This is a genomic window from Maribacter litoralis, from assembly GCF_003075045.1.
GTDB lineage: Bacteria > Bacteroidota > Bacteroidia > Flavobacteriales > Flavobacteriaceae > Maribacter > Maribacter litoralis.
On record NZ_QCZD01000007.1, the window covers coordinates 1 to 57,671 of the forward strand.

General features: G+C 36.4%; 48 protein-coding genes (1 of these 48 running past the window's edge). 24 read left to right on the forward strand and 24 right to left on the reverse strand.

Annotated elements, in window-relative coordinates:
• Nucleotides 1–309: 309 nt before the first annotated feature.
• The 5 genes from DCS95_RS18505 to DCS95_RS18525 form a co-directional block, all read right to left on the reverse strand.
• Nucleotides 310–1,401 carry a serine hydrolase domain-containing protein gene (locus DCS95_RS18505; protein ID WP_244178494.1) on the reverse strand — a complete coding sequence of 364 codons (1,092 nt, stop codon included), beginning with the start codon at nt 1,399–1,401 and terminating at the stop codon, nt 310–312.
• A gap of 5 nt (nt 1,402–1,406) precedes the next feature.
• Nucleotides 1,407–1,985, reverse strand: a complete 579-nt coding sequence (locus DCS95_RS18510; protein WP_116772287.1) for a GNAT family N-acetyltransferase — start codon at nt 1,983–1,985, stop codon at nt 1,407–1,409.
• A 103-nt stretch (nt 1,986–2,088) separates the two neighbouring features.
• Nucleotides 2,089–2,970 (reverse strand): hypothetical protein, encoded by an 882-nt coding sequence (locus tag DCS95_RS18515; RefSeq protein WP_116772288.1) that lies wholly within the window; start codon nt 2,968–2,970, stop codon nt 2,089–2,091.
• A 246-nt stretch (nt 2,971–3,216) separates the two neighbouring features.
• Nucleotides 3,217–3,843, reverse strand: coding sequence for an HmuY family protein (locus DCS95_RS18520; RefSeq protein WP_116772289.1), 627 nt, complete (start codon nt 3,841–3,843; stop codon nt 3,217–3,219).
• 37 nt (nt 3,844–3,880) lie between these two features.
• Nucleotides 3,881–5,995: a TonB-dependent receptor plug domain-containing protein gene (locus DCS95_RS18525; protein WP_116772290.1), complete on the reverse strand. Its 2,115-nt coding sequence runs from the start codon at nt 5,993–5,995 to the stop codon at nt 3,881–3,883.
• Nucleotides 5,996–6,108: 113 nt separating this feature from the next.
• Between DCS95_RS18525 and DCS95_RS18530 the strand changes: the two genes are divergently transcribed.
• The 4 genes from DCS95_RS18530 to DCS95_RS18545 all read left to right on the forward strand — a co-directional run bounded on the left by DCS95_RS18530 (nt 6,109) and on the right by DCS95_RS18545 (nt 11,418).
• Nucleotides 6,109–7,014 (forward strand): DUF6607 family protein, encoded by a 906-nt coding sequence (locus DCS95_RS18530; protein WP_116772291.1) that lies wholly within the window; start codon nt 6,109–6,111, stop codon nt 7,012–7,014.
• Between the two features lie 4 nt (nt 7,015–7,018).
• On the forward strand, nt 7,019–8,521 hold the full coding sequence (locus tag DCS95_RS18535; protein ID WP_116772292.1) for an ankyrin repeat domain-containing protein: 1,503 nt from the start codon (nt 7,019–7,021) through the stop codon (nt 8,519–8,521).
• A 22-nt stretch (nt 8,522–8,543) separates the two neighbouring features.
• Nucleotides 8,544–9,029: a DUF2271 domain-containing protein gene (locus DCS95_RS18540; protein WP_116772293.1), complete on the forward strand. Its 486-nt coding sequence runs from the start codon at nt 8,544–8,546 to the stop codon at nt 9,027–9,029.
• Nucleotides 9,030–9,222: 193 nt separating this feature from the next.
• Nucleotides 9,223–11,418 (forward strand): PepSY domain-containing protein, encoded by a 2,196-nt coding sequence (locus tag DCS95_RS18545; protein ID WP_116772294.1) that lies wholly within the window; start codon nt 9,223–9,225, stop codon nt 11,416–11,418.
• 42 nt (nt 11,419–11,460) lie between these two features.
• On the opposite strand, the gene DCS95_RS18550 is transcribed toward DCS95_RS18545, so the two are convergent.
• The 3 genes from DCS95_RS18550 to DCS95_RS18560 form a co-directional block, all read right to left on the reverse strand.
• Nucleotides 11,461–13,431, reverse strand: coding sequence for a heavy metal translocating P-type ATPase (locus DCS95_RS18550; RefSeq protein WP_244178495.1), 1,971 nt, complete (start codon nt 13,429–13,431; stop codon nt 11,461–11,463).
• A gap of 42 nt (nt 13,432–13,473) precedes the next feature.
• Nucleotides 13,474–13,890 (reverse strand): Fur family transcriptional regulator, encoded by a 417-nt coding sequence (locus DCS95_RS18555; RefSeq protein WP_116772295.1) that lies wholly within the window; start codon nt 13,888–13,890, stop codon nt 13,474–13,476.
• Between the two features lie 376 nt (nt 13,891–14,266).
• Nucleotides 14,267–15,238, reverse strand: coding sequence for a succinylglutamate desuccinylase/aspartoacylase family protein (locus tag DCS95_RS18560; protein WP_116772296.1), 972 nt, complete (start codon nt 15,236–15,238; stop codon nt 14,267–14,269).
• A gap of 252 nt (nt 15,239–15,490) precedes the next feature.
• Between DCS95_RS18560 and DCS95_RS18565 the strand changes: the two genes are divergently transcribed.
• Together DCS95_RS18565 and DCS95_RS18570 are read left to right on the forward strand one after the other, a co-directional pair.
• Nucleotides 15,491–17,629 (forward strand): thioredoxin domain-containing protein, encoded by a 2,139-nt coding sequence (locus tag DCS95_RS18565; protein ID WP_116772297.1) that lies wholly within the window; start codon nt 15,491–15,493, stop codon nt 17,627–17,629.
• A 94-nt stretch (nt 17,630–17,723) separates the two neighbouring features.
• Complete coding sequence (locus DCS95_RS18570) at nt 17,724–18,917, forward strand: DegT/DnrJ/EryC1/StrS family aminotransferase (protein WP_116772298.1); 1,194 nt, start codon at nt 17,724–17,726, stop codon at nt 18,915–18,917.
• Nucleotides 18,918–18,921: 4 nt separating this feature from the next.
• Here DCS95_RS18570 and ribB read toward each other — a convergent pair whose 3' ends face one another.
• The 11 genes from ribB to DCS95_RS18625 all read right to left on the reverse strand — a co-directional run bounded on the left by ribB (nt 18,922) and on the right by DCS95_RS18625 (nt 29,944).
• Nucleotides 18,922–20,058: a 3,4-dihydroxy-2-butanone-4-phosphate synthase gene (gene ribB / locus DCS95_RS18575; RefSeq protein WP_116772299.1), complete on the reverse strand. Its 1,137-nt coding sequence runs from the start codon at nt 20,056–20,058 to the stop codon at nt 18,922–18,924.
• A gap of 2 nt (nt 20,059–20,060) precedes the next feature.
• A complete protein-coding gene (locus DCS95_RS18580) occupies nt 20,061–21,500 on the reverse strand; it encodes an LptF/LptG family permease (RefSeq protein WP_244178496.1) in 1,440 nt (479 codons plus the stop codon).
• A 74-nt stretch (nt 21,501–21,574) separates the two neighbouring features.
• Nucleotides 21,575–22,219, reverse strand: a complete 645-nt coding sequence (gene lolA1, locus DCS95_RS18585; RefSeq protein WP_116772402.1) for an outer membrane lipoprotein periplasmic chaperone LolA1 — start codon at nt 22,217–22,219, stop codon at nt 21,575–21,577.
• 13 nt (nt 22,220–22,232) lie between these two features.
• Nucleotides 22,233–24,611, reverse strand: a complete 2,379-nt coding sequence (locus DCS95_RS18590; RefSeq protein WP_116772301.1) for an FtsK/SpoIIIE family DNA translocase — start codon at nt 24,609–24,611, stop codon at nt 22,233–22,235.
• A gap of 63 nt (nt 24,612–24,674) precedes the next feature.
• Nucleotides 24,675–25,040 carry a diacylglycerol kinase gene (locus tag DCS95_RS18595; RefSeq protein ID WP_116772302.1) on the reverse strand — a complete coding sequence of 122 codons (366 nt, stop codon included), beginning with the start codon at nt 25,038–25,040 and terminating at the stop codon, nt 24,675–24,677.
• A 14-nt stretch (nt 25,041–25,054) separates the two neighbouring features.
• On the reverse strand, nt 25,055–25,558 hold the full coding sequence (gene tpx / locus DCS95_RS18600) for a thiol peroxidase (protein ID WP_116772303.1): 504 nt from the start codon (nt 25,556–25,558) through the stop codon (nt 25,055–25,057).
• 122 nt (nt 25,559–25,680) lie between these two features.
• The gene (locus DCS95_RS18605) at nt 25,681–25,938 is read right to left on the reverse strand and encodes a DUF6952 family protein (RefSeq protein WP_116772304.1); all 258 of its coding nucleotides are present in this window, start codon (nt 25,936–25,938) and stop codon (nt 25,681–25,683) included.
• Nucleotides 25,919–26,233, reverse strand: a complete 315-nt coding sequence (locus tag DCS95_RS18610; protein WP_116772305.1) for a thioredoxin family protein — start codon at nt 26,231–26,233, stop codon at nt 25,919–25,921. The genes DCS95_RS18605 and DCS95_RS18610 overlap by 20 nt, the downstream gene beginning before the upstream one ends.
• 69 nt (nt 26,234–26,302) lie before the next feature.
• Nucleotides 26,303–26,947 carry a peroxiredoxin gene (locus tag DCS95_RS18615; protein WP_116772306.1) on the reverse strand — a complete coding sequence of 215 codons (645 nt, stop codon included), beginning with the start codon at nt 26,945–26,947 and terminating at the stop codon, nt 26,303–26,305.
• A 216-nt stretch (nt 26,948–27,163) separates the two neighbouring features.
• A complete protein-coding gene (gene nhaC, locus DCS95_RS18620; RefSeq protein WP_116772307.1) occupies nt 27,164–28,648 on the reverse strand; it encodes a Na+/H+ antiporter NhaC in 1,485 nt (494 codons plus the stop codon).
• A gap of 75 nt (nt 28,649–28,723) precedes the next feature.
• Nucleotides 28,724–29,944, reverse strand: a complete 1,221-nt coding sequence (locus tag DCS95_RS18625) for an aminotransferase class I/II-fold pyridoxal phosphate-dependent enzyme (RefSeq protein WP_116772308.1) — start codon at nt 29,942–29,944, stop codon at nt 28,724–28,726.
• Between the two features lie 150 nt (nt 29,945–30,094).
• Here DCS95_RS18625 and DCS95_RS18630 point away from each other — a divergent pair, with 150 nt between their 5' ends.
• Nucleotides 30,095–30,553, forward strand: coding sequence for an Lrp/AsnC family transcriptional regulator (locus DCS95_RS18630; protein WP_116772309.1), 459 nt, complete (start codon nt 30,095–30,097; stop codon nt 30,551–30,553).
• A 49-nt stretch (nt 30,554–30,602) separates the two neighbouring features.
• Entirely contained in the window at nt 30,603–32,009 is a 1,407-nt protein-coding gene (gene lpdA, locus DCS95_RS18635; protein ID WP_116772310.1) for a dihydrolipoyl dehydrogenase, read from the forward strand.
• A gap of 86 nt (nt 32,010–32,095) precedes the next feature.
• Here lpdA and DCS95_RS18640 read toward each other — a convergent pair whose 3' ends face one another.
• Entirely contained in the window at nt 32,096–33,280 is a 1,185-nt protein-coding gene (locus tag DCS95_RS18640; RefSeq protein WP_116772311.1) for a heparan-alpha-glucosaminide N-acetyltransferase domain-containing protein, read from the reverse strand.
• 128 nt (nt 33,281–33,408) lie between these two features.
• Between DCS95_RS18640 and DCS95_RS18645 the strand changes: the two genes are divergently transcribed.
• The 5 genes from DCS95_RS18645 (at nt 33,409) to DCS95_RS18665 (ending at nt 41,332) form a co-directional block, all read left to right on the forward strand.
• Nucleotides 33,409–33,945 (forward strand): NADPH-dependent FMN reductase, encoded by a 537-nt coding sequence (locus DCS95_RS18645; RefSeq protein ID WP_116772312.1) that lies wholly within the window; start codon nt 33,409–33,411, stop codon nt 33,943–33,945.
• A 76-nt stretch (nt 33,946–34,021) separates the two neighbouring features.
• The gene (gene tilS, locus DCS95_RS18650; protein ID WP_116772313.1) at nt 34,022–35,332 is read left to right on the forward strand and encodes a tRNA lysidine(34) synthetase TilS; all 1,311 of its coding nucleotides are present in this window, start codon (nt 34,022–34,024) and stop codon (nt 35,330–35,332) included.
• On the forward strand, nt 35,329–37,290 hold the full coding sequence (locus DCS95_RS18655) for a protein-disulfide reductase DsbD family protein (protein ID WP_116772314.1): 1,962 nt from the start codon (nt 35,329–35,331) through the stop codon (nt 37,288–37,290). The genes tilS and DCS95_RS18655 overlap by 4 nt, the downstream gene beginning before the upstream one ends.
• A gap of 110 nt (nt 37,291–37,400) precedes the next feature.
• Entirely contained in the window at nt 37,401–39,794 is a 2,394-nt protein-coding gene (locus DCS95_RS18660; protein WP_116772315.1) for a penicillin acylase family protein, read from the forward strand.
• A 2-nt stretch (nt 39,795–39,796) separates the two neighbouring features.
• Complete coding sequence (locus DCS95_RS18665) at nt 39,797–41,332, forward strand: YifB family Mg chelatase-like AAA ATPase (RefSeq protein ID WP_116772316.1); 1,536 nt, start codon at nt 39,797–39,799, stop codon at nt 41,330–41,332.
• Between the two features lie 26 nt (nt 41,333–41,358).
• Here the strand turns inward: DCS95_RS18665 and DCS95_RS18670 are convergent, their stop codons facing one another.
• Both DCS95_RS18670 and DCS95_RS18675 read right to left on the reverse strand, forming a co-directional pair.
• Nucleotides 41,359–41,922: a hypothetical protein gene (locus DCS95_RS18670; protein ID WP_116772317.1), complete on the reverse strand. Its 564-nt coding sequence runs from the start codon at nt 41,920–41,922 to the stop codon at nt 41,359–41,361.
• Between the two features lie 11 nt (nt 41,923–41,933).
• The gene (locus tag DCS95_RS18675) at nt 41,934–42,380 is read right to left on the reverse strand and encodes a hypothetical protein (protein ID WP_116772318.1); all 447 of its coding nucleotides are present in this window, start codon (nt 42,378–42,380) and stop codon (nt 41,934–41,936) included.
• Between the two features lie 213 nt (nt 42,381–42,593).
• Between DCS95_RS18675 and DCS95_RS18680 the strand changes: the two genes are divergently transcribed.
• The 11 genes from DCS95_RS18680 (at nt 42,594) to DCS95_RS18730 (ending at nt 55,790) form a co-directional block, all read left to right on the forward strand.
• Nucleotides 42,594–43,787, forward strand: a complete 1,194-nt coding sequence (locus DCS95_RS18680) for an Nramp family divalent metal transporter (RefSeq protein WP_116772319.1) — start codon at nt 42,594–42,596, stop codon at nt 43,785–43,787.
• Nucleotides 43,788–43,790: 3 nt separating this feature from the next.
• Nucleotides 43,791–44,531: a 5-oxoprolinase subunit PxpA gene (gene pxpA, locus DCS95_RS18685; RefSeq protein ID WP_341865207.1), complete on the forward strand. Its 741-nt coding sequence runs from the start codon at nt 43,791–43,793 to the stop codon at nt 44,529–44,531.
• The gene (gene pxpB, locus DCS95_RS18690) at nt 44,528–45,265 is read left to right on the forward strand and encodes a 5-oxoprolinase subunit PxpB (RefSeq protein ID WP_116772320.1); all 738 of its coding nucleotides are present in this window, start codon (nt 44,528–44,530) and stop codon (nt 45,263–45,265) included. Before pxpA ends, pxpB begins: the two co-directional genes overlap by 4 nt.
• Nucleotides 45,258–46,097, forward strand: a complete 840-nt coding sequence (locus DCS95_RS18695; protein WP_116772321.1) for a 5-oxoprolinase subunit C family protein — start codon at nt 45,258–45,260, stop codon at nt 46,095–46,097. The genes pxpB and DCS95_RS18695 overlap by 8 nt, the downstream gene beginning before the upstream one ends.
• A 391-nt stretch (nt 46,098–46,488) precedes the next feature.
• A complete protein-coding gene (gene ilvD, locus DCS95_RS18700; RefSeq protein ID WP_116772322.1) occupies nt 46,489–48,165 on the forward strand; it encodes a dihydroxy-acid dehydratase in 1,677 nt (558 codons plus the stop codon).
• Nucleotides 48,166–48,258: 93 nt separating this feature from the next.
• Nucleotides 48,259–49,992, forward strand: coding sequence for a biosynthetic-type acetolactate synthase large subunit (ilvB, locus tag DCS95_RS18705; protein WP_116772323.1), 1,734 nt, complete (start codon nt 48,259–48,261; stop codon nt 49,990–49,992).
• A gap of 21 nt (nt 49,993–50,013) precedes the next feature.
• Nucleotides 50,014–50,592, forward strand: a complete 579-nt coding sequence (locus DCS95_RS18710; protein ID WP_116772324.1) for an O-methyltransferase — start codon at nt 50,014–50,016, stop codon at nt 50,590–50,592.
• Nucleotides 50,593–50,656: 64 nt separating this feature from the next.
• Nucleotides 50,657–51,175, forward strand: coding sequence for an acetolactate synthase small subunit (ilvN, locus tag DCS95_RS18715; RefSeq protein WP_116772325.1), 519 nt, complete (start codon nt 50,657–50,659; stop codon nt 51,173–51,175).
• A gap of 41 nt (nt 51,176–51,216) precedes the next feature.
• A complete protein-coding gene (gene ilvC / locus DCS95_RS18720; protein WP_116772326.1) occupies nt 51,217–52,692 on the forward strand; it encodes a ketol-acid reductoisomerase in 1,476 nt (491 codons plus the stop codon).
• 155 nt (nt 52,693–52,847) lie between these two features.
• The gene (ilvA, locus tag DCS95_RS18725) at nt 52,848–54,113 is read left to right on the forward strand and encodes a threonine ammonia-lyase (RefSeq protein ID WP_116772327.1); all 1,266 of its coding nucleotides are present in this window, start codon (nt 52,848–52,850) and stop codon (nt 54,111–54,113) included.
• 90 nt (nt 54,114–54,203) lie between these two features.
• The gene (locus DCS95_RS18730; protein WP_116772328.1) at nt 54,204–55,790 is read left to right on the forward strand and encodes an NADP-dependent glyceraldehyde-3-phosphate dehydrogenase; all 1,587 of its coding nucleotides are present in this window, start codon (nt 54,204–54,206) and stop codon (nt 55,788–55,790) included.
• Between the two features lie 37 nt (nt 55,791–55,827).
• On the opposite strand, the gene DCS95_RS18735 is transcribed toward DCS95_RS18730, so the two are convergent.
• Entirely contained in the window at nt 55,828–56,466 is a 639-nt protein-coding gene (locus tag DCS95_RS18735; protein WP_116772329.1) for a tetratricopeptide repeat protein, read from the reverse strand.
• A gap of 108 nt (nt 56,467–56,574) precedes the next feature.
• On the reverse strand, nt 56,575–57,671 hold the 3' portion of the coding sequence (locus DCS95_RS20665; protein WP_341865208.1) for a TonB-dependent receptor plug domain-containing protein. It continues 91 nt past the right edge of the window; only the last 1,097 of its 1,188 coding nucleotides appear in the window; its start codon lies off the right edge, out of view — the gene reads right to left on this strand; it ends in the stop codon at nt 56,575–56,577.

A 57,671-nucleotide genomic window follows, 5' to 3' on the forward strand; every position in this document is an offset into this window, starting at 1 on the left:
TGATGCTGAATTTGAAATAAAAAAGCAGCAAAAGCATGAAGCCCTTGCTGCGCGGGATAACAGTTTGATAAATCAATCTGTTTCCTAAATTATTAAAGAAAAAACTTGTTTTTTGACACAGTACCTAAGCGTAGTGCGGAGGCAAGGAAACTTTTCGTTTCCGTCTGCGCACGAAGCTAAAGCTTATTGTTTAGTTTTAATTTTCTTATCCAAAGCTAAATCCATAAGATTTAGCGACATTATAAATATACACAGACCTTTCGGTTTTGCCCTAAAGTCCGCATTACGTTTAGGCATTGTTATGCCACTTTATTTTTCAGTCTGCTTTTCCGCTATCAATTTTTTAAAAAAATCAGCTACACGAGAAGCACCTGTTTTTCCATTGTCGTCAATATTGGATAAAATAACCACGGTATACTTGTCTTTCATAAAATCCATAAGTTCCGCTCGAACACCATACCAACCTCCGCTATGCCCCTGAATAGTCTGGTTATAACGTAAATCGATATCTATACCATATCCCAAATTTGTGTTATAGCCTTTTACTTTTGGCTCGAACATTAATTCGGCAGTAGATTTTTTTAATAATATACCGGTTCTCAATGCTTTCGAGAATTTAAATAAATCTTCAACAGTTGAATAATGGAATCCCGCGGGCGATGCTTTTGAAAGGTAATATTCGTTTCTTTTTGGAATGTTGCTTTCCCCAAAAAAAGTAGTGTATCCACTAGCTTTGTTTGGTACGACTGAATCTATTTCCAACTCGGTTGTGTTCATCATTCCTGAGGTTCTAAAGATGTTTTTCTTTACATAATCATAATAATTTTGTCCGCTAACTTTCTCGATAATAAGACCTAGAATCACAAAACCAGATGCACTATAATCATATTTTGTGCCTGGATGGGACAATAAGGTGTCATTAACGAACAAGGGAACAAAATCTGATATATTCTTGTATTTCGATTTTTCCTCTTGTAAGAAGTCGCCCACATAAAAGTTGTTGTTTCCAGATGTATGCGTTAAAAGTTGATGTATTGTTACGGAATCCCTGATGAGCTTATTAGGGTAGTTTGGTAAATATTCGCCAATAGGATTCGTTAGTCCAACTTTATCATTTTCGTAAAGTTGTAAGGTTGCTACCGCTGTTATCATTTTAGTAATGGAAGCGATATTAAACTTTGTGTCCACTTTGTTGGGGATTCCATATTCTATACTGGCAAGACCAAAAGCTCTGTTCTCAATTATTGTATCATTATTTGCAACCAAAATTGTTCCTGAAAAATTATTTGGGCTTAAATTGTCTAAAAAATTCTTGATTTCGATGTCTTTTGTTTGTCCAAAAGAATTAGTAAGAAATAGTAGAAGCACTATCGTTGTATGAATTGATATTTTGGATTTCATAATTTTTATATTGTTGTTGATGGCTTATTCCATTCTTCCTTAAGAATGCTATATACAAAAGTTCCTTTACTTTCTGCATATGATTGTATGTTGTAATTTCTCAAGAGACCCTCTTTGACAGCTCCAATCTTTTCGATTGCCTTTTGAGATTTTATGTTATTTATGTCAATCTTAAACTCAACCCTTCTTAGTTTTAAAACGTCAAAGCAATAACCTAATAAAAGTCCTTTACAAATCGCATTAATGCCTGTTCCTTGAAATTTATGAGCAATCCACGTCCAGCCTATTTCTAATCTTTTACTTGGAAAACTTATGTTTCCAAACATTGTGATTCCGATTGGATTATTATTTTCTTTACTTTTAATAAATAGCGGATATATTTCTTTGTTTTTTTTTGAGTTTAGACAAAAGTCAAAGTAATCCAATAAATCATTTCTGTTTTTTACCCTTGCACCAAACTCTCCTAGTACTTTGTTATAGCTTATAGATTCTATTTCGTCAATATCATTAATGGATAAAGGGCGTATTAAAATTGACTCGTTTTCAAGAATCAATTCAGATGAGAAAAATGTTTCTAAGTTCATATTGTTTTGGTGAAGGCTAGATGTTTTTCATAATGTGGCATAACGGTTTGGCTATGGGGCGTGTCCCGCAGGGCATGCACTATAGCCGTTGTTGGTGATAGTTTTATATTGTATCCACTATTAAGAATAGTTTTGTTCCAATCGAAATAGGTGAATTTATTAACTCTTTAGACCTTCTTGCACTATAATTTAGTTTGTGTCCTAATTTTTCATTCTTATAAGACGTTCTCTTGAGATACTCTTCGTCTATAATTCCACCTTTATGTACTGTTATATGACGAGCTATCTCTAGTTGACAGAGAGTATTATTCTCCAAAAACGAAAAATCCATCCCCTCTTTTTTGAATAATTCTGAGTAGGCTTTTTTTATTCCTCTAACACTTGTGAAGTCGTATTTTTTATGAAGTAAATCTCCTAAATGGTTAGAAACGTCAAGGTTGTATTTCTGAAGCAGTGCAATTGAAATATTTTTCCCTTCTATTCCAGGTAATTCACCATCGTTGTTTAGCAGAGTTGAGGACAGAAATCTTTTGGGGTCAGAATTCAATAGATGAATCCAAGTGTCTTTCATTATTGATTCAAATATTGTCCAACTATTGACAATAGAATTCAAGGTGATTTGATTAATCGTGTCGTCTAAAAAAGAGAGTTCTTTAGTCATTCCCTTGAGCATCTTTGAAGCGGCATTTATTCCTCTTCCCTTTTTGCGGTCTTTTGCTCTTAACTTATTTACTAGGGTTTTGAATTCCTTTGATTCATCAGTAAGTGAAGTCTTTAGTTCTGTTGCAGCCTTCAGTCTATATTCGATGTCATACAAACTTTGCATAGAGTAATCCGCTACTGCAATCGGAAATGCAAATGTTGAAAGAATGTTTTCGTAGCCAAGTTTAAAATTCTCACAAAGCTCTTGTAAGGATTTATCTCTTAATCTCTTTTCGCATTCTTCAAGGCTTTCAATGTCTATTGAGATGTTTAAAATTTTCATTTTTCAATTATCACCAACGTAAAGATATAGATCATATGATCTATATATCTATTATACCCCTAATTTAGGTAAAATTGGGTAGCGATCTAGCTAATACGGGCGTTTACCTTTATGTTATTCGAAAATTATACGCGTAATATGCGTTTATAAACATTTAAAAACGGTTACTGATTTCTAGAGTTTTAAATAAGGTATAAAAGCCCACCAAGTAAATGATGAGCTTTTAATAAACAACTTAAAATAAAACTATTCTAATGAGGTGTCGCCCTCATTAGGGTTGTACACATAGTTAAAAGTGTAGTACGGTGTAGCATCTGTAAATGCATCTGGTTCTGCTGGTGCATCTTCGTAGTAGCTTAAGATCTCAACCTTGGCGTAGTTACCCGCTGTAGTTCTAAAAACGAACACTTTACCCGGTATGGGTGTAATTAAATGTGTTGGATCACCCGCGTAGTTGTACCAACCGTTGTCGCTACCTGTTGGTATGGCAAATGAGGCATCTGTATCTTGGTTAAAAGTTAATCCGTCTGCAGTGGTTACACTTGCCAATGTTCCCGTTACTATGGCTACACCGGCGTCGCCGTTTCTTTCTGGCTCATCTTCTGTACCTGTTACCGTGCCTCCGTTTACGGCAATCGTGGTTCCTCTAAAGGCTATGTCCCAATCGGTATCGCTAGTGGTAACGGCACCGGTTTCAAAGTCAAATTTTGCAAACTCACCGCCTTCGGGTTGCCCTTGCCCTCCGGTTTGTGGAGCATATAGATTACTTACGGTTTCTGTCTGTACGGGATCTGTTGGCGTGCTGTCATCATCATTGCTACAAGAGGCGAATGCCACTGCTAAAAATACTACTGCTAAAATGTTCTTCGTCATGGTAATTGTGATTAAAACCTGCGCGTTGTCAGGTGGGTTAGAATTGATAATTTAATTTAATGAATGCTTGTATGCCCGGCATCGTCGGTATATTGTTATCTGTATAGTCCAATAGATTATTAGCGCCTACCTGTAAAGTAAAATCGGAATAGAAGATTTTGCTGACCGCTGTATTTATCGTTACAAAACCGTCTATAAAGCTGGTGTCGAAACTATCGATCAGTCCGTTACCATTGGTGTCGTATTGTGCGTATTTACTTCTATACAGTACACGCATATTTACATTGGTACTGGCAGATGGTATATCGTAATACACCTTAAAATTTGCATTATGCCTTGAACGATTGACCAAGCCAAAATAATCTGATTGCGACAATGCGACCGACTGCCCACTTTCTGCATCACGAACAAATACTTGATCATCCTTTACGTCTTGTTTCTTTTCTTTGTCAAAAGCGTATAGCAACTGGTATCCTGCACTGATGTTTAGCTGATCGGTAAGTTTATAGCTTGAGTTGATTTCAAAACCAGTGGTGTATATTTCATCAAAATTCATGTAACTGAATACATTTTGGCCGTTGGTCTTACGAGCAATGATCTGGGTATCTATAAGGTTTTTAAAATCGTTTCTAAAGAAATTGACTTCGGTAGTACCTTTGCCATGTTTTAAATTGAAACCTAGGTTGTACCCAATAGAGCTTTCGGCTTCCAAAGGTTTACTCAATTCATCTTCGGTTACGATAACATCTAAAATTTGATCTTGTGCTTCTAATTCCTGTAACTTATCTAAGGCTACATTATAGCCAAGTACGGTATAACCAACGGCGGAGTTGGTAAAGTCAAAATACAATTGCCTAAAATCTGGTGCTTTAAAGCCGTAGCCTACAGACCCTTTAATAGATAGGTTGTTGTTCAGCTGGTAACGTAGTGCCAATTTAGGGCTAAACTGATTGTTGTATTCGGAGTGATTGTCAAATCGGGCACCGGCAATTACATTTAGCTTTTCAATGGGGTCAAAGTCGTACTGTGCATAGAGGTATTGTGAAGTGAAGTTTACCGTTTCATCAAAATATGTACGATCTAAATTATCTATCTGTAGACCGGCACCTGCGGTTAAAGTTCCATTTTGGAACCCAATTTTACTGTCATTCTCATTCGCAAAGGTATAACTACCGCGTACCTCTGGTCTAAATAACTTTTGATCAAAGTCACTATCGCTTAAAACATCTGTAGAAATAGGGTCTGCCAATAATTCTGTAGCTACATAATTGGTGTAATAAAGTTCATAGGCCATCGTAAGATTTGGGGTCCATTTGTGGTCTAATCTTGCATGGGCGTTCCATTCTCGTTCTTTGGTGTCGCCCTCATATTGAATACTGTCCAATGAAAAACCGGCATCTTGTACCTGATCATAAAAACGACCCGAGGTAAAAAGGGAAAGTTTATCGTTAAAGTCATAGTAAAGCCTACCGTTTAGGGTGTAGTTGGTAAACGGGTTTACGGTTTGCCCTTCAACATCTTCATTGAGGTCATATCCTTCCGATGAAAATCGGTTCGCAAAAAATCCGTAGCGAAATTTTTCAAAACCTTGCTTTAGGTCTAGGTTCATGTCTTGCTGTGTAAAACTTCCTATTCTGTAGGATGCATTACCACTTAAATCTTCGGTCTTCGGTTTTTCAGTGATGATATTTATCACTCCGCCTAAAGCTTCTGAACCGTATAAACTGCTAGACGGACCTTTAACTACTTCTATCTGTTTGATATTACCAACGGTTAACCTACTTAAGTCAAAATTTCCGGCACTTCTACCCACTAATGGAACTCCATCAATTAATATAAGTATATAGTCTGATGCGATACCTTGTATTTGTACGCCTTGAAATCCGCTCTCATCGGTAACGGTAATAATCCCGGTCTGCTCGTTCAGTATTTCGTTAAGACGAACCGTACCAGATTTAATGATCTGTTTTTTGCCAACTAGGGTAACAGGTAGTGGAAGCGACGATAATTGGCGCTCGGTTCTAGTTGCGGTTACGATGACTTCATCTAGTTGTTGAGATAAAACAGAGTCGGTAGTGCTGGGCACTTGGCTCTGCGCTACTATATAATTTGTACCTATTAATACTAGTAAGTTAGGTAATCGAAATCGCATTATATTTATTTAGACTTATTCTTAATAATGTTCAAATATATAAACAATTTTTATTTAGAATGAATTAAAATAGTTATTTTTGTCTGCGAACATAAAATTAGTAGACCTGTAAAATGAAAACAGTATTACCTACCATAATGGCTCTAGTAATATCCGCTAGTGCCATTGCCCAAAAGACGAAGATGAAAGATGACCGTGAGGCTATAAAGAGCATGTGTGGTTGTTTTGAGGTTACGTTTAACTTTGCCGAGACATTTAATCATAGTACAGACTCATTGTACAAACCTTCTAAGACCAAAGTGGATAAAGGTTTAGAATGGGCAGAGTTGGTAACCGATGAAGATGATAAAATTTCTATACAGCATTTATTGCAAGTAGGTAACCCTGCTGATCCACATATTGTAAAGCATTGGAGGCAAGATTGGCTTTATGAGAATACCGATCTATATTCCTATAATGCCGATAACACATGGACCTATAAAAAATTACCTGCCGATCAAGTAAAAGGGCAGTGGACGCAAAAAGTGTTTCAAGTAGATGATAGTCCGCGTTACGAAGGTTCTTCTACTTGGGTTCACGTAGACGGTAAGAGTTTTTGGGAGAATACTTCAGATGCTCCATTACCAAGACGTGAGTATACTACGAGAAGTGATTATAATTTGACCGTACGTGGCAACCGCCATGAAGTAACAGATTACGGTTGGTTGCACGACCAAGATAACAAAAAGGTAATTCGTGAAGCTGGTAAAGAAGATATAATTCTTGCACAGGAGAAAGGATATAACACATATGTAAAGGTAGATGATAGTAGATGTGCCGCTGCGGCAGCATGGTGGAAATCCAATGGAGATAAATGGGCAATGGTACGTACCAAGTGGGACGATGTTTATGGAAGAAACCAAAACCTTACCCTAGAAGAAAAAGTAGATAATAAAGTGTTGTATAAATATCTTTTTGATGATGAATATGATCAAGAAGAGGAAATTGAAGAAGTAATTGAATCATTCGTTAAAAAATAAGAACATGAAAACCGTTAAACAAATAGCCCTAACCGCTCTGTTGTTTGTAAGCTTCACTGGTATAGCTCAGCAGAAAAATGAACTTTTAGATCGTAAATTCTGGAAAAACAACCCTAGTGTTGCCACTGTGAAGCAAAAAATTGCAGAGGGTAATGATCCTGTTATTAAGGATAGCAACTCTTTTGATGCTACTACATTGGCAATTACCAGTAAATCTGATACCGAGGTGGTAAAATATTTATTATCGCTAGATGGTAACGAAGTAGATAAGAAAACCCATGATAGTCGTATTTATTTACATTGGGCGGCTTATGCCGGTGATGCCGAATTGGTACAATACCTTTTGGATCAAGGGGCTTCGGTAACAGCTTTGGATAGTCACAGATTTACACCACTTGCTTTTGGTGCAAATGCGGGACTTACAAATCCTGAAATCTATAATGCTTTTGAGGCTAAGGGTGTTAATTTGATCGAAGAAAAAAATGAACACGGTGCCAACCTTTTATTGTTAGCAGCGCCATCTCTTAAAACTGAAGACGATTTACAGTTTTTTTTAGATAAGGGCTTTGCCCTAAATAGTAAAGATGAAGACGGTAACGGCATCTTTAATTACGCTTCTAAAAAAGGAAATATAGATTTTCTAAAATTATTGGTTGCTAAAGGGGTAGATTATAAAACATTGAACAACAATGGCGGTAATGCTTTTATGTTCGCATCTCAAGGCGGGCGTGGTTTTAGTAACGGTCTACCTGTCTATACCTATTTAAAAGGTCTAGGATTGGAACCTAATATTGTTGAGGCTAGCGGTAGTACTCCATTACACCGTTTGGCTTCTGGAAATAAAGATGTTGCCATTTTTGAACTCTTCTTAAATGCTGGTGCAGATGTTAACCAAGCGGATGCCGAGGGTAATACTCCGTTCTTGAATGCTGCGGCAAGAAACGATTTAAAGGTGGTTCAATTGTTCGCTAATGATGTAAAGGATATCAATACCGCGAATAAAGATGGTGAAACGGCATTAATGCTTGCTGCTCACGGTAATAAAGCTGATGTAGTTTCATTTTTACTTGCTAAAGGTGCTGATATCAATGCTACAGATGCCGCTGGTAATACGGCTGCTTACTTTTTAGCGGATTCTTATAATAAGAGAAATGCGAAGGCTTTTGATGCTAAACTCGCTTTGTTGAAAGCAAAAGGTTTAAAATTCAATACGGTTCAAGGGGAAGGAAATACCCTATACCACGTGGCAGCTAAAAAGAACGACCTGCAATTAATGAAAAAAGTAGCTGATTTTAATATCGACGTAAATGCTAAAAATGATGAAGGTATGACTGCTTTACATGTTGCGGCAATGAAAGCGGAAAATGATAAGCTTCTTAAATTTTTGATCGCTAAAGGGGCTGATGCTAATAGTAAGACCGATTTTGAAGAAACCGTTTACGATTTGGCAAGTGAAAATGAAATGTTGCAAAAAGGAAATACTTCGTTAAACTTTTTAAAGCAATAAAAAAGCATAATTGATTATAGAAATGAAAAGATTTTTAAAACTTATACCGGCAGTAGTTTTGGTCGGTTCATTGTTATCGGCATTTACAGTAGTAGATAAAACAGCGGTAAAGTGCCTTATTCAATTAACCAATTATTCTGGTGAAGGTGCTTACTTAATAGTATCTATCGTAGATGACAATAATGAATATGTAGAGACTTTGTACGTACAAGGTAAAGACAGCGAATGGTATAGTGAAATTACCGAATGGTGGAAATTTTACGGAAAACACCGCCCAAATATAGATGCTATTTCTGGTGAAACCATTAGTGGTGGAGAACGAGCATTAAACGTGCTACAGATTCCAAATGATAAAATAGACCAAGGGTTTAACCTTCGTTTTGAAACTTCTGTTGAGGATCAAGGGTATTATGCAGACGATATTCAATTTCCTTTAACTACCGAAAACTTGAAAACAAAGGTAGAAGGGAAAGGATTTATTAGGTACGTACGTATGCTACCTCAGTAATGGTCTTGTAATAGATGAATGATATATTGGGTGCAGTCAAGTATTATAATGTTGTTTGCTCATAAAACATTTTGACTGCGCTCCAAGTATTTATTTTGAATTATGTTTTTACAATCACATTTCCAGAATGGTCTTTAATGGTCATTCTGGAATTTTTTAAATTATATCCGGCTACAAAACTACATTCCTACTTATGACCATTTCCATTTGGCGTTATAGCCATCTTACACTTGCTTTAATTTCATCTCTATTTTTGATGGTGGCTTCTATTACGGGTGTTATTCTCGCCATAGAACCAATTTCACATCAAACAAAAGGATATGCGGTGGCAAATCTTGAGGAAGTGTCTTTGGCAACTACTATAGATGCATTAAAAAATACATATGATGAGGTCTTGGGGCTAGAAGTGGAATCTTCTGGCTTTGTAAAAGCATCTGTATTGACCATGGAAATGGAAACCTTAGATGTGTATATTGACCCCGTTAGGGCTGAGCAGCTTGGTGAAGTAGAAGAACGACCTTATATATACACGTTTGCTACCAATGTACACCGTTCACTTTTCTTAAAAAGTATAGGTAGGTTCTTTGTTGGTCTAATTTCATTACTATTATTGATTATTGCTGTTACCGGATTGGTTTTATTAGCTAAGCGCCAAGGCGGATTTTTGAAATTATTTACAAAAGTCCAGAAAGATTACTTTGAACTGAAGTACCACGTCGTGTTAAGTAGATGGTTCTTTATACCAATCGTAATTCTTGCATTTACCGGGGTGTATTTATCTGCGGAAAAATTTAATTTATTGCCGGAAACAACGGTTGACCAAGTTGAGGTACCGGTAAGCATTTCAGCTCAGAAATACGAAAACATTACAGATATTCCGTTTTTTAAGGAAACTACCTTGGCAGATATACGCCAGGTAGAATTTCCCTTTTCAGACGATCCAGAAGAATACTATCTCATTGCCTTGCAGGATAGTGAAGTGGAGGTAAATCAGCAAACAGGTGAAATTGTTAGCAGTGGTGATTACCCGTTTGTAGCCTTAGCTTCTCGCTTAAGTTTAGTGCTACATACTGGTGAGGGCAACGTTATTTGGTCTATCATTTTGCTACTCGCCAGTGCCTCTATTTTATTCTTTATGTATTCTGGCTTTGTAATGACCGTAAAGCGAAGAAATAAAGCAAAAGGTATTGCACAAATGCCCGATAAGGATGAATGTGAATATATAATTTTAGTCGGTTCTGAAAGTGGTACGGCATTCGATTTTGCACAGCGATTTTATAATGGGTTAACACAAGTAGGTAAGAAGGTCTATTTAACGGAGTTGAACAAGTACTCCACTTATTTAAAAGCAAAAAACATTATCGTTTTTACATCGACCTATGGTGAGGGCGAGCCGCCTACGAATGCGCGTAAATTCCCGGTAAAATTTTCAACGGTAGAACAACCGAATACCATAGATTTTTCAGTAGTTGGTTTTGGTTCATTGGACTATCCTGATTATTGTAAGTATGCCATAGAGGTAGACCGCCAGATCAATGCTTCAAAAAGTTTTAAGAGACAATTGCCGTTATTTAAAATTAACCAGGCAAATTTTGAGTCTTTTGAACTTTGGATGATTCAATTCTCGAACAAAGTAGGTTTTACCATACCGGTAGAGCGGCCGCTTGTCAAGAAAAAGAAATATAAGAAAGTCGAATTTGAAGTAGTGGAACGAACGGAGTTGAATGTCGATGACACGTTCTTACTGCGTTTGCGTCCGCAATCTTCCATCGAATTTGTTTCTGGCGATCTGTTGGCTGTTTTTCCTAATAATGATGATTTGGTTCGTCAATATTCCATTGCTCGTATAGGTGGTGATATATTGCTGAGTATTAAAAAGCATGAATTAGGAAGGGGCTCTAATTTTCTCTTCGGATTAAAAGTAGGGCAAAGTATACATGCAGCTATTGATATAAATGAGGAGTTTCATTTTCCTAAAAAAGTCAATAATACAGTTTTTATCTCCAATGGCACCGGCATAGCACCGTTCTTAGGAATGATCTCGGAAAACACGTCTCAGAATATCTCCTTGTTTTGGGGAGGTCGTACAGCCGATTCTCAGGCAATCTATAACGATATTTTGGAAAATAAAGTTGCGAGAGCGGGTGAGTTCAATCTTTTTACCACGTATTCACGAGAGGGTGAAAGACAATATATACAAGATGCTGTTGCCGATGAAAAAGAATTGATTCTTAAAACCATAGCTCAAGGTGGTACGATTATGTTGTGTGGTTCTTTGGCTATGCAGCATGATGTGCTTGATGTAATTGAAAAATTATTGGAAGACAATGACGCCATCTCTTTTGAAGCTTTCGAGCAAGGCGAGCAGTTGAAAACGGATTGCTACTAATTTTTCTGACTTACAAGTTCTCGACTGCGCTCGAGTTGCCTTTTAATCCCACTGCATTGTTTGAAGTCTTACGGCATTTAATATTGCTAAAAGTGCAACGCCTACATCGGCAAAAACGGCTTCCCACATGGTTGCCATGCCACCGGCGCCCATAGCTAGAACAATAAGTTTTATGCCAAAAGCCAATACAATGTTCTGCCATACGATTTTACGGGTAGAATTACCTATTTTAATTGCCGTGGCAATTTTTGTAGGCTGGTCGTTTTGTATAATTATATCTGCTGTTTCAATAGCTACATCACTCCCTAATCCGCCCATTGCTATGCCAACGTCACTAGTAGCAAGTACGGGCGCATCGTTAATACCATCACCCACAAACGCGATTTTGGTATCGGGTTGTTTCTTTAATTGCTCTACTTCTTCAAGTTTTTCTTCTGGTAGTAAGCCGCCTTTTGCCCAATCCAACCCTAATTCTTTAGCTACCTTTTGGGTGATGGAGTCTTTGTCACCAGAAAGCATGATAATCTTTTTTACTCCCGCTTTACGCATATTTGAAATTGCTGTTAAGGCGTCTTCTTTTAATTCATCCGCAATGGTAACATAACCAGCAAATTTTCCATCGATAGCTAGCATTACTATGGACTCTATTATAGAATCTATCTCGGTAGGAACTTTTATTTGATTTGAGTTCATTAAACTTTTGTTCCCTGCCAAAACGGTTTTTCCATTTACTTTTCCATTTAATCCTTTGCCTGCTATTTCTAGAACTTCGGTGGCGCTGTACGCACTTTTATCAGTAGCATGTTCTAAAATGGCTTTTGCTATGGGGTGTGTAGACTGTGCTTCTATGGCGGTCAAGTAGCTCATGAATTCACTTTCTGTAAAGTGTTGATCTATAATAAGATCCTTGATTTTAAAAACCCCTTTTGTCAATGTGCCTGTTTTGTCTAGGGCGACTGTATTTACTTTGGTCATGGTGTCTAAAAAAGAAGCTCCTTTAAACAGTATTCCATTTCTAGATGCAGCACCTAATCCGCCAAAATATCCTAACGGAATAGAAATCACCAACGCACACGGACAACTAATTACCAAGAAAATTAAGGCGCGATACAGCCAGTCTTGAAAAATATAATCTGCAACGAAAAAGTACGGTAAAAATGTTAGGGCTATGGCTAAATAGGTGACAAAGGGTGTATATACTTTTGCAAATTTTCTAATGAACAATTCTGTTTTTGATTTTCTTGCCGTTGCATTTTGTACCATATCAAGAATGCGGGCAATGGAACTATCCTTAAATTCTTTAGTGGTAGTGATTTCAATGACACCGGATGTATTTATGCTTCCTGCATAAATAGGATCTCCTTTTTTTAGGGATATCGGTTTGCTTTCACCTGTAAGTGCAGCTGTGTTGAACGAGCCTTTTTCTGAAATCAATGCTCCATCAAGAGGAACTTTTTCTCCGGCTCTAACCTGTATTTTTTCTCCAATCTTTACTTGCTCTGGAGCCACTGGAATATAACTATGATTTCGGAAAACCAAGGCGTGATCCGGTCGTAGATCAAGTAAAGCTTTAATGTTGTCTCTAGCGCGTTTTACAGCCGCACCTTGAAATAGTTCGCCCACACCGTAGAACACCATTACGGCAACACCTTCAGGATATTCACCAATGGCAAAGGCACCAATTGTGGCAATGCCCATTAAGAAAAATTCGGTAAAAAAATTTCCTTTTTTAATACTTTGCCAACCTTCTTTTAAGACCGGTAAACCAACAGGTAGGTATGCTGCAATATACCAGGCAAGTCGTATGTGATTTTTAAAAAATGGTAAAACCTTAAAATAGTCTAGGGTTAAACCAATCATCAGCATTGTAAAGCTGATGATTGCCGGTAAGTATATGCTATAATTTGTTGTTTTTTCAGTGGCTTCCGTGGTTTCGTCATTTCCAGAACAATGTGCACACGTACCTTTGGGTTGAGGGGAAGTTTTTTGTTTTGTAAGGTTCTTTTTCATCATACCACAAAGGTGGATAAAAGAACTGTGCAACAGAAGTGCATTTTAATGTTGACTGCATGATTCGCATATGCCCTTAATGACCAAATTGGCGTCTTCGGCAATATAGCCTTGGGGTAGATTTATGTGCGGTATTTTATGCTCGGTCAAACAAACGGTTTTGTCACAATTGCCACAATGAAAATGTAGGTGAAGGTCCTGGTCGATTTCGCAATTACAGCCAGGTTCACATAAAGCAAATTTAGAGACATTGGTGCCATCATCAATTTGATGTACGAGTCCTTTTTCTTCAAATGTTTTTAAAGTGCGATATAATGTTGTGCGCTCTGCTTTGTCAAAAGCGTTTTCAATATCGGTTAGGGCAACCGCAGAATTCTTGCCGGCCATGTACTTGTAAATAAGTATGCGCATGGCAGTGGGTCGTACCCTTTTATTATGTAGCGTTTTTTCGATCTCGGTCATGCAAATTGTGGTTTTGTAATACCCGTAACACTAATGTAATCAATGTTCTACTGGTTTTCAACTTCATGAGATCTTTAACTTTAAATTATGTCATTTGGTCTGTATGGTTTCAGTGTTTTAAAAAGTGTAAAATGTTGGTAATAGGAAAAATAGCCTGCTTTAACCACTTTTTTCAATATTTGAATCATTACATACGTTTTTAATTGGGTATCCTTTAGATGCAAAGTATTACAACTATTGATTTTTAGATAGATCTAAAAATCTATTTGACCGTCTTTTTGTTGAGGGTGTAATGATCCTGTAATCAGTAAGGTAGCTGTTTTTAATTGTAGATGGTCTTTAACTTTTGGAGTTGATTTGCTACGCTGTTTTTTAGCTACTCAACATCATGGGCAATGTGGAAAATAGCATCGCCTTGGTTGACAATTGGTGATTCATTGATGCAAATAATATAACCACTTTCCTTGGCTTTAATCTTCTTTTCAAAATACCCGAACGGACCGGAGATACTTCCAATTTCGTCACCTTTTTCAACGGCTTGCCCAACTTTTATGTTTGGATGAAACATGCCTGAATGTTTTGCCCTGATCCATTTAGAGGAATGTACCAATTTGGGCACTGTTTCTTTAAGTGCATATTCAGCTAATTCTTTTTCAAAATTGCGAATTCCCAAATGATGCATTAAGCGTAATGCTCCAACAACACCTGTATCTGTTATTTCATGGTCAATTTGAAGCGATTTTCCGCCTTCGTAAAGCAATACTTTTTTATTCAATTGATGAAGTGTTTCTCGAAACGATTTTTCTCTTCCTGCGGACTTTACAATGAATTCCGCACCAAAGACCTTCGCCAATGCCAATCCGTCAACATCATCTCGGTCAATTCTAATTTGGGGGGCGTTAAACCGGCTGTCACCACCCGTATGGTAGTCAATACAGTAATCAATGACCGGGGCGATATCTTTTACCAAGTGATGCGCGAATCTACTTGCCAATGAACCTCGTAAGCTTCCTGGAAAAACCCTGTTTAAATCCCTGCCATCTGGAAACTGTCTGGTTTGGTTGAGAAATCCAAAAATGTTCACTACAGGAATACAAATGACCATGCCGCAATCCGGACGGTTGAATTTCTTTGAGACTATTTGCCGTACTATTTCAACGCCATTGATTTCATTGCCATGAATACCTCCTGTAATCAATAAAGCAGGGCCATCTTTTTTACCACGCTGCACTATTACAGGAACCTCAATCTTTGTTCTTGTGTGTAGTTTGGCGATATCTAGATTTAACTGGGCGCCTTTACCTTTTGCTATTGTATCACCTAAAACCGTATACTTTTTATTGAACATAAATCTTACCTTTCCTTTAATTGCTATTATAACCTAAAAGGTTGCAGTTTGGTATATTATAATCGGTAAAATTAGTCTATATCTGATTATATTTTGAGTCTATTTTTGCTAAAACCATATTGAGCTATTTTTAAGTTATATGAATTTTAGTTCTATGAATAGGTTGTAATCAAAGGCGGATCTTAAATTCACAAATCAATTGGGGAAAATAAAATTTATCTTTGAAAAACTCATTTTTCTATTTCTGTATCTATGAATGTTGATAAGCTATTTTATTTATTACTACTACTGTTTTCAATAAACTCTTGTAAAAATCAAAACAAAAACACTGATATAGGAACTGGGACTGAAGAGCATCAATTCACCAATGAACTGATTAATGAAACCAGTCCATATTTATTACAACATGCTCATAATCCTGTAGATTGGAAACCGTGGTCAGATACCGCTTTTAAAAAAGCTGCCGACGAAAATAAGTTAGTGGTTTTAAGTGTTGGGTATTCTACGTGTCATTGGTGTCATGTTATGGAAGAGGAATCTTTTGAAGATGTAGAGGTTGCCAAATTGATGAACGATAAGTTTGTTAGCATTAAAGTGGATCGAGAAGAAAGACCAGATCTAGATATGGTATACCAAACTGCTTTGCAATTGGTGAACGGTACCGGCGGATGGCCTATGAACGCCATTATTATGCCCAATGGAAGTCCGGTTTTTTTGGGTACTTACTATGAGAAAGAAGACTGGAAAAACATACTTGCAAAATTCAGTTCTGAATATGAGAAGAATCCAGAAAAAATGATAGAATATGCCACTATGTTGGCAGAAGGAGTACAAGAAGTTTACGATCAGCCCACCAAGCAATTGGCAAATGCGATATCTCAAAATAGTATTGAGAACGGTATTTTAGAATGGAAAAAATTCTGGGATAAAGAATGGGGAGGAAACCAAGGGGAGGAGAAGTTTATTTTGCCTACCAACTTGATTATGTTGTTAGATTATGCCGTATTGCAGCAAGATGCCGATGCTAAAAACCATGTATTGAATACCTTGAACAAGGTAGTGCATGGAGGGATTTATGACCATATAGATGGTGGCTTCTTTAGATACAGTACCGATGGTACATGGAAAGTCCCTCATTTTGAAAAAATGCTATATGATAATGCACAGTTGATCAATTTGCTGTCAAAAGCATATAAGCTTACCAATAATCAAGATTACAAGGTTGCCGTAGCAGAGACTTATTCATTTTTACAAAGCGAAATGCGCAATAAAAAAGGAGGGTATTTTAGCGCAATGGATGCCGACACAAATGGGGAAGAGGGGCTGTATTATATTTGGAAGAAAGCAGAACTACTGGCATTGTTAAATGATGATTTTTATCTCTTTGCCAAATACTATAATATACAAGATGCTGAAGTTTGGGAAGGTGAGAATTATGTACTGAACAACACAGTTTCAAAAGCTGAATTTCTAAAGAATAATTCTTTGGATGAAGCACAACTAAACGAAAAAATTGCCCAATGGAAATCAACTTTATATCAAGCCCGACAAAAGAGAACCAAACCGAAAAAAGATTACAAGGTGTTGACTTCTTGGAATGCGTTGTTGATCGATGGTTATTTAGAAGCTTATAAAGCTTTTGGTGATGTTACATATTTGAACGAAGCAATTTCTGTGTTCAATTATCTTACCGAATACAATTACACAAATGGTGAGTTAGTGCATTCTTATACAAAAGATAGCAAGCAACGAGAGGTGTTTTTAGAAGATTATGCCTTTTTAGCAAAAAGTGCTTTCTCTTTGTATGAAGTGACCACGCAAACCGAATATTTAGATATATCTAAAGAGTTGATGCAAAAAGCCGATATAAAATACCAAAGTAGCTCTGCATTATATTATTACAATGTACCGAACGAGTTGGTTCCTAGTATAGTTAATACTTCAGATGGAGTGGTGCCTTCTGCCAACGCAATTATGGCACAGAATTTTTTAAAAATAGGACATTTAGAATATAATACCGAATTTTTGAGCAAAGCGGAAACAATGGGCTCGTTAGTCATAACAGATTTTGAAAACCATGCTGTTAGTTATGGAGCTTGGGGTTCTTTATTATTGCAACAAGCATATCCTTTTTATGAAGTTGTAGTAGTTGGTGAGCATGCAGAACAATCATTGAAAGAAATGAACAAAACTTTTATTGCTAATGCTATACTTGTAGGTTGCCCTGAAGAAAGTGATATTTCTTTGTTTAAAGATCGCTTTGTTAATGGTGAAACCTTTATCTATGTATGTCAAAACAATACCTGTAAGTTACCCGTAAAAACTATAGAGGCAGGATTTCAACAAATGATTTCTTTTGGGTATAAAGGTTTCAACGATATGAACTTATAGCGAGCATCTTTTTTACAAATAATGATACAAGGGCTAAACTTTGTTTTTACCAATAATTTAAGCAAGATTTGTAGTAGAATAAAAAATAGATAGCATGCCAGGTTTTGAGTTGTTCGGAGAGAAAGAGAAAAGTCAAGTTCAAGATGTTTTAGATTCAGGTGTATTAATGCGTTACGGTTTTGACGGTATGCGTAACAACCACTGGAAAGCATTGGAACTGGAGGCGGCTTTGACCAAACGAATGGAGTCAAAATATGCGCAATTGGTCAGTAGTGGTACGGCGGCTTTAACCGTTGCGCTTGCCAGTGCGGGCATCGGGGCAGGAGATGAAGTGATTATGCCCACCTTTACGTTCGTAGCTAGTTTTGAATCTATTTTAGCAATTGGTGCCATTCCTATTTTGGTTGATGTTGATGATACATTGACTCTTGATCCCGTTGCTGTTGAGAACGCTATTTCCGATAAGACCAAAGTTGTTATGCCGGTACATATGTGTGGCTCTATGGCAGATTTAAGTGCGCTTAAAGCTATTTGTGATAAGCATGATCTATTATTATTGGAAGATGCTTGCCAAGCAATAGGAGGTAGTTTTGAGGGTAAACCTTTGGGAAGTTACGGTGATTTAGGTTGTTTTTCTTTTGATTATGTGAAAACCATTACCTGTGGTGAGGGTGGTGCGCTTATAACCAATAATGAAGCATATAAAACCAACGCAGATCATTACTCCGATCACGGTCATGACCATGTGGGAAATAATAGAGGTACGGAAACACATCCGTTTTTAGGTTATAATTTCAGAATTTCAGAATTGAATGCCGCTGTAGGTTGCGCACAGATAGAGCGTTTAGATGATTTTTTGGATATTCAACAAAAGCATTACGGTGTTATTCGAAAAGAATTGGAAACATTACCTAATATTGAATTTAGAAGAGTGCCCAATGGCGGAGTGGAAAATTATTCTTTTATTTCATTTTTCTTACCGTCAACAGCAATAGCTAAAAAAGCACATACTGCATTGGGTGAAGCTGGTGTTGATGCTTGTTTTTATTGGTTCGATAACAATTGGCATTATTATAAAAAATGGGAGCATTTAATCCAGAAAAAGTCTTTGGGAAAATTGCCTCAAGAAGTTTTAAATCAATTGCCAGATTATACCAAGGCCGACTTCTCCAAATCGGATGCCTGGATCGGTAGAACCATATCTTGCCTCATTAAATTGAGTTGGACGGATGAACAGGTAGCTGAACGTGCAGCCACCATGAAAGAAGTTCTGGCAAGATTCGCCTAGTGCTTTAGTACGATACGTATTCTATAATTTCTAAACCATAACCTACTATACCTACGCGCTTTGCTTGGGTACTGTTGGTCATAAGTCTCATTTTGTGAATACCAAGGTCATGCAAAATTTGTGCTCCTATTCCAAAATCCCTATTATCCATTTCAATTTTCGGAGCTTTGTGTACACCTTGTTTTTGCAGTTTTTTTAATTCCTTCAATCTTGAAAGCAAATTCAAGGATTCTGAATCTTGATTGATAAAGACTATGGCTCCTTTGCCTTCTTCATTAATTTTCTTGAACATATCTTCCAATTGCTCATCGGGATTGTGGGTCAAGGTGCCCAATATGTCGTTATTGATCAGTGTAGAATTAATTCTTGTTAAAATCTTCTCCTCTGATGACCACGTGCCTTTTGTAAGGGCGATATGAACATGGTTGTTAGTCGTTTGCTTGTAAGCTCTTAGTCGAAACTCGCCAAAACGTGTTGTGATGTTGAAATCGGTTTCTTTATTGATTAGACTGTCGTGCTCCATTCTGTAGGCAACTAGGTCTTCAATGGAAACTATTTTCAAGTCAAATTTTTTGGCTACTTCTACCAATTGAGGTAAACGTGCCATAGTTCCATCTTCATTCATTATCTCTACGATAATTCCTGCAGGTTTTAATCCCGCTAAACGAGCAAAATCAATTGCAGCTTCTGTATGTCCGGTTCTTCTTAATACACCACCTTCTTTAGCAACCAAAGGAAAAATATGTCCAGGTCTTGCCAAATCATGTGGTTTGGTGCCTGGTTCGGTCAGAGCAATAACTGTTTTAGAGCGATCACTGGCAGAAATACCTGTGGTTACTCCTTTTCCACGTAAATCAACGGATACCGTGAATGCAGTTTCCAAAGGGTCAGTATTGGTGCTTACCATCATATGAAGCCCTAAATCTTTACATCTACCTTCGGTAAGAGGGGCGCAAATTAGACCTCTCCCATGTGTAGCCATAAAATTGACCGTTTCAGGAGTGGCCAATTCAGCCGCAGCTAAAAAATCACCTTCATTTTCACGATTTTCATCATCTACAACGATAATTACCTTTCCTGCACGGATATCGGCAATCGCTTCTTCTATAGTGTTCAATTTAATCTTGTTAAGATCTGTCATGGTTAAGAATCAGATTTGTCTTTTTTCTTGAATATCTTTTTGAAGAAATCGGCTATGAAACCAAAATCCATCATTCCTTTATCTTCGGTAGCTCTTTTTGTGAGATAAACACCTAATGGTAACATGATCAATGTTGAAAGCCAAGCACCTAACATTGGGTGTATGTTGCCTTCTTTAGCATAATTTCCGGCGAATACACCAATGAAATAATAAATTAGGAAGAGGACAATGGCAATAACCATAGGTAAACCTAAGCCTCCTTTTCTTATAATTGCCCCAAGTGGTGCCCCAACAAAGAATAATATGATACAAGAAAATGCCAATGCATATTTGTTGTGCAAAGACAAAATATGCATGTTGTAAATTTTGTATCGCTTCTGTAGTTCTTCTTTTTTTCCGCTAACGGTTCCTAGAATACTGCTCGTTGCATTTTTGGCACTGCTTAATATTTGTATCTGTTGCCAATCTGGGAACATTACTAAAAAATTATCGGTAATAGAATCTTGTAGTGCGGTATTCTTTAGTGCTTTTGCGGCCTTGGTTTCTATTATAGAGTCCTTTTTTCTAACCATGTCAGATTTGGTAGAATCTTTGTTTTTTTGCACTAAAGGAGAAAACATACCTGTTCTACCTTCTATATTTTTTGAGAATGCTCTAACAATTCTAAAATTATCGCCACGTAAAGAATCTATATCTTTTGTAAGACGAGAAATGTTCTTCATTTTATCTGTACTGATATCTCTTTCTTCCTCAAGCTCATCGTTGTTAATTTCAGGAATCTCGATATTCATGGTGTAAGTATCAAAATCTGCCTGCGCAAAAGGAAACTTCATTTTAGTATTGCTACTTTTTGTTTGTACGTCTTCATACAAGTGCCCATCCTTTAAAACCAACTGTATAATGTCAGAATCCTCACTACTGATCAACTCACCGGTCTTAGATTTGATGACCCTAGTATTGATGTTGTTTGCAGATTTTGTGTGAATGATTACGTTCTTAAGAAAGCGGTCATTTTCACCATATTTTTCATCGACCTTAATGTTCATTCCTTCAAAATCGCTGAAAACTCCTTCGGCAACCACGGCAGCAGGTTTAACCTTGGCAATATTTCTACGAAGGTTGTAAATTTTGCGCTGAGACAAGGGTATTACGTTATTGGCAAAGAAAAAAGTGACTCCGCCCAAAATAGTAACGAATATGATCAAACTGAGCATGGAGCGCTGAAGTGAAATACCGGAGGCTTTCATGGCAGCGAATTCATAATTCTCTGCAATAGATCCAAAAGTAAGTATGGATGATAAAAGTACTGTAAGCGGTAGTACCTTTTCGGTAAGATCGGGCATTAGGTAAAATAGAAACTTACCTATAATTACAATATCAAGACCTTTACCGGCAAGATCATCAATAAAAAGCCAAATCGTTTGAAATATGAAAATGAACATCAATATTACAAACGAACTGACAAAATTAAAGACGAACCTTGATAGGATATATCGGTCTAGTATTCTCAATAGTTCTAGTTTCTTATAATGAAATAGCCTTCATCTTTATATTTAGCTTCGTCAAAAGTAAATAAGGTTTTGGACAAATCTTGATCTGTTTTAAAAGAATTAACAGTGATGGTTGTCTTAGTACCATTTTTTCCGGTCTCGATTAATTTGTAAATATGCTTGGTGCCCATGTCGATACCCAGTAATCTAGATTTGATTTCGGTATCTGAATCAATTGGGGTCAATTTTACATATTGTATTTTTCTACCTTGTACGTTCTGTAAAATATCCCATGCATAGTTGTGGCCTTCTTTATAAAAAGTCAACATTTTAGAAGGGGTCATGGCGTTTTCGTCGTCTGACTTGTCTTCTATGGTTACTTCTTCATTTTCTGGTACGATGGTGTACACTTTATTACCGTCAAAAATTTGTTGAGAACCTAAATAATTGAACATGTACTTGTTACCTGCAAGCGTTACATCGCCTCTGGTTTCTTGATTGATACCTGCTTCTGCATTCTTTAAATCGAATTTAAAGTCTACAAAAATATTGTCATAACTCTGTACTTTGTTGTAAACTTCATCAAGCAAACCTTTTGCCTTATCCGATCCCTGTGCATTTACAAATGCTGCAGATAACATAACCGTTAATACAATAATAATTTTCTTCATTTCTTTTATAATATTATTCATTATCCAATATTTGTTGAAGGGCAACCATGTCAGCTACATATACTTGTCTGGCTTTACTACCTTCAAAAGGACCTACAATTCCTGCTGCTTCTAATTGATCAATAATTCTACCGGCTCTGTTATAGCCTAACTTTAATTTACGTTGAATTAAAGAAGCTGAACCTTGTTGTGCAATTACAATAACTTCAGCAGCTTCACGGAACTTAGAATCCCTTTCAGACACGTTATTATCAAGACTCGTGCCAGAATCCTCGCCAACATACTCAGGTAGTTCATGAGCATCTGGATAAGCTCTCTGACTACCAATGAATTCAACAATTTTGGCAACTTCTGGTGTATCTACAAAAGCACATTGAATACGGGTGACATCATTACCTTGTGTAAATAACATGTCACCTCTACCGATCAACTGGTCTGCACCAGCGGTATCAAGAATAGTTCTAGAATCTATTTTAGAAGTTACCCTAAACGCCAACCTCGCAGGGAAGTTAGCTTTTATAATACCTGTAATTACGTTTACCGATGGTCTTTGCGTTGCAATGATCAAATGTATACCAATCGCCCTTGCCAATTGTGCTAACCTTGCTACTGGTGTTTCAACTTCTTTACCGGCGGTCATGATCAAATCGGCAAACTCATCTATGACCAGTACGATATAAGGCAAGAATTTATGACCGTCATTCGGATTCAGTTTTCTAGCTTTAAACTTGGTATTGTATTCCTTTAAGTTACGAACCATCGCCAATTTCAATAGTTCGTACCTGTTGTCCATTTCTATACAAAGGGAATTCAATGTGTGGATAACCTTTGTATTGTCGGTAATAATAGCTTCTTCCGAATCTGGAAGCTTAGCCAAGAAATGACGTTCTATTTTATTATAAAGCGTAAGTTCTACCTTCTTGGGGTCAACCAAAATAAATTTAACCTCTGCCGGATGTCTTTTGTATAATAACGAAGTCAATACGGCATTTAAACCTACGGACTTACCTTGGCCTGTTGCACCTGCCATTAACAAGTGAGGCATTTTTGCCAAATCCACAACAAAAGTTTCGTTGCTAATGGTCTTACCAAATGCAATTGGCAATTCCATTTCAGCTTTCTGAAACTTGCTCGAAGCAATTACGGAACGCATAGAAACTATGGTAGAATTTTTATTTGGTACTTCTATACCTATAGTACCTTTTCCTGGAATAGGTGCAATGATACGTATACCCAAGGCTGCCAATGATAATGCAATGTCATCCTCAAGATTTTTTATTTTACTTATTCTAACCCCTGCTTCCGGTACTATTTCATAAAGGGTTACCGTAGGGCCAATGGTTGCCTTAATTTGGGCAATACCAATCTTGTAGTTTTTAAGCGTCTCTACAATTCTATTCTTGTTTTCCTCTAATTCTTCTTGATTAATGGTAATACCACCAGTGGTGCCATGTTGGTCAAGAAGATCTATGTGAGGAAATTTATAGTTGCCTAACTCTAGAGTAGGGTCAAACTCACCAAAATCGTCTACTAATTTGTTGGCAAGAACATCTACTTCTTCTGGTTCTTCTATAACTTGTTCAACCTCCATAGCCAAGGTTTCTTCCGGCTCAGGCTCTGGTACGGTGACTTCAAAATCTTTCGCTTTCTCCTCTTTTTCCAAATGAGGAATCTCTGTTTTATGTGTATAGGTGTCAACCACCACCGGAGCTTCTTCCTCTAGGGAGGTGGATAAAATATCCTCTTGTTCTTTCTTCTTGTTCGCTTTGCGTTCTTGGTTTGCTTTGAATTCTGTGGAAATAGCTTCTTTTCTTGATTTAAAGAATGATGAAATACCTTCGGGAGTAACATCGAACAATTTTACTAAAATGAAAATGAGTCCGAATACCAATAATAGTAATACACCGATCTTACCAGCATAATCTTGTAAAAAGTCGTTCATTTCAAACCCTACCAATCCCCCTAATAACGGACTAGTGGTTGCAAAGAACCCTAACGCTATAGAAATCCAAATTACGAAAAGTAAACCCCAGATCCATTTTTTTAGCAAAGCCTTTAATGGTAGACCAAGAAAAAGGTAAATACCGGTTAAGCACACTAAAAATGGAAATATAAGCGACGCAACACCAAAACCTCTATACATGAAAAAGTGGCTAATGCTTGCGCCAAATTTGTTAAGCAGGTTTTTGGCAAGTTCGTTTCTGTCCTTGAATTCAGACAATAGGCTCTGATCGTCTTGCCAGTTAAAGTAAAACGATATAAAAGAAAAAAATAGCGCAATACTAAATAGCATGAGCAAACTACCCAAAATAATTTTATTCTGTTTGGATAATTTAAACGGTGTGCGCTTTTTAGTAGGTTTTGGCTTTGATTTAGATGCCTTTTTTGCCATTAAAACTTAATTCTGGTGCTAAATTACAAATTTACGATGAGCTATGGGAAACAATGAACTTACCTAAAATATCTTTGGTAAATATATAATGAGACCTATTATGGTCGATGCAATGGAAACCAGCATAACTGCACCCGCAGAAATATCTTTAATGAAACCGATTTTCAAATCAAATTCGGGCTGAATATAATCTGCGATTTTTTCTACAGCGGTATTCATTCCTTCAATTCCCAAGACAAGCGCTATTGCAAATATTTGAAGAATCCATTCTGTGCTTGAAATATCAAAGTAAAAACCAGCGGCGGTCATCACAATAGCAATGAATACCTGAATTTTAATACTTGCTTCGGTTCGTATTAAAAGTATGGCTCCCTTAAAAGCAAAACCAACACTTTTAATACGATTGACCAAAAAAGATTCTTTGGGCATGAGTTTTTTTATTATTAGTTCATCAATGCCTCTAATGCTGCTTTGTAATTAGGCTCTTCTGTAGTTTCGGCAATTTGTTCAGAATATAGAACACTTCCTTTTTCATCAACAACAACTACTGCTCTGGATAATAATGGAGCTAAAGGACCATCAGAAAATGCTACATTATATCCTTTACCGAAATTACCATCTTTAAAATCGGAAAGCATTTCTACATTTTCGATGCCTTCTGCACCACAAAATCTTGCCTGAGCAAATGGTAGATCTTTTGAAATACAAAGCACTATGGTGTTGTCCAATTCAGCAGCTTCTTGGTTGAATTGACGAACAGATTGTGCACAAGTACCTGTATCTACACTTGGAAAAATATTTAAAACTACTCTTGAGCCTTCGTAATCAGAAAGTTTTACGGTAGATAAGTCATTCTTAGTTAATTCAAATTCCGGAGCCTTTTCACCATCGGCTGGTAAAGTTCCTAATGTGTGTATTTCGTTTCCTTTTAATGTAACCGAAGCCATAACTTTTGTCTTTTTATAATTGAGATTGTGAAATTATAAAATATAAAGTTGAAACAGGTGGGAATATTATAAAAAAAAGTCCTTTCATAAACGAAAGGACTTTAAATTTTTTTTAAAAGCTTCTATTGGTCTATGGAGCCTAAAACACGCTTCATAAACTGATTCATAGCATCTTTTTTTGGCGTGCCCTCTTGTATGCTGTTTGAAACTTCTATGGCACCGTACATATTTGAAATAAGTTCGCCGATCACATCTAGTTCTTCATCTTTTAAAGAAGGTAACTCGGTTAACGCTTCTAAAGTTTCAATAGTCTCTAGAACGAAATCGCTATCTTTTTCTTCAATAAACTCTGTCAGTAATTTAATTATGGGTAATCTCACCGATCAAATCTTTTAATAGGTCATGCTTATTCGTCTGTACCTGATTTTTTAATTTACCTGACTCAAAAGAAGCGAACGTAGGTAAGTTGCTTACATCTGCCAGCTTTCTAGATTCAGGGAATTTCTCTGCATCTGCCAATACGAAAGTTATGTTTTCGTTCTGTGAAGCTTCTTTTTTGAATTTTGGCTTCATGATTCTGCAGTTGCCACACCATGTAGCGGAATATTGTACTACAACGTTAGGGTTGTTGTCAATAATTTCCTGTAAATTATCTTGTTCTAATTCTAATAACATAGCTTAGTTATTTAAAGATTAATAAAATGAACATGAAGTTCTAAACTTCATGTTCATTGAAAATTAGTATTAGTTAGCGTGAGCAGAAAGGTAACTTGCAACACCGTCTCTATTTGCAGACATTGCTTCTTTACCTTCTTCCCAGTTTGCAGGACAAACCTCACCTTTTTCCTGTACATGAGTTAAAGCATCTACCAAACGTAAATACTCACCAACATTTCTACCTAAAGGCATATTGTTTATGCTTTCGTGTTGTACAACACCTTCTTCATCAATAATGTATGTTGCTCTGTAAGTAACGTTGTCACCTTCAACTTGTACAGTTTCGGTTTCTTCGTCGTAAACTTCGTTTTGGATATCCAATATTCCTAAAACGCTAGATAAGTTGCGGTTGCTATCTGCTAAAATTGGGTAAGTAACACCTTCAATACCACCGTTATCCTTATCTGTGCTTAACCATGCGAAGTGTACTTCTGGAGTATCGCAAGATGCACCAATTACAATCGTATTTCTCTTTTCAAATTCGCCTAAAGCTGCTTGAAATGCATGTAACTCTGTAGGGCAAACAAAAGTGAAATCTTTTGGGTACCAGAAAAGAACCACTTTTTTATTATTTTTTTGAGCTTCTTCTAAAACATTAAGTTTAAAAGTATCGCCCATGTCGTTCATTGCGTTAACACTAATGTTTGGGAATTTCTTTCCTACAAATGCCATAATTTGTCTTTATTTTATAATTAATTATAAAGCAAAATTAAGACTTGTAAGAGGGTAAAGTGCCTTTCTAAATTAGATTTTTCAATAGTAGAATAACTATTTTGAATAGCGTAGCAGTTCACTTGTTTTTAGTGTGAATGACGTAAAATTTATACCCTTAAATTATCACATTGGTAATTAAGAAGCGGTTATGCTGATAAGGTCAACTTTTTTATTTTAAGCCTTACCAGTAGCCAATTTTTTTATCTTAATGTTGAAGCCTGCAAAGATGAATGTCATTATAGGGCTCAGCCAGTTAAATATGGCATAAACAAAATATTCTGCCACGCCAACACCTAGAACACCACTGTGGTAAGCACCACAAGTGTTGTAAGGTATCAATACCGAAGTTACGGTACCGGTATCCTCAAGTGTTCTGCTTAAATTTTCAGGAGCTAAGCCTCTGTCTTTAAAAGCTTTTGAGAACATTTTACCGGGTACAACAATTGCCAAGTATTGATCGGATGCGGTTCCGTTTAAAACGATACAGCTAATACCTGTGCTAAAGAACAAGCCGAAGGTAGATTTAGCCATGCTCAATAATGACTTAGTAATTCTGGCCAAAGCTCCAATACCATCCATAATTCCGCCAAAAAACATAGCGCAAATTATAAGCCAAATGGTGCCCAACATACCCGTCATACCTTTTGATGAGAATAAATCGCTTAAGGCTTTATTATCCGTTGGGATATCAGTGCTTACCGTAATCGCTTTTAAGATTCCCTGATAACCCGATTCAAAACTCAATTCTGATGCACCTGTAATCCCGGCAACAATTTCGGGTTGAAAAATTAAGGCAAATATTGCGGCTAACAACGTTCCGATCAATAACGCCGCCAATGGAGGAGTTTTTTTAACGATTAATGCAATTACGGCAATGGGTACCAAAAATAGCCAACCATTGATGTCGAATGAAGAATCTATAGAGGCTAAAATAGCATCTACATCGGCTTCACCACTAGTGTCTAAACTAAATCCGATGATTAAAAATACAATTAAGGTTACCGATATGGTCGGTACGGTTGTCCATAGCATGTATTTAATATGAGAGAACAGTTCACCGCCCGCCATGGCAGGTGCTAAATTTGTAGTGTCACTTAACGGAGAAAGTTTGTCTCCAAAATATGCACCGGATAATACTGCGCCAGCAGTCATTCCCAGCGAAATACCCAAAGCTTCACCAATACCGATCAATGCAATACCTACAGTGGCAGAAGTGGTCCAGCTGCTTCCTGTTGCTACAGAGATGATTGCACAGATAATTACACATGCCGCTAAAAATATTGTAGGATTTAATATTTGAAGTCCGTAATAGATCATTGCCGGAATAATACCGCTTACCAACCAAGTACCAGCCAAAGCGCCTACCATTAATAGTATAAGAAGGGCTCCTGTGGTAGATTTAATGTTTTCTTCCACTTCGGCGATCATTTGCTTGTAAGAGACTTTATTCATGAATCCTACAATGGCCGCAACGGCACCACCTACTAATAAAATAAATTGATTTGATCCACTGAGCGCGTCGTCGCCAAATATGTAAACATTATATGCTAACATGGCAACTAGGGCTATTACAGGAATCAAAGCTGCAAAAATACTCAGTTCTTTATTGTCAACGATATGCTCATTCTCCCTATGCTCATTGGTATTTTGGTCAATCATTAAATCGTAGTTTGGTTACTTCGTAATATTACGATTTCTGCAACGGATGTGCAAACACATCTTGCAAATTAGAATTTATGCTTTTATGCTTGTGATATCCAGAATATTAAGATCTAAAAGACATTTTTTCATTAACTCATAGGTTCTTTTAATATCATCGTCCAGGCCAATAGAAAATCTAATAAGCCCATTGCCCAATCCCATTTCCTCTTGTTCTTCTAAAGGAATTTCAGAAGATGTGGAGCTTCCGGGAGCACTGAACAAGGTTTTGTAAAAGCCAAGGCTAACAGCTAAATAACCTAGTTTTCTTTCTTGCATCAATTCCATAAGCGCATTTGCATTCTCCAAGCTTGCTACATCTATGGTTATTAATCCTCCATAACCATATTCCGTATTCATCTGATCACCCATGGTCAAATGGCCTGGGTGAGATGGTAGCCCTGGGTAAACCACTCGTAATCCGTCCTTTTCAAAATTCTCCGCTAAAAATTGTGCATTTTCACTATGTTTCTTCATGCGAATATGGAGTGTTCGCATATTTTTTAAAATAGATGCTGCGCGCATACTGTCTAAAGTACTGCCCAATAACATACCCGCCCCGTTATTTACATCTTTTAGGCTTAGGCAAAACTCCGTTGTTCCACAAACCACACCGGCAACGCAATCGCTTGTTCCGTTTATAAATTTGGTGAGGCTATGAATAACTATGTCGGCACCTAATTTTGCAGGGGAAATCGTTAAGGGTGAAAATGTATTGTCGACCACTAAGGGTAGTTCGTTTTTCTTTGTAATACGAGATAGGGCAGAGATATCTGCCACCTCTAAAAGCGGATTACTGACACTTTCGCAATAAATCATTTTAGTATTTGGGGTAATGGCATTTGCTACAGCATCAAGGTCGGTAATATCTAGAAAGGTCGTTTTGATTCCGAACTTGATCAAGAAGTTTTTCATGAAGGCGTATGTACCACCGTAAATAGTTCTACTGCTTATAATATGGTCGCCAGCATTACAAATTTGCAGAATTACCGCCGTAATGGCTCCCATGCCGCTCGCTGTAACATTTGCACTTTCTGTGCCTTCTAAAGCAGCTAGTGCTTCCCCTAAATATAAATTTGAAGGTGAAGAATGTCTGCTGTATAAATAGCAGCCTTCTGTATTTCCCTCAAAAGTGTCGAACATTGTTTTTGCGGATATAAAGGTATAGGTCGATGAATCTGAAATGGACGGGTTTACTCCGCCATACTCTCCAAAGTATTGTAAATCTTGTAGGTCGTTGCTATTTTTTTGGCTCATGGGTCGTTGTTTTCTGTAAAAATACTTTTTGAATGTAAAATTGTCAATAGGATAGTATTTTATTAGAATTTAAAACTATAATTAAATCAATAATAGAATTGTATTCTATTATTGTGTATTTTGTAACAACTGAACAGAATTATATTCGTTATGAAACTTGATCAAATAGATAATAGCCTCTTAGGGTTATTACAAGAAGATAGTAAGAAGACCACTAAAGAGTATGCTATAAAGTTAGGGCTTTCTACGACCGCTATTTATGAACGTATAAAAAGGTTAGAGCGTGCAGGAGCAATTAGAAGTTACGTAGCTTTAGTCGATAAAGCCATTGTAGATAGGAACTTTACGGTGTTTTGCCATGTGAAGTTAGTACAGCATGTTAAGGATAATATTGCACAATTTGAAGCTCAGGTAATGCGTTTACAAGAGGTGGTAGAATGCCATCATTTAAGTGGTGATTATGATTACTTGCTTAAAATTCATGTAAAGGATATGGATGCGTACCGTCATTTTATGGTCAATAAATTAACGGCCATGAATCATATTGGAAGTACCCAGAGTTCATTTACCATAAAAGAGGTGAAGCATTCTACGGCTATACCCCTTTAAAACTAAAAATAGTATTAATTTTGTAAGACATTAGAAAATAAAAAATTTTATGGATCAATATGATGTAGCCATTATAGGCTCAGGACCTGGAGGATATGTCGCAGCAATACGTTGTGCTCAACTAGGAATGAAAACTGCAATAATTGAAAAATATTCCACTTTAGGCGGAACGTGTTTAAATGTTGGGTGTATTCCTTCTAAGGCGATGTTAGACTCTTCACATCATTATGAAGATGCCATTAAACATTTTGATGAGCATGGAATAGAGATTCCCGGTGAAGTAAAAGTGAACTTGGAAAAAATGATTGCTCGTAAGCAAGGTGTAGTTGATCAAACTACAAAAGGTATAGAATTCTTAATGGATAAAAATAAAATTACCGTTTACAAAGGTGTAGGTAGTTTTAAAGATGCCACTCATGTAAATATTAAAAAGAATGATGGAAAAACCGAAGAAATTGAAGCTAAGAATATTATAATAGCTACAGGTTCTAAGCCATCTACCTTACCGTTTATAAAACTGGATAAAGAACGTATTATTACCTCTACGGAAGCTTTAGAGCTTAAAGAAGTGCCAAAACATATGATTGTTATTGGAGGAGGTGTAATAGGATTGGAATTAGGACAGGTTTATAAGAGACTTGGCGCAGATGTTACTGTTGTTGAGTTTATGGATCGTATTATACCTGGTATGGACGGTGCACTTTCTAAAGAGCTGACCAAGGTTTTGAAAAAGTCAAAAATGAAATTTGCTTTATCGCATAAAGTAAAATCGGTTGAAAGAAAAGGCGATCAAGTGATCGTTAAGGCTGATAACAAAAAAGGCGAAGAGGTTGTTTTTGAAGGCGATTACTGTTTAGTTGCCGTTGGTAGAAAACCTTATACAGATGGATTAAATGTTGATGCTGCAGGTGTAAAACTTGATGATAGAGGAAAGGTAATCGTCGATGAGCATTTGAAAACGAATGTTGATAATATTTACGCAATTGGCGATGTCATTAAAGGTGCAATGTTAGCACATAAAGCGGAAGAAGAGGGTACTTTGGTTGCAGAACTACTGGCAGGTCAAAAACCTCATATTGATTATAACTTAATACCTGGTGTAGTATATACTTGGCCAGAGGTTGCTGCTGTTGGTAAAACGGAAGAGGAACTGAAAGAAGCTGGTGTGGAATACAAATCGGGTCAGTTTCCAATGCGTGCTTTAGGTCGTGCCAGAGCAAGTATGGATATAGACGGATTCGTAAAGATTCTTGCCGATAAAAAGACCGATGAAGTTTTAGGCGTTCATATGGTAGGTGCGCGTGTGGCAGATTTAATTGCCGAAGCCGTAACTGCAATGGAATTTAGAGCTTCTGCAGAAGATATTTCTAGAATGAGCCATGCTCACCCAACATATGCCGAAGCGGTTAAAGAAGCGGCGTTAGCTGCAACAGATAATCGTCCTTTACACGTGTAAATAGATGACTTTTATATAAAAAAAGGCAGCCAATTGGTTGCCTTTTTTAGTTTTGTAGCTAGCTTAATACTTCATTTGAATTGAGTCTAACTCTTAATTAGTCCCAAAATGCGCAATACTTTCTCGGTGATGGTTCTTAACACCTCAAAAAGTAAAATGGCTATTTGTTCAAGGTAAATACGGGTTGTAGATAAAAAGCTAGAGATGCTAGATTTGATTTCTATTTTATGTTTTTCATATTGTAGAGCAAAAAAGGTGCATACAATCATAAACAAAATTGCCCCGGGTATTACATAGTACGGATTTAAAGAATGGTTAAAGAATCTATATAAACCAACACCTGTAAAGCTACCATACAAAACCACAAAGTGAATGATGTAGATAGATAAAGTGCTTTGCCCAATTTTAAGCCATGTGGCATTCATTAAGAACTTTCTTAGCATAATGAAAATAGAGAAGACAATAAACACATCTCCCAAACGAATAAACAAGTAGTTGTTACTGAAAATGGACTGGAACAATTGTATGCCCGTTATTTCGTAAATAGACATGAAAAAATCCGAAGAAAAAAATACTAGGATTAGCCCTATGGCTATGTATGCAGGTACTATATAGTAATATAAGTTTTTGCTATTTTGAAATTTAGAAAATACAACCGACATAAAACTACCTATTGTTGCATAGCCCAACCATGGTATAATGGTAAAAACAGAGCCGTTAGCCTTGGTTAAATAGTTCGCAATGGCTTGTGGTAAAAACTCAAAACCCATTGTTTTGTAAATCGGTTCGAATATAAATAGCAGTAGGGTAGTGGAAGCTAATATGGTAGGGAAAATCCATTTTTGTTTTGCAAAGGTTAAAATGTAAAAACCAATAATAAACAATAGCGAAAGACCTATGCAATGTAATACGTCTACTAGGTAGAAAGAATCATAAATTTCACCTTTGAACAAGCCAAAGATATTCATGCGTAAAAGATAGGCAATGACCAATAATTCCAATCCCCGTTTTATGCCTTTTTTTACTCGAGGGTTGCTCCATCCGGTTTGGGGAGATTTTATTAATAAGAATGTAAATATGAATCCGGAAACAGTGAAGAAAACCGGTGCGGTAATACCTCTAAAATATTTCCATGTCGAGAATAGTATATTGGAGTTGTCTCTAAATGCATTGCCCAACAACCCGTCAATGAAATGACCTTGTAACATCATTAAGATAGCCCACGCTCGTATGGCATCCAAAAAAAACAATCTTGACTTAGAGTTGCTCATTATAACAATTATATCCTATATACTTATAAAACAGTAAGTTTGGATGTTTAAAGCTGTAAAATTAGATAAAATATTCTAGGGTTTACAGTATTTGAATTAAATTCGTAATCATACATAAAAATAGCCACATGAGTTACGTTTTAGCATTTGCAGGGAGCAATTCTTCAATATCCATTAATTATAAATTAGCAAAATATACTTCTACGTTAATTGGTGATACAGAGGTAAGGTTGCGAGACATGTCTAAATACCCTTTTCCAATGTACAGTCAAGATTCGGAAAAAGAGGATGGTTATTCTAACTCTTTAGTGGAGTTTAAGAATGAGATTAGTAATGCAAAAGGATTGATAATTTCTGTAAATGAACATAATAGTTACCCTTCGGCATATTTTAAGAATGTAATGGATTGGTTATCTAGATTGGACGTTAAGTTTTTAGCGGACAAGAAGATATTGCTAATGGCTACTTCAAACGGTGGTCGTGGTGCTATTGGAGCGCTAGAGGTTGCAGAAAAAATGATTGCTAGATTTCAAGGTACCGTTGTTGCTTCTTTTTCCTTGCCAAAGTATAGCGAGAATTTTGATGAGGAAAAAGGAATTACCGATGCTGAATTAGCAAAAGTACATGCTGAAAAAGTAAGTGCTTTTGTAGCAGCTATATCTTAATTGAAGTAATACCTTTTCAAGTTAAATAATTCTTAGTCTGCCTTAATAAATTAAGGGACTTCGTTACCTTTATGGCGTGTTAAAAGCGTTCAAAAAACATATTGAAGATCATTTTCCGGAATTGTTGAGCAATCACTTCATAATTGCATGTAGTGGTGGTTTGGATAGTACGGTTTTGGTAGAATTATGTAATCTACTTCAACTACAATTTTCAATAGCGCATTGTAATTTTCAATTACGTGGTAATGATAGTGATGGTGATGAGGCTTTTGTTCTTGATTTAGGCAAAAGCAAAAATAAGAAGGTATATGTTACGCATTTTGATACTTTGGGCTATGTAAACGTGCAGAAGGTTTCCGTACAGATGGCGGCTCGTGAGCTTCGTTATGCTTGGTTTGAACAGCTTTTGTCGCAAGATGAAAGTACATATGTACTAACAGCTCACCATGCCAATGACAACCTTGAAACTTTCTTAATTAATTTATCTAGAGGTACCGGTATTGATGGGTTAACGGGTATACCTGCAAAAATTAATTATTTAAGAAGGCCTTTGTTGCCATTTACCCGAGATGAGCTAGAAGCTTTTGCCAAAAGCGAAAAAATAAATTGGCGTGAAGATGGCAGTAATGCAGATACAAAGTATTTACGAAACAAGATTCGTTTAGAGATTATCCCTAAACTATCAGAACTACACCCTACATTTTCTGATAATTTTAAAAATACACTCCAATATTTAAATCAGACAGAAACTATTGCCTCCGCATATATAAAAAAAATAACGGAAGATTTTTTTGTGAATAAGGATGGTAAACTGGTAATAGAAATTAGTAAGCTTAAAGGTTTACAACCACTACCTACATATTTGTATGCGCTGTTCAACCCATACGGTTTTAAGGAAATCGATAATTTAGAAGCTTTATTGAACGGTCTATCAGGTAAGCAGCTAGAATCTAACACGCATTTTTTGGTTAAGAATCGTGATGTATTGATACTAACATCGAAAAGTGATGCTAAAACCATAGTCGATGAGTTTGTAATACCTGTGGATGAAGTACCTTTGAATCTTCCGGTAAATTTAAAATTTTCAGTAGTGCCCGAGCGTTATAATAATTCAAAGACCGAAATTTTTGTTCAGAAAAACGCTTTAAATTATCCGTTGACGTTAAGAAAATGGAAAACAGGCGACTATTTCTATCCGATAGGATTAAACCGTAGAAAAAAATTGTCGAAGTTTTTTAAAGATGAGAAAGTTGATGTCTTATCTAAAGAAGAAACTTGGTTGTTATGCTCTAACGAGCAAATTGTTTGGGTTGTAGGTATGCGAGCAGACCACCGCTTTAGGGTTGTAGATACTACCCAAGAGATATTAAAAATAGAAATTACATGATTAGATTTTTAGCGTTGCTACTTTTTATAGTTGTATTACCATTGAACACTTTTGCGCAAACAGAAGACGAACCGGTAGTATGGGAACAACAGATCAATAAAATTTCTGAAACGGAATATGAGTTGGTCATGAAAGCAAAAATACTTGATGGCTGGCACATGTATTCTCAGTTTACTTCAGAATTTGGTTCATTGCCAAGTGAATTTACTTATAATGGCAATGGAACCATATATGAGTTGATTGACGGTACTTTAGAAAGTGAAACAATAAAAGAGTACAGTGAAATTTTTGAAGTAGAGGAAACGTATTTCAAAGATGATGCAATTTTTACACAACGTATTAAAATTCTAGATCCAGAAATTAATCAGATAGATGTTGACTTGTTTTTTCAGGTGTGTAAAGAGGTATGCATTCCTATGGATAAGAAGTTCATATTCACCTTAGATGGGTCGGAAGCTGAAATAATTAATACAGTAGATGATAGAAGTTTGGCTTTAGGTCAAAAGTTACGATTAGACCTTAAGAATAGAGAACTGCTAACGCAGGGTCAAGATACCATTGCTACAGGCACTAATATCTGGGTTATTTTCGGGCTTGGGTTTCTTGGGGGGTTAATTGCATTATTGACTCCGTGTGTATTTCCAATGATTCCGTTAACCGTTTCATTTTTTACCAAACATTCCCAAAAGAAATCCAAAGGAATCATTAATGCCTTGCTTTATGGATTTTTTATTGTCCTTATTTATTTTCTATTGAGCTTACCATTTCATTTGTTCGACTCGGTAGATTCGCAAATTCTAAATTCTATTGCTACCAATGTATGGTTAAATTTATTGTTCTTTTTAATATTCATATTTTTTGCCTTTTCCTTTTTTGGATATTATGAATTGACTTTACCTAGTTCTTGGGCTAATAAAATGGATGCGGCATCTTCTAAAGTAGGTGGTGTTTTAGGAATCTTTTTTATGGCAGTGACCTTGGCTATTGTTTCGTTCTCGTGTACAGGGCCTATTTTGGGTGGCTTGCTAGGCGGTACAACTTTAGCGGAAGGTGAAGTTGCTTCTAACCTTACGGCGGGTATGACAGGTTTTGGGGCGGCGCTGGCATTGCCCTTTGCTCTATTTGCATTGTTTCCTGCATGGTTGAATTCATTACCGAAATCGGGTGGATGGATGACAACGGTGAAAGTGGTTCTTGGTTTCTTGGAAATAGGACTTGCCCTTAAGTTCTTATCGAATGCCGATTTGGTTGGGCATTGGGGAATTCTAAAACGTGAAATATTCTTGGGTATCTGGATCTTATTAGGTATTGCGATGACACTTTACCTATTTGGAGTGTACAAATTTCCACACGATAGTCCTGTTAAAAAATTATCACTAGGCAGAAAGGTTACAGCATTTATTAGTGCTGCATTTACGCTTTATATGATATTGGGAGTCTCTAAAGTAACCAATTTAAAACTCTTGAGTGGTTTTCCACCACCAGAATTTTATAGCATTTTTGAACAAGAAAGCGATTGCCCTTTAGGTATTGATTGTTTTAAAGATTTTGATGAAGGTTTGGCACATGCCAAAAAAGTTGATAAACCTATTCTTTTAGATTTCACGGGTTGGGCTTGTGTAAACTGCCGAAAAATGGAAGAGAATGTTTGGAGCGATTCAGAGGTTTTTCCGATTATAAAAGATAATTACGTACTTATTTCATTGTATACCGATGATAGGGAGGAACTACCGGAATCTGAGCAGTTCAATTATCAGTTTGAAAGTGGTCGCATAAAGGAAATTAATAATATAGCACAGAAATGGGGAACCTTTCAAGATGTAAATTTCGGTTCTATTTCACAGCCTTTTTATGTGTTACTTTCCCCAGATTTGGAAGTACTGAATACCTCTATTCAAAATTCAGATATACCTACCTATAAAAACTGGTTGTTAGAAGGATTAAGAAATAATGAATAGTATATTGGTTTTGTAAGATGTTGACTACTTATCAATAAAAAGCAGAGTTTCGAGACGTTTAATGTGAAAAATAGTTTTAACTTGGTGGAAATTGTCCCCCGAATTAAACTATGAGAACATTAAAAAAACTAGGAGTAATCCTGCTGGTAATCGTTACCTTACTGATAATTGTTATCGGAATATTTGTTTATACCTTAAAACCAGATTATTCCGGTGAAAAAGAGCTTGCGAACCTGCAAGAAGAAGTTAGTGTCTATTACGACAACTACGGAATTCCACATATTTACGGGGAAAATGAACAAGATGCCTTTAGAGCTTTAGGTTATGTTCATGCCCAAGATCGTCTTTGGCAAATGGAACTGCTAAGAAGAATAGCCCGTGGTGGATTATCAGAAGTTTTTGGTGAAGATCTAATAGGCACTGATAAGTTTTTTTTATCACTAGGTATAGCAGATGCATCAAAAGTAACGGTATCTAAAATTAATGAAAATGATGAAGGTGTTGTTTTGGCAAAAGCCTATTTGGATGGCATCAATCAATTTATAGATGAAGGACCGACACCTGTTGAGTTTTACCTAACAGGAATAGATAAAGAAGAGTTTGTTCTAGAAGATATCTATAACACTATAGGTTATATGGCTTTTAGTTTTGCTATGGCACATAAAACAGACCCCTTGTTAACTACAATAAAAACCGAATTAGGTTCTGAATATTTGAATGACTTGCATGTTGGTTCATCTATTGATACCGAATGGATAGAGAACTATAATCCAACTCCATCAGATACCATTCAAAATAACCTTTCGGCTGCAGTGAATAAAGCTTTGGGTGCGCTTGATATTCCTTTGTTCGAGGGTAGTAATAGCTGGGTTATTGCACCCGAAAAAACAAAGAACGGAAAGGTGATTTTCGCTAATGATCCTCATATTGGTTTTTCTCAACCTTCAGTATGGTTCGAAGCCCATTTAGAAACACCTACCTATTCAAAATATGGATATCATATTGCTGGTATACCATTTCCCTTGTTGGGCCATAATAGAAAATTAGCGTACGGACTCACCATGTTCGAAAATGATGATGTTGATTTTTACTATGAACAGAACAATCCAGATGATGAAAATCAATACTTGTCTGAAAATGGTTATGTGGATTATGAAATTGTACATAAAACAATTCAGGTTAAAGACGCGGAGGAAGTTCAATTTACCTACAAGAAATCCGTTCATGGTCCTGTTTTAAACGGAATTGCCGACCAAGTACAAGGAGATAGACCAATAGCCATGTCATGGGTCTATACACAAATGGAGAATAAGGTGATAGATGCGCTATATGGTTTAAGTCATGCAAATAATATGGTGGAGTTTAAAAAATCACTTCCAAATATTCACGCTCCAGGACTAAATATTATGTATGGGGATGATGAAGGAAATGTTGCATGGTTTGCTACCGCTCAGCTATATAATATTCCAGATACCGTAAATACCAAGTTGATTTTTGAGGTAGGCAAGGGGTTACCACTTGATAAAGAATTATTAGGGTTTAATGAGAATCCTCAAGCGATAAATCCGCCAAGTAATTTTGTGTATTCAGCAAATAATCAGCCAGACTCTATAGCTGGTATGTTGTATCCTGGGTATTATTTACCTGAAAATAGAGGAAAAAGAATAGTTAGTTTGCTAGAGCCAAAAAACGATTGGGATTTATCTTCGGCAAGTAAAATGATTACTGATGTTATATCTTCTGTGGAGCCCGATATTATTTCCAATTTAGCGAAACATTTAGATGTCTCATTATTAAGTGAAAATGGTCTAAAAGCTATTGATAGCTTAAATATGTGGACAGGGGACTACAACCTTACTTCTATTGAGGCTACAGTTTACAATAGATGGATTTATTATTTGTTGCAAAATACTTTTGAAGATGAGTTGGATGAAGAACTTTTCAATCAATTTTTAAGTACTCACTTCATGAAAAGGCTTATTGCACCGTTGTCAAAAGATGAAAATTCTGTCTGGTGGGATAATGTAAAAACCACCAACGCAATTGAAAACATGGAGGATATTGTCAACCAGTCTTTTATGGAAGCGATTGCTTCGTTAGAAAAGGATTTTGGTAAGAATGTAGATCATTGGCGATGGGAGCGAGTACATTCAATTGAGCATGGTCACCCAATTGGTCAAATAGCAGCTTTACGTTCTTTTTTTAACGTAGGTCCTTTTCCAATACATGGGTCTAGGGAAGTAATAAACAATTTGGCTTTTGCATATGATGATACAGGTTTCTATAGAACAACATCAGGACCTTCTACAAGAAGAATCATAGATTTTTCTGATGTAGAAAACAGTATAAGTATTCTGCCTACCGGGCAATCTGGCAATCCGTTCAGTGAACATTACAGAGATCAAGCAGAAATGTATGTAAATGGAGAGTTTAGAAAAATGATGATGAACAAGGCTGAAATTCAAAAGAGTAAAGAAATCCTTACTTTTAGGCCAAAGGATTAAAAATGCTTACAAAAGTTTATGGGAGTGCCGTATTTGGCGTAGAGGCCACTACGATTACTGTTGAAGTCAATATCGATAAGGGTATTGGGTATCATTTGGTAGGTTTACCAGACAACGCAATTAAAGAAAGTAATTATAGAATAGCGGCGGCGCTGCAAAATAATGGATATAAGATTCCAGGTAAAAAGATTACCATAAACATGGCACCCGCTGACCTCAGAAAAGAAGGTTCAGCTTATGACCTTACCCTGGCATTAGGTATCTTGGCGGCTTCTAGTCAAATTAAATCAGAAAATATTGAGAAGTATATCATTATGGGCGAATTGTCCTTAGATGGTAGTCTTCAACCCATTAAGGGGGCGTTACCAATTGCCATTAAAGCGCAAGAAGAGGGTTTTACAGGGTTTATTTTACCAACCGCCAATGCTAAAGAAGCAGCTATTGTGGGCGATTTAAAAGTATATGGCGTAGATAACATTAAGCAGGTGCTAGAATTCTTTGATCAAGGGGTTCCTTTAGAGCAAACTATTATTGATACACGAGAAGAGTTTTATAAAAGTTTAGACTTTCCAGAGTTTGATTTCTCGGATGTTAAAGGGCAGGAAAGTATAAAGCGTTGTATGGAGATTGCCGCCGCTGGAGGTCATAATATTATTTTGATAGGACCACCGGGTGCAGGTAAAACCATGTTGGCAAAGAGATTGCCATCCATTCTACCGCCTATGACTTTGCATGAAGCTTTAGAAACCACTAAGATTCATAGTGTTGTAGGTAAAATCAAGAATATGGGACTCATGAGTCAGCGACCGTTTAGAAGTCCACATCACACAATTTCAGACGTCGCACTTGTAGGTGGAGGAGCGTATCCGCAACCAGGGGAAATTTCCCTTTCTCATAACGGAGTGTTATTTTTAGATGAATTACCGGAATTTAAACGGGGTGTCTTAGAAGTAATGCGCCAACCTTTAGAAGATAGGGAGGTAACTATTTCTCGTGCACGTTTTACGGTAACCTATCCAAGTAGCTTTATGTTGGTGGCTAGTATGAACCCTAGTCCAGGTGGTTATTTTAATGATCCAGATGCACCTGTGACTTCTTCCCCGGCAGAAATGCAGCGGTATTTAAGTAAAATATCGGGTCCGTTGTTAGATCGAATAGATATTCATATTGAGGTAACTCCGGTACCGTTCGAAAAACTATCCGAAGAAAGAAAAGGGGAGAGTAGTGTAGATATACGTAAGCGCGTTACTGTGGCACGTGAAATTCAGACCAAGCGTTTTCAAGAATTGGAAAATGTACATTATAATGCTCAAATGAATACTAAGCAAATTCGTGAATATTGTAAGCTTGATGATAAATCTAAGGCATTGTTGAAAAATGCAATGGAAAGATTAAACCTTTCTGCTAGGGCTTACGATAGAATTCTCAAAGTAGCTAGAACTATAGCTGATTTAGCCGGTGAGCAGGCATTGAACGAAAATCATATTTCAGAGGCCATTCAATACCGTTCACTCGACAGAGAGGGTTGGTTAGGGTAAAATTTTAGACAATGAGACTGTTTTCATTACGAATACAATTCTTCATTATTTATATCGTCTTCGTTCTTTTTAGGAGCCGTGAAAATATCTCTTAATATGTAACCGGTAACTATGGTAAGACCTAAGGTAAGTGTGGGTATAGAGTAATCCCAACTTAGTAAATGCATTAGTCCGCCACAGATAAGAGTAATTACACCAATGACCATTACAAAATTCCAAATGATTTCTGTAATACTGTTGCTAGAGTTACCTTCTCTTGACATAAAATACGACGTGCCTTCCATTGCAAACCATGCAATGAATGTAAATGCCGTTCCAATTTGAAAAAATAGGGTATGGGTAAAATCTAAAATCGTTAAAAGTCCGTTGGTAGTCCAAAAAAGTACTAATGCCATCTTAATAAGATCAACGGTCTTTTTTTCTTCTTTTTTCATGAAACGTAATGCGTACAGTACCAGTATTGCGGCAAACGAAATGAAAATTATCCCTTTTGAAAAAGGCCAGTGAAGAATACGCATTACCATACCGATTAACAGAGCGGCTATGGCCGCCCTAATCGGATTTTTGTATGCTTTTTTAGAATTATCCATAGTCCATAATTTTAATTGATTACTTTAATGTTGGCTTTTAGACCTTCCATAATTCCTATAATGTTGTTTACGGTTTCGTTTAAATAATAGCGTACAACTATATGGGGAATTCTAATGGTAGTAAATCCATTTTTAAAGGAGTGCATTGCTTCTTCTAAATTGTTGATAGCTTCATGTTCTGTAAGCTTATCATATTCAGAATCAATTTCAATATTCAATTTTACACGCGAGATGGCTATATCTATAGATTTTTTACCGTCCCACCATTCTAGCATAGAACTTACACCTGCTTCTTTTAAGGCATAATAAAGCTGTATGGCTTCTAAAGGTGTATTATGTTTATTGATCAATTGTTTAATGCGTTCATGATGCTTAGCGCAAAGTTCTACGCCTGCACTCTCCATTGCATTTTTATGATCTAAATATCCAAGTTCTTTGTTACATTCTAAACAAATCATTAATAGGTTAAGTTTAAGGTTTGGGGATAGCTATAACCCAGTTATTTTTGGATTATTATGTTAAATCGATGAATGACGTTCAAGTTTTAGATGAACTGCAATTTTTTAGATTAACGGTATTTTAAAATGTTAAAATTGTGGTGAAAATGAATTTAAGGATGGTGTGGAAAGTCGATTTAACCAATTATATTTACAAGAATGTAAAATTAATCGATGTTTAAGAAATTAGGTCCCGGAGTTCTTGTAGCTGCAGCGTTTATTGGTCCTGGTACAGTTACTGCATGTACCTTGGCCGGAGTAGATTTTGGTTTTAATCTGCTGTGGGCTATGCTGTTATCAATAATTGCCACTTTTATATTGCAAGAAATGTCTGCACGTTTGGGTATTGTAACACAAAAGGGTTTGGCAGATGTTATAAAACAAGAACTGCATAACCCTATAATTAGAAATAGTGTTATTGCTTTAATATTTTCGGCTATTATAATCGGTAATGCATCTTATGAGGCGGGTAATATTGGAGGTGCAGTTTTGGGTATGGAGGCCTTATTCGGTATCAATTACAGTAGCTTGTACCCTTTTGTGCTTGGAGGTGTGGCTTTTGTTCTGTTGTTTTTAGGAAGTTATAAAGCTTTGGAAAAGGTATTTATATTTCTGGTACTGATCATGAGTTTGTCTTTTGTAATGACGGCTATATTGACCAAGCCAAATATTTGGGAATTGATTAAAGGGCTGTTTTTACCTACTGTTCCTGAAAATGGTATTCTTTCCATTATTGCACTGGTTGGTACAACTGTAGTGCCGTACAATCTCTTTTTGCACGCAGCGTTGGTAAGTGAGAAATGGAAATCTAAGGACGATTTAAAATTGGCAAAAAGAGATACGTTGATTTCTATTATGCTTGGTGGTATGGTATCTATAAGTATTATAATTTCTGCAGCAGCTATTAACTCTTTAGAGGTAAATAATGTTATGGATATGGCGAAGGCCCTAGAGCCATTGTATGGATCAGCTGCGCTGTACTTTTTAGGCATCGGGATGTTTGCCGCAGGTATCACTTCTTCAATAACAGCACCTTTGGCCGCTGCTTACGTAGCTAACAGTTGCTTTGGTTGGAATGCTGGTTTAAAGGATACAAAGTTCAGAATGATTTGGATGATTATTTTATTTCTCGGAGTTTTCTTTTTGTCCTTTGGTATAAAACCTATTGAAATTATAAAATTTGCCCAAATAACCAACGGATTGCTGTTGCCCATTATCGCTGTATTTTTACTTTGGGTTGTCAATAGGATAGGAGTGATGGGCAAGTATAAGAATACTACAATACAGAATGTATTTGGAGTACTGATTATTCTACTTTCTGTTTTGTTGGGAGCTAAAAGTATATTAACGGTATTAGGGTTATTGTAAATAATGATGAGAACTATCGATATTAATAGTGATGTTGGGGAAGGTGTTGGAAATGAAAAAGAGTTGTTTCCAATGATAAGTTCTTGCAATATTGCTTGTGGCGGGCATGCGGGTTCTAAAGAGACTATTCGATGGTGTTTAGAGTTGGCAAAGGAATTTAATGTAAAAGTAGGTGCACACCCTTCATATCCAGATAAGGAAAATTTTGGACGTGTAAGTATGTCTATCTCTGATGCTGATCTTATTAAAAGTATACAAGCTCAAATGCAGTTATTTGAATCGGTACGTAGTAAATTGAATACGCCACTGCATCATATTAAACCCCACGGCGCTTTATACAATGATATTGCTAAAAATGAACAATTGTCCCAAGCATTTTTGAAATCAATTGAAGCATTTAAAGATGAGGTTTATTTATATGTACCTTTTAATAGTGTAGTTGAAAAAGTGGCCAAGAAAAATGGTTATAAAGTATTGATTGAAGCTTTTGCGGATCGTAATTATAATAACGATTTAAACTTGGTATCTAGAAAAGAGGATAATGCCATAATTTCAAATGAAGAAGAAGTTCTCAAACATGTTTTGAGAATGGCTAAGGATAACGTGGTTAAAACGATTAAAAATGAAGATATAGCAATGAATGCAGATACCTATTGTATTCATGGCGATACACCGTCTGCATTGCAAATTTTAATGTATATTACAGAGCATTTGCCAGAATATAATCTACAAGTAAAACCGTGAATTCCCCTAAAATTAATATCAAACCATTTGGAGTACATTCTGTGTTAATAGAATGGCCTAATGAGGTTAGTGAGCACATCCTGGAAAAAATACTTCATTTTGAAACGTTTTTAAGTAAAGAAGTACTTACTGAACATGATTGGGAGCTGGTACCTTCCTATAATTCCCTACTTGTAATAAACAGGACGGAAGAAATCGATTTTGCGAAAATATCTGCTGATATTCATAGTTGGTATGGGCAGTTGAAAGAAACAGCAAAACCAGATAGGTACTTATGGAGATTGCCGGTAACTTACGATTTAGAATTTGGTTTGGATCTTGAAGACGTAGCCAGCCAACTAAACAAATCAATTGAAGAAGTAATTGCCTTACATACAGGTGCGACCTATACGGTTTACGGAATTGGGTTTTTGCCTGGTTTTATGTATTTGGGCGGTATAAACAAAGAGTTGGAACTGCCTCGTAGAGCTAACCCGAGACCTAAAGTGTTAAAAGGAGCTGTAGGTATTGCAGGTAAGCAAGCTGGCATTTATCCCCAAGAATCTCCTGGAGGATGGAATATTATCGGAAATTGTGCTGTACCTATTTTTGATGCATCTAAAGAAAACCCTTGTTTTGTAAGTGTTGGAGATAAAATTGAATTTTATAAGATATCTAAAGCAGAACACGACCTTCGTTTAATTGAAGCTGAAGTGGGCATATATAAACCTGAAAAAATTAAGATAGATGCTTAAAGTTCTAAAAGCAGGTTTTTATACCACCGTTCAAGATTCTGGTAGATTTTATTATAGAAATAAGGGTGTGCCAGTCTCTGGGGTAATGGACGACATGTCTGTTTTTAAAGTGAATTCTTTACTGGAGAATAAAGTGACGGATGCAGTATTGGAAATTACCATGACGGGACCAACATTGGTTTTCGAAGAAGAAACATATATGGTACTTGGCGGAGCTGAAATGTCTGCAACCTTAAATAATTCACCCATTCAAAATTATAAGGTTTACCTTATAGAAGTGGGTGATGTGCTTTCTTTTGGTCGCTTGGAAAAAGGCTTCAGGTCTTATTTGGCCGTTAAAGGAGGATTTAAGACCAAAGAGGTATTGGGCAGTAGATCATATTATAAACCGATAACCAAATTCAATAGGTTAGTTGATAATGATGTGGTGCCATTTTCTCCACAGAAAGAGTTTCAACCTAAGATTTCAGAAATTAAGGTAGCATCTTTTTTAGATAGGTCTGTGCTAGAGGTAAGCAAAGGTCCGGAGTTTGATCTGTTGAACGATCGACAACTTGAGGAGATTTTTTCAAAAACTTTTACTGTTGCTCATGAAAATAACAGAATGGCATATCAAATTACCGAAACCATAACATCACACTCAATTTCAATGCTAACGTCTGCAACAATTCCTGGAACGGTTCAACTCACACCTGCCGGAAAATTGATTGTTTTAATGAAAGACGGTCAAACTACTGGTGGCTATCCAAGAGCGGTTCAATTGACCGATAAGGCAATCTGTATTTTAGCACAAAAGAAAGGCGGAGACGCAATAAGTTTTAAATTGGTGTAATTTGATACTTTTTACGTCGATTTTGTTAAGGGGTTAATTTTGACCTATTTTTTCACTACTATTGTAATATGAAATTATCAAACCTAAATATTGAAGTAGTCATTGTCATTCCTAACCGGAATTGATATAGCTTTTCATTGTATGGAAAAACCTGTATCAGATTTATTTGATGCAGGTTTTTTTTGTGGTTTACTATGAATATGGAACAGTTTTAAAGTATTGAATATGATATATGATGATTGTTTAAATACCTGATTTTAAATTGTTTAAGTAGTTTTTTGTTAAAATGAATTTGTATTGACCATTATTGTTAAAAACTGAAATTTTTATAAACTTTTATCTTTGGTTTAACGGTATTAGAAAATCAAGATAAGCATACGAGATTTATATTATGGAATTAAATAAATACAGTAAAAATGTTACTCAAGATCCAACACAACCAGCAGCGCAAGCAATGCTATATGCAATTGGTTTTAAAGATGAGGATTTTAATAAGCCATTAGTTGGTATTGCAAGTACAGGTTATGAAGGTAATCCTTGTAATATGCACTTAAATGATTTAGCAAAGTTGGTTAAAGAGGGGGTTAACTCTAAAGAAACTGTAGGTTTAATTTTTAATACTATTGGTGTTAGTGATGGTATTTCTATGGGTACACCAGGAATGCGTTTTTCATTACCATCAAGGGATATTATTGCAGATTCTATGGAAACTGTAGTTCAAGGAATGTCTTATGATGCACTGGTGACAGTTGTAGGATGCGATAAGAATATGCCAGGTGCATTAATGGCAATGTTACGTTTAAACCGTCCTGCTATTTTAGTATATGGAGGAACTATAGCATCTGGTTGTCATGAGGATAGAAAGTTAGATATTGTATCTGCATTTGAGGCATGGGGTGAGAAAGTAGCTGGTACTATGGATGAAAAAAACTATAAATCCATTATTAAAAAATCGATTCCGGGAGCTGGAGCTTGTGGCGGTATGTATACGGCAAATACAATGGCTTCTGCAATAGAAGCTCTAGGAATGTCTATGCCATATAATTCTTCTAACCCTGCAATCAGCAATAATAAAGAAGAAGAGTGCATTGCAGCTGGAAAGCAAATGCGTATTCTTATTGAAAAAGATATTAAACCTCTAGATATTGTAACACGTAAGTCTTTAGAGAATGCTATTCGTTTGGTAACCATTATGGGAGGTTCTACCAATGCAGTATTACATTTCTTAGCAATTGCAAGAGCGGCAGATATAGATTTTACGCTAAAAGATTTTCAGCATATAAGTGATACTACCCCATTCATTGCAGATTTAAAACCTAGTGGTAAATATTTAATGGAAGATGTTCATAGAATAGGTGGTATACCAGCAGTTTTAAAATATTTGTTGAAAAATGGTCTTTTACATGGAGATTGTTTAACTGTAACAGGAAAGACTTTAGCGGAGAATTTAGAAAGTGTTCCAGATTTGGAAGAAGGTCAAGATGTTATTATGCCTTTAGATAAGCCAATTAAGGCAACTGGGCATCTAAGAATGTTATACGGCAATTTGGCCGAAAATGGCTCTGTAGCAAAAATTACAGGAAAAGAGGGTTTGTTGTTTAAAGGAACAGCAAAAGTATTCAATAGTGAGTATGATGCTAATGATGCTATACGAGGTGGTAAGGTAGAAAAAGGAAATGTAGTCGTCATAAGATATGAAGGTCCTAAAGGAGGCCCTGGTATGCCAGAAATGCTAAAACCTACTGCTGCTATTATGGGTGCAGGTTTAGGTAAAGATGTGGCATTGATTACAGATGGTCGTTTTTCAGGAGGTACACATGGCTTTGTAGTAGGGCATATTTCGCCAGAAGCACAAGAAGGTGGTACCATTGCTTTAGTTAAAGATGGAGATACAATTGTAATAGACGCAGAAACAAATTCAATTAATGTAGAAGTGTCTGATGAGGAATTAGCGAAACGTAAAGAAGCTTGGGTAGAGCCAGCTTTAAAGTTTAAAAAAGGAGTATTATATAAATATGCTCGTTCCGTCTCTTCTGCTGCGCAAGGTTGTGTAACCGATGAGTTTTAAATAACACCGGCTAGATTTTATTTAACGCTAGTAGGATTTTAATATCAGGTAATTGTAGCTCTTATATGCAATGCCTGAATTTGATTATTAATTATGGAAACAGTAAAAGAGAAAAAAATAGGTACGGATTCCAAGAAAACTATAAAGATTTCTGGAGCAGAAGCAATAATTCATTGTTTGTTGGCAGAAGGTGTCGAAACAATGTACGGCTATCCTGGTGGGGCTATTATGCCCGTCTACGATGAGTTATATAAGTTTCAAGATAAATTAACGCATATTCTTACCAGACATGAACAGGGTGCTACGCACGCTGCTCAAGGGTATGCACGTGTTTCCGGTAAAGTGGGTGTTGCAATAGCAACTTCAGGTCCTGGAGCTACCAATTTAGTAACGGGTCTAGCCGATGCTCAAATAGATTCTACACCTATGGTGTGTATCACTGGTCAGGTAACAAGACAGTTGTTGGGTACAGATGCTTTTCAAGAAACCGATATTATTGGTATTTCTACTCCTGTAACCAAATGGAATTATCAAATTACCGAAGCTTCTGAAATTCCGGAAGTAATGGCAAAAGCCTTTTATATTGCAAAATCAGGTAGACCGGGTCCGGTATTGGTTGATATTACCAAAAATGCACAAATAGAAGCCTTCGATTTTTCTTATGAGAAGTGTACTGCGGTAAGAAGTTATAAACCAGTGTCAAAACCGAATTCCGATGCTATACAGGCTGCTGCCGATTTAATTAATAGCGCCAAAAAGCCTTTTATAGTTTGGGGGCAAGGGGTAATTCTTGGTAGGGCGGAAGCCGAATTGAAAGAGTTAGTGGAAAAAACGGGTATTCCTGCTGCATGGACTATTATGGGTGCATCTGCATTAGATACTTCTCACCCTTTAAATGTGGGTATGGTAGGTATGCACGGTAACTACGGCCCTAATGTACTTACAAATGAATGTGATCTTTTAATTGCAATAGGTATGCGTTTTGATGATCGTGTTACCGGTAGGTTAGAAGATTATGCCACACAAGCTAAGGTAATTCACTTTGAAATTGACCCGGCTGAAATCAATAAAAATGTACATGCCGATGTTGCGGTTTTAGGTAATTCTAAAGAAACTTTAGGTTTGATTTTGCCATTGTTGAATTCTAATAAGCATGAAGCATGGCATGATATCTTCAAAGAAAAGTATAAGATTGAATTTGATACCATCATAAAAAATGACATTCACCCAACCAAAGTAGGCTTAACTATGGGCGAGGTGATTGAAGAAATTAATATGGCATCCAATAACAAAGCGGTTATCGTTTCAGATGTTGGACAACATCAAATGATCGCTTGTAGATATGCTAAGTTTTCAGAATCTAAAAGTAATATCACATCTGGTGGTTTAGGTACTATGGGCTTTGCGCTTCCTGCAGCTATCGGTGCCAAAATGGGTGCTATGGATAGGGAAGTTGTAGCTATCATTGGAGATGGTGGATATCAAATGACCATTCAAGAGCTTGGTGTGATATTTCAACATAACATACCTGTAAAGATTGTAGTATTAAACAATGAGCACTTGGGAATGGTTCGTCAATGGCAAGAGTTGTTCTTTGAGAAAAGATATGCATCTACCGTAATGGTGAATCCAGATTTTGTAAAAATTGCTGAAGGATATAGTATAGAGGCAAAACGTATTTCTGAGCGTAAGGATCTAAAATCTACCATTCAAGAAATGATGGCTTCAGATAAACCTTATTTCTTAGAGGTAAAAGTGGAACAAGAAGATAATGTGTTCCCTATGATACCTTCTGGTGCTTCGGTCTCTGAAATTAGATTGAAGTAAGAAATGCATTAAGGCAATCTCATGAACGATACCAACATACAGGATATTCCAAAAATTCATAATGAAATAACTCGTAAATCTGAGGAAATCGGATTTTCGATGCCGTCAGATTTGTATGTAGGTAGCTTCCTTAAAACCTTAATTGCTTCTAAACCAAACGGACATTTTTTAGAAATAGGTACCGGCATTGGTCTTAGTCTGTCTTGGATGGTTGAGGGTATGGATGCTGATTCTAAATTGATATCAGTAGATAACGATGAAGAGCTAACCACTATCGCAAATAATTATTTTGGAAAAGATGATAGGGTTGAACTTATTTGTAAAGATGGTACTGAATGGATAAAGGAATATACTGGTGAGCAATTCGATTTAATTTTTGCCGATGCATGGCCAGGAAAGTATAGTGAGATCGATGAGGTTTTAAATTTAGTTAAGTTTGGCGGATTTTACATTATAGATGATATGACAAAACAGCCTAATTGGCCAGAAGGTCATGAGGATAATGTAATTGCATTAACCGAATATTTGGAACAACGCAAAGATTTACAACTGACAAAAATGAACTGGTCTACCGGTTTAATTATGGCAGTAAAGAAGTAGTATAGATTAATAATAATGATACCATAAAATCCTTTTAGCAAAAAGGAATAGGTAATTGAAGCTTATGGAAAATAAATGGTTTACAATTTCGGTATATTCAGAAAATAATGTAGGATTACTGAATAGAATATCGGGTATATTTTTAAAAAGACATATCAATATAGAGAGTTTAAACGTCTCTAAATCAGAAATTGACGATGTTTCTAAATTTACGATCGTAGCACATACCACAGAGAAATGGGTGCATAATATTGTCGGTCAGATCGAAAAGCAAATAGAGGTGATCAAAGCATTTTACCATACCGATGATGAAACTATTTATCAAGAATCTGCTTTGTTCAAAATAGCATCGGGATTGTTATTCGATGAACGTCAAATTCAAAATATTATAAAAGATAATAATGCACAGATTGTCACGGTTTCTAGAGATTTCTTCGTTATCGCCAAAAGCGGAAGAAGAAATGAGATTGATGACATGCACGATGAATTAAAACCTTATGGTATTATGCAGTTTGTGCGTTCCGGTAGAATTTCGGTTACGAAAGATGTAATGGATATTTCTGCAATACTTAAAGAATTTTAATAAACGAGAATCATATAAATAATTAATAAAGTAAAAACAAAATGGCCAATTATTTTAATACGCTATCATTAAGAGATCAATTAACGCAACTTGGAAAATGCCGCTTCATGGATTCGTCTGAGTTCGCTGATGGTGTAAATGCTTTAAAAGGCAAAAAAATTGTTATCGTAGGTTGTGGTGCACAAGGTCTAAACCAAGGTCTGAACATGAGAGATTCTGGTTTAGATATAGCCTATACACTTCGTGATGCTGCTATAAAGGAAAAAAGACAATCTTTTATCAATGCAACCGAAAATGGTTTTACGGTAGGTACTTACGAAGAGTTGATCCCTACTGCCGATGTTGTTATTAACCTTACGCCAGACAAGCAACATACTGCTGTAGTTGGTGCGGTAATGCCATTAATGAAAAAAGGGGCCACCCTTTCATACTCTCATGGTTTCAATATTGTTGAAGAGGGTACACAAGTACGTGAAGATCTTACGGTAATTATGGTTGCTCCAAAGAGTCCAGGGTCAGAAGTTAGAGAAGAATATAAAAGAGGTTTTGGTGTACCAACATTGATCGCAGTTCACCCAGAAAATGATCCAGAAGGTAAAGGTTTGGCACAGGCAAAAGCTTATGCAGCTGGTACAGGTGGGCATAGAGCTGGAGTTTTAGAATCTTCATTTGTTGCTGAGGTAAAGTCAGATTTAATGGGTGAGCAGACCATTCTTTGTGGTTTATTGCAAACAGGTTCTATTCTTTGTTTTGATAAAATGGTAGAGAAAGGAATTGATGCCGGTTACGCCTCAAAACTAATTCAGTACGGATGGGAAACCATAACTGAGGGTATGAAGTATGGTGGTATTACTCATATGATGGACCGTCTTTCAAATCCTGCTAAAATTAAGGCTTTTGAATTATCAGAAGAATTAAAGGATATTATGCGTCCGTTGTTTCAAAAGCATATGGATGATATTATGACCGGTCATTTCTCTAAAACGATGATGGAAGATTGGGCAAATGATGACAAAAACCTTTTGACATGGAGAGCTGCTACTGGCGAAACTGCCTTTGAAAAGACTCCTGCAGGTGATCAAGAAATTACAGAGCAAGAGTTTTATGATAACGGAGTGCTTATGGTAGCCATGGTTAGAGCTGGTGTAGAATTGGCTTTTGAAGCAATGACAGAATCAGGAATTATAGCCGAGTCTGCTTACTACGAATCTTTACACGAAACTCCGTTGATTGCGAACACAATTGCTCGTAAAAAATTGTTTGAAATGAACCGTGTAATCTCAGATACGGCTGAATATGGTTGTTATTTATTTGATCATGCATGTAAGCCTTTATTGACTGATTTCATGAAGGATATAGATACAGACGTAATTGGTAAAAATTTCTCTGCAGATATAGATAACGATGTGGACAACGCTCAGTTGATAGCAGTGAACAAAGCATTACGTGAACATCCGGTAGAAATAGTTGGTGCGCGTTTACGTGAGTCAATGACAGCAATGAAGCCTATAGTATAAGGTTTTAAAGATTAAGTAAACTTACTGATTGTCCGGTTGGGTATGTTCAAAGCTGCAAGCTGAATTTCTGTTGCAGATTTCACTGAACATTACTTAAGCGGACAATTTATGTTTTATACATTTATGAATAATGTACCACTAGTAAAAAAAATGATATGAGGGGTAACAAACCGGCATACTTTCCTGTATTAGATGATGTTTTACAAGCAGCACAGACTATTTCTGAAATTTCTGAAGAAACTCCATTAACAGATAGTATTAGATTATCAAAACAATTTGATTGTCAAATTCGCTTAAAACGAGAAGATTTACAACGGGTAAGATCATATAAAATTCGGGGAGCATTTAATAAGATCAGTTCTTTGACCAATGAAGAAAGAAATAAAGGGGTTATTTGTGCCAGTGCTGGTAACCATGCCCAAGGCGTTGCTTTTGCTTGTTGTCATTTAAAGATAAAGGGTACAATTTATATGCCATCTGTAACACCAAAACAAAAAGTAGAGCAAACTAAGCTTTTTGGTGGCGAATGGGTAGATGTAGTTTTACAGGGCGATACATTTGATGATTCATCACAAGCAGCTAAAATTTACGGTGATAAAACGGGTAAAATATTTGTGCACCCTTTTGATGACCCTAAAATTATTGAAGGTCAGGCTACGGTTGGTCTTGAGCTTATTGAGCAGGCAAAAAAGCCAATTGATTATCTTTTTGTTTGTATAGGTGGAGGCGGATTGGCATCTGGACTAATAAGTGTATTTAGTCAACTATCGCCGAGTACTAAAATTATTGGGGTTGAACCTAAAGGAGCGCCCTCTATGAAAACGGCCATAGATTCAGGTAAAGTGGTGGCTTTAGAGAAAATCGATAAATTCATTGATGGTGCTGCTGTAAAGCAGGTGGGCAGTTTAACTTATCCTATTTGTAATTATTATTTGGATAACATGATTACTGTTGATGAAGGAAAAGTGTGCCAAACCATTCTAGATCTCTATAATAGAGATGCTATTGTGGTAGAACCTGCAGGGGCATTATCCATAGCGGCCTTAGATGAGTACAAAGATGAAATAGTTGGTAAGAACGTGGTCTGTATAATAGGTGGCAGCAATAACGATATCACAAGAACGGCCGAAATAAAAGAGAGAGCCTTATTGTATGGTAAGTTAAAGCACTACTTTATTATCAGGTTCCCTCAAAGGCCAGGTGCATTAAAGGAGTTTGTTGTAGATATTTTAGGACCTACGGATGATATTACCCATTTTGAATATTCCAAAAAGTCGAGCAGGGAAAATGCTCCAGCTGTAGTTGGTATAGAATTGAAGCATCCAGATGATTTAAAACCATTGATAGAACGTATGAAAAATAACAATTTCTATGGTGATTATATAAATGATAAACCAGACTTGTTTGAGTATTTGGTTTAAACTACTTTTAATATGTTAGACTGCGTAGCTAACAATTTATAATGCGACCCATATTACATGTATCAACGATTGTACTAAAAAGGTAAAGAAATGAGCGAAATTAAAATTCCAGAAGAATTTCAAATAACATCTACTATAGACCAAAAACATTATTTGGTCAACGGAGAATTAAAAGAATGGAAAGGAGACACAACACCAGTGTTTTCTACTATTTCTTCAACCAAAGAATATAAGCCAACATTGTTGGGTAGTATTCCCGACTTGCAAGAGGCGGAAGCTCTTGAAGCATTGAACGGTGCTTTAAAAGCCTATGACAAAGGGCAGGGCGTATGGCCAACAATGCATGTAAAGGACCGCATTGAATGTATGGAGGTTTTTGTTTCTAAAATGAAGACCAAAAGAGAAGAAGTCGTTAAATTATTAATGTGGGAAATTGGTAAATCGCTACCAGATTCTCAAAAAGAATTTGATAGAACCGTTGAGTATATTGAAGATACTATTGAAGATTATAAGCAATTAGATCGTGATGCAGCTAAATTCACCAAACATGATGGTGTATATGCGCATATTAAAAGAGGACCTTTAGGGGTCGTGCTTTGTTTAGGGCCTTATAACTACCCATTGAACGAAACTTTTGCATTGTTGATCCCTGCTATTATTATGGGGAATACAACCATTTTCAAGCCTGCAAAACATGGAGTTCTTTTGATAACACCGCTTCTTGAGGCATTTCAAACCAGTTTTCCTAAAGGTGTGGTCAATGTACTTTTTGGTAGAGGTAGAACGGTAGCGGCACCAATCATGCAAACAGGTAAAGTTGATGTTTTGGCTTTAATTGGTAATAGTAAATCTGCCAATGCTTTACAAGATCAACACCCAAAAAGTAATAGATTACGATTGGTGCTAGGCTTAGAAGCGAAAAACCCTGCTATAATTTTACCTGATGCAGATTTAGACTTAACCATAAGTGAATGCTTAGCGGGTACTTTATCTTTCAACGGGCAGCGTTGTACTGCATTAAAAGTGGTGTATGTTCATGAAGATATTAGGGCAGATTTCAACAAACAATTCGCAAAAAAAGTAGACGAGTTAAAGTTCGGAAACCCGTGGGATGATGGTGTAAAACTTACTCCTTTACCAGAACCGGATAAAGCGGCGTACATACAAGGATTAATAGATGATGCACTTGCAAAAGGAGCTAAAATCATCAATAAAAAGGGAGGTCAGCATTTTGATAATTACATTTGGCCAGCAGTTCTTTATCCTGTAACAAAAGACATGCGTGTATATCAAGAAGAGCAATTTGGACCTATTATTCCTATTGTTCCTTTCACAGATATTGAAGAGCCTTTAGATGATATGGCCGAAAGTAATTATGGGCAGCAAGTAAGTTTGTTCGGTAAAGATGTATATGCACTTTCTCCATTAATAGACACCTTGGTAAACCTGGTGTGCCGTGTTAATTTAAACAGTTCATGCCAAAGAGGACCAGATGTTTATCCGTTTACAGGAAGAAAAGATTCTGCACAGGCTACCTTAAGTGTTCATGATGCTTTGCGTTCATTCTCTATCAGGACTTTTGTTGCCTTTAAGGATAACGAGCTAAATACCGATATTGTTGAAAATCTATTAGAAGCAAAGCTCTCCAATTTTGTAAGTACAGATTATATATTATAACTGATTATTGAGATAAATAATTAAAAACCTCTCCTAATTAATTAGGGGAGGTTTCTTTTTTACAATTAGCACTGATTGCCTGTGCTCTTTCTAATCCTGAATATGGATAATAAGGTATGGTTTGTTCTTCTTCATTGAATAAGGCTATGGCACGATCTATATCCTTACAAAATGGAGCGGTAGATTTACCAAAGAATTTTGCGGCACCCATATCCCATTCCGTCTTGCTTAAAAGCACCCTTGGATTGTTGGGAGCTATGCTTAATGCTTTTTGATAGATGGCAGCATTCTCACCAGATAAGGTCATTCCGTATTTTGCGCCGTCAAAAGCTATATAGGCTGTATTCAGTAATGCGTATGAAATCATTATTTCCGGATTGTTTTCCGAGATTTCAGAAGCTTTGTCCAAGAATGTTTTTGCTCTGGTAAGTTTCGTGTTTAATAATGCTTCATCTTGTAGCCCAAAACTACTTACTATTTCAATTAAACCAGCATAATAAGCCGGTAACCAATTATCGGTTTCTGCAGCTGATATTCTTTCAAAAAGTTGAGCAGCTTCGGTATTCTTTTGTTGGTCCCATAAGGCAAAAGCTTGGTTCATACCTTTTTCGTACGAAGTTTGAGCAGAAATGTTTAGGGTGAAAATAAACGTGGCAATTAGTAATAAGTTTCTCATGATGTATTTATTTGATGTTATTTATTGTTGTTCAAATATCTTTTTAAATAGTAGTTTCTAATAAAATAGATGACCCAGTTGTTGTTATTTGATCTTGAATTGTAAGATTTACAAATTGTCCAATTGATTGTCATTTTTGTTTTTGCTGATAGTCCAAAAGAAGCCAATGAAAAAGAAGCGATCTGCAGCAGGTGTAATGGTTCTTCTATCAAAAATGCCTTCGGTATTTGGTTGGTCGGCATATTGATAGCCATTTACATTTTTAGAACCTAAGACGTTACTAACGGATAGGTACAATATCTTTTGCGGACTTATTAAATACGCATAATTAAGATTTAGTGAATTAAAGCTTTTGGCTTGCTCCGTTAAAAAACCTCCTTTATTAGGGTCGGTGTAATTACGCCCGGAAGCATAATTATAACTAAACCCGATCTGGCTCTTCCAGTTTTCTACCCATCGTTTTACCACTAATGATGCATTGTGTTTACTGGCAAAGTTTGGTGTAGCGGTGGTAGGGTAATTTTGGTAGTTTCTTTCGGTGTCCAGATAGGAATAAGACATCCAGTATTCTGTATTTTTTATTGTTTTATTATCCCTCCAAAAAACATCGAGTCCCTTTGCAAAACCATTACCGGTATTTTCATAAGTTGACGTGGGTAAAGTGAAATCGGTATTGTACTTTACCAAACTACCATAGTCTTTGTAATAAGCCTCGGCCCTAAATATTTGTTTGTTTTTTACATATTGATAGTTGGCTATATAATGAGTAGTCTTTTCTGCAGTAAAATCAGTGTTGAATTTTAAATATTCATTCTTAGGATTTTGAAAAAACTCACCATACGCTAGTGAAAATTGAGAGTTTGATCCAGATTTATAAGCTAACGACAATCTTGGCGATAGATTGAATTCTTCTAGCAATTGCGAGTATTCACCTCGTAATCCGATTTTGGTAGCGAAGTTTTTAGAGAAGAAAATATCGGTCTCTGCAAAAGTGCTGAAAATATTATTATCAAAACCATAGGTGTTCTCAAAATTAGCGTCTGTATAGTTTTCTTTAAAGTTGGTAATGAAGTATTCGGCGCCAAAATTTAATTTGTATCTACTTGAAAAATATTTTTTCAAAGTAATTTTTAAATGAGCAGAATTTTCAACGTCTTCGATCTCACTAGTATTAATCTTAATATCTGATTGGTCGTTTGCAAAAC

Coding starts and splice junctions, on each gene's coding strand:
- DCS95_RS18525 (WP_116772290.1), bottom strand. CDS start 5,995: ATGCGATTTCGATTACCTAACTTACTAGTATTAATAGGTACAAATTAT.
- DCS95_RS18625 (WP_116772308.1), bottom strand. CDS start 29,944: ATGAGCCAAAAAAATAGCAACGACCTACAAGATTTACAATACTTTGGA.
- DCS95_RS18520 (WP_116772289.1), bottom strand. CDS start 3,843: ATGACGAAGAACATTTTAGCAGTAGTATTTTTAGCAGTGGCATTCGCC.
- DCS95_RS18510 (WP_116772287.1), bottom strand. CDS start 1,985: ATGAACTTAGAAACATTTTTCTCATCTGAATTGATTCTTGAAAACGAG.
- DCS95_RS18660 (WP_116772315.1), top strand. CDS start 37,401: ATGAGAACATTAAAAAAACTAGGAGTAATCCTGCTGGTAATCGTTACC.
- DCS95_RS18550 (WP_244178495.1), bottom strand. CDS start 13,431: ATGATGAAAAAGAACCTTACAAAACAAAAAACTTCCCCTCAACCCAAA.
- DCS95_RS18655 (WP_116772314.1), top strand. CDS start 35,329: ATGATTAGATTTTTAGCGTTGCTACTTTTTATAGTTGTATTACCATTG.
- ilvC (WP_116772326.1), top strand. CDS start 51,217: ATGGCCAATTATTTTAATACGCTATCATTAAGAGATCAATTAACGCAA.
- DCS95_RS18645 (WP_116772312.1), top strand. CDS start 33,409: ATGAGTTACGTTTTAGCATTTGCAGGGAGCAATTCTTCAATATCCATT.
- DCS95_RS18565 (WP_116772297.1), top strand. CDS start 15,491: ATGAATGTTGATAAGCTATTTTATTTATTACTACTACTGTTTTCAATA.
- DCS95_RS18590 (WP_116772301.1), bottom strand. CDS start 24,611: ATGGCAAAAAAGGCATCTAAATCAAAGCCAAAACCTACTAAAAAGCGC.
- ilvD (WP_116772322.1), top strand. CDS start 46,489: ATGGAATTAAATAAATACAGTAAAAATGTTACTCAAGATCCAACACAA.
- DCS95_RS18670 (WP_116772317.1), bottom strand. CDS start 41,922: ATGGATAATTCTAAAAAAGCATACAAAAATCCGATTAGGGCGGCCATA.
- nhaC (WP_116772307.1), bottom strand. CDS start 28,648: ATGATTGACCAAAATACCAATGAGCATAGGGAGAATGAGCATATCGTT.
- DCS95_RS18735 (WP_116772329.1), bottom strand. CDS start 56,466: ATGAGAAACTTATTACTAATTGCCACGTTTATTTTCACCCTAAACATT.
- ilvN (WP_116772325.1), top strand. CDS start 50,657: ATGGAAAATAAATGGTTTACAATTTCGGTATATTCAGAAAATAATGTA.
- lpdA (WP_116772310.1), top strand. CDS start 30,603: ATGGATCAATATGATGTAGCCATTATAGGCTCAGGACCTGGAGGATAT.
- DCS95_RS18570 (WP_116772298.1), top strand. CDS start 17,724: ATGCCAGGTTTTGAGTTGTTCGGAGAGAAAGAGAAAAGTCAAGTTCAA.
- DCS95_RS18640 (WP_116772311.1), bottom strand. CDS start 33,280: ATGAGCAACTCTAAGTCAAGATTGTTTTTTTTGGATGCCATACGAGCG.
- ilvB (WP_116772323.1), top strand. CDS start 48,259: ATGGAAACAGTAAAAGAGAAAAAAATAGGTACGGATTCCAAGAAAACT.
- DCS95_RS18540 (WP_116772293.1), top strand. CDS start 8,544: ATGAAAAGATTTTTAAAACTTATACCGGCAGTAGTTTTGGTCGGTTCA.
- DCS95_RS18730 (WP_116772328.1), top strand. CDS start 54,204: ATGAGCGAAATTAAAATTCCAGAAGAATTTCAAATAACATCTACTATA.
- DCS95_RS18675 (WP_116772318.1), bottom strand. CDS start 42,380: ATGATTTGTTTAGAATGTAACAAAGAACTTGGATATTTAGATCATAAA.
- DCS95_RS18560 (WP_116772296.1), bottom strand. CDS start 15,238: ATGTTCAATAAAAAGTATACGGTTTTAGGTGATACAATAGCAAAAGGT.
- DCS95_RS18535 (WP_116772292.1), top strand. CDS start 7,019: ATGAAAACCGTTAAACAAATAGCCCTAACCGCTCTGTTGTTTGTAAGC.
- DCS95_RS18530 (WP_116772291.1), top strand. CDS start 6,109: ATGAAAACAGTATTACCTACCATAATGGCTCTAGTAATATCCGCTAGT.
- DCS95_RS18545 (WP_116772294.1), top strand. CDS start 9,223: ATGACCATTTCCATTTGGCGTTATAGCCATCTTACACTTGCTTTAATT.
- DCS95_RS18630 (WP_116772309.1), top strand. CDS start 30,095: ATGAAACTTGATCAAATAGATAATAGCCTCTTAGGGTTATTACAAGAA.
- DCS95_RS18515 (WP_116772288.1), bottom strand. CDS start 2,970: ATGAAAATTTTAAACATCTCAATAGACATTGAAAGCCTTGAAGAATGC.
- DCS95_RS18610 (WP_116772305.1), bottom strand. CDS start 26,233: ATGTTATTAGAATTAGAACAAGATAATTTACAGGAAATTATTGACAAC.
- DCS95_RS18680 (WP_116772319.1), top strand. CDS start 42,594: ATGTTTAAGAAATTAGGTCCCGGAGTTCTTGTAGCTGCAGCGTTTATT.
- tpx (WP_116772303.1), bottom strand. CDS start 25,558: ATGGCTTCGGTTACATTAAAAGGAAACGAAATACACACATTAGGAACT.
- pxpA (WP_341865207.1), top strand. CDS start 43,791: ATGATGAGAACTATCGATATTAATAGTGATGTTGGGGAAGGTGTTGGA.
- DCS95_RS18595 (WP_116772302.1), bottom strand. CDS start 25,040: ATGCCCAAAGAATCTTTTTTGGTCAATCGTATTAAAAGTGTTGGTTTT.
- DCS95_RS18615 (WP_116772306.1), bottom strand. CDS start 26,947: ATGGCATTTGTAGGAAAGAAATTCCCAAACATTAGTGTTAACGCAATG.
- DCS95_RS18710 (WP_116772324.1), top strand. CDS start 50,014: ATGAACGATACCAACATACAGGATATTCCAAAAATTCATAATGAAATA.
- DCS95_RS18665 (WP_116772316.1), top strand. CDS start 39,797: ATGCTTACAAAAGTTTATGGGAGTGCCGTATTTGGCGTAGAGGCCACT.
- ribB (WP_116772299.1), bottom strand. CDS start 20,058: ATGACAGATCTTAACAAGATTAAATTGAACACTATAGAAGAAGCGATT.
- ilvA (WP_116772327.1), top strand. CDS start 52,848: ATGAGGGGTAACAAACCGGCATACTTTCCTGTATTAGATGATGTTTTA.
- DCS95_RS18580 (WP_244178496.1), bottom strand. CDS start 21,500: ATGTTCATTTTCATATTTCAAACGATTTGGCTTTTTATTGATGATCTT.
- lolA1 (WP_116772402.1), bottom strand. CDS start 22,219: ATGAAGAAAATTATTATTGTATTAACGGTTATGTTATCTGCAGCATTT.
- DCS95_RS18505 (WP_244178494.1), bottom strand. CDS start 1,401: ATGAAATCCAAAATATCAATTCATACAACGATAGTGCTTCTACTATTT.
- DCS95_RS18695 (WP_116772321.1), top strand. CDS start 45,258: ATGCTTAAAGTTCTAAAAGCAGGTTTTTATACCACCGTTCAAGATTCT.
- DCS95_RS18555 (WP_116772295.1), bottom strand. CDS start 13,890: ATGACCGAGATCGAAAAAACGCTACATAATAAAAGGGTACGACCCACT.